Here is a 57,671-nt window from a genome sequence, read left to right on the forward strand (position 1 = left end):
TACGGGCCGCGCGCCTGCTGCCAGAGGGTGAGGACGGGGTGGTCGCCGCCGTCGCCGAGGAACGCGTACCGGTGGTCGTCGTCCTCCTTGCCCTCGGCGAGTACCGCGAAGCCGAGGACGTCCCGGTAGAAGGCGAGCGAGCGGTCGAGGTCGGTGACGTTCAGGCCGACGTGGCCGGGGTGCAGGGTCATGAAAGGCTCTCCTCTGATCTAACCGTTATAGATGACGTTAGTGGTTAGAATCGAGAGGGTCAACCGGTCACGTACTCTTGACCGGTTAGATCAGAAGGGACACCTCCGTGACCACGACCCCCGACCCCCGCCCGCTCATCGGCGAACCGCTCGCCCTCGATCTGCTCAACACGCGGTGGATGCGGGACGGGGCCGTGCGGGATCTGCTCTCCGGCCCCCGCGGGCTCGCCGTATGGCTCGACTCGGCCGGGTTCGGCGAGCGGTTCGAGGCGAATCCGATCACCCTGCTGTACACGAAGATCGCGCGCGACGCGCTCCACGCGGTGGTGGACGGCTCGCTCGCGCACGGCGCGGAGGACCTCGACCTCGTGCTCGACCAGGGACGGATCCGGGCCACGCTCACCGCCGAAGGCCCCGGCGAGATCCCCGAGTTCGACGACCCCCGGTGGGGTCCCGGCTGGCTCGCCGCCCGCAACTACCTGGAGTTGCTCGCCGCCGCCCCCGACCGCATCCGCCGCTGCGCCCACGAGGCGTGCGTCCTGCACTTCTACGACACGTCGAGGAACGGCACCCGGCGCTGGTGCTCGATGGCGGCCTGCGGCAACCGCGCGAAGGCGTCCCGCCACTACACGCGCGTCAAGGAGTCCTGAACCCCCTGCCGGACAGGGGGTTTTCCCCATACATCCATATCGATTCGGTCAACACTTCCCAAACAACTGTTCCTTGGGTAAAGCTGTGCGCTCGTCCGGCACTGGATTCTTCACCTACAAGGGATGCCGATGACCCTCAACCCCAAGAGACGTGTGGCCCGAATATCCGTGGCCGCCGGTCTCGTCGCCGCGCTCTCCGCGGCCGGGCCGATACCCATGGCCTTCTCCGCCGACGCCCCGTCCACCACCGCGCCCGCGGACGGGACCGTCAAGTCCGCCGCCGCCAAGCTCGGTTCGGACGACGCCGACCTGCTCGCCACGGCCAAGGCCGACGGCGACAAGAACGTCACGATGATGATCGCGACCGCTCCGGGCCAGACCGAGCAGGTCGCCGACCAGCTGGACGCGGTCAAGGGCGGCTCGGTGGGCCGTACTTACGACAAGCTCGGCTACGTCCGCGCCACCGTCCCGACGGGCAGGGCCGACTCGGCCATCGCCGCCGCCGCGAAGCTGTCCTCCGTGCAGGCGATCGACCTGCGCCAGGAGATCGCGCTCGACGACCCGACCCCGAGCGCGGACACCGCGAAGGGCGCCGCGAAGGCGACGAAGACCGTCACCTACTCCGGGCCGAGCAAGTCCACCCCCGCGGAGAACCCGTACAACCCGTCCTTCGAGACGGGCGCCGTCGACTTCGTGAAGAAGAACCCGAAGGCGGACGGCCGCGGCATCACCATCGGCATCCTCGACTCCGGCGTCGACCTCGGCCACCCGGCGCTCCAGAAGACCACCACCGGCGAGCGCAAGATCGTCGACTGGGTCACCTCGACCGACCCGATCGCCGACGGCGACCAGACCTGGCGCCCGATGGTGACGGCCGTGTCCGGCCCGACCTTCACCTACGGCGGCTCGACCTGGACGGCGCCTGCGGGGTCGTACGAGATCAGCACGTTCAAGGAGTCGTACACCGCCGGCGGTGACGCGAAGGGCGACGCGAACCGGGACGGTGACACCACCGACTCGTGGGGCGTGCTCTACGACCCGGCGGCCGGCACGGTGACGGTCGACCTGAACAACAACCAGAACTTCAGCGACGACACCCCGATGAAGCCGTACAAGGACGGGTACCAGATCGGCTACTTCGGTACCGACAACCCGGCGACGGACGTCGTCGAGCGGCAGCCGTTCGTCGTGCAGATCAGCAAGGACGTACCCATGGACCCGTACGGCGGGTCCTGGGTCGGCAAGACCGCCGACTTCGTCAACATCGGTGTCATCGAGTCCGAGCACGGCACGCACGTCGCCGGTATCACCGCGGCCAACGGCCTGTTCGGCGGCAAGATGAACGGTGCGGCGCCGGGCGCGAAGATCGTGTCGTCCCGTGCCTGCACCTGGACCGGCGGCTGCACCAACGTGGCGCTCACCGAGGGCATGATCGACCTCGTCGCCAACCGCGGTGTCGACATCGTCAACATGTCGATCGGCGGTCTGCCCGCGCTGAACGACGGCAACAACGCGCGCGCCGAGCTGTACACGCGGCTCATCGACACCTACGGCGTGCAGCTCGTGATCTCGGCCGGCAACTCCGGTCCGGGCGCCAACACGATCGGCGACCCCGGCCTGGCCGACAAGGTGATCTCGGTCGGCGCGGCCATCTCCAAGGAGACCTGGGCCGCCAACTACGGCTCCCAGGTGGAGAAGAAGTACCAGCTGCTGCCGTTCTCCTCGCGCGGCCCGCGTGAGGACGGCGGCTTCACGCCGACGCTCGTCGCGCCCGGTGCCGCGATCAACTCCACCCAGACCTGGCTGCCGGGCTCCCCGGTCGCCGAGGCGGGCTACACCCTGCCGGCCGGCTACTCGATGCTCCAGGGCACCTCGATGGCCTCCCCGCAGGCCGCGGGCGCCTCGGCGCTGCTGCTGAGCGCCGCCAAGCAGAAGCACATCGCGCTCACCCCGGCCACGCTGCGCACCGCGCTGACGTCAACGGCCCACCACATCACGGGTGTTCAGGCCTACGAGGAGGGCGCGGGCCGCATCGACATCGTGGACGCGTGGCAGTCCATCAGGGACAAGGCCACCGCCCACGAGTACACGGTGAAGGCCCCGGTCGACACCGCGATCGACTTCGCGCTGAAGACCCCGGGCTTCGGCACCGGTCTCTACGACCGCGAGGGCGGCCTCAAGGCCGGCGCGAAGAAGACGTACGACGTCGTCATCACCCGAACCACGGGCAGCGACAAGGCCGTTCGGCACGAGCTGCGCTTCGCGAACAACGCCGGTGGCACCTTCCGCATCGTCGGCGCGGACGCGGTCAGGCTCCCGCTGAACCAGCCGGTCACCGTCAAGGTGCAGGCGGCGCCGAAGAGTTCGGGCATCAAGAGCGCGATCCTGGAGGTCGACGACCCGAGGACCGAGGGCGTCGACAAGCAGATCCTGACGACGGTCGTGGTCTCCACCCCCGTCAACTACACCTTCTCCAAGTCGAGTTCGGTGCAGCGCAACAGCACGCAGTCGTACTTCGTGACCGTCCCCGAGGGCGCCAAGGCCCTTGAGGTCGCGATCGGCGGGCTGAAGGACAAGAGCCAGACGCGGTTCATCTCGATCCACCCGTACGGCGTTCCGGTCGAGGACACCGGCACCCCGTACTGCTACAACAACTACCTCGACGGCAACGGCTGCAAGCCCGACGTGCGGTCGTACGCCGACCCGCAGGCCGGTGTCTGGGAGATCGAGGTCGAGGCGCGCCGCACCTCGCCGCTGCTCGACAACCCGTACAAGCTGGACGCCACCGTCCTCGGCGCGGCCTTCGACCCGGAGACCGTGACCGTGCCCGAGGCCAAGGTCGGCGTTCCGGCCACCGCCTCGTGGAAGGTGACCAACAACTACGCGGCCCTGAACGGCACGTTGAAGGGCGGCCCGCTCGGTTCCTCGCTGACCGCGCGGCCCACCATCACCGAGGGCGTCACCCAGACCACCACGGTCGACGTGCCCGCCGGCGCCACCTCCCTGGACGTCGCCATCGGCAACGTCTCGGACACGGCGGCGGACCTGGACCTGACGGTCAAGAACGCCGCCGGGACGGTCGTCGGCCAGTCCGCGGACGGCGACTCGGAGGAGGCGGTCTCGATCGCCAACCCGGCCGCCGGGACGTACACCGTCGAGGTCGCGGGCTACTCGGTGCCGTCCGGCTCGACCGCGTACGACTACCGGGACGTGTTCTTCTCCCCGGCGCTCGGCACGGTCTCCGTCGACGGTTCGGCGCCGGTGAAGCTCGCCACGGGTGCCTCGGCGACGGTCTCCGGCAGTGTCACGGCCCTGGCCCCCGCCCCGGCGGGACGTGAGTTCTTCGGCCAGGTCCAGCTGGTCAACGCGCGCGGCACGGTCGCGGGCCTGGGCAGCGTGAAGATCGAGAAGGTCACGTCGTAGCACGACGTAGCACGACGTAGCACGACGTACTACAGACGGGGCGGGCGTCCGTGCGGGCGCCCGCCCTTCTCGTTGTCAGCCGGTCGGGCAGGTGGCCGTCCCGGTGTGGGTCAGGGCGTCGAGGATCGTGGCGCGGTCCGCGGCGACGGCGGCGCCGACCACCCAGAGGTTCGCCGTGGCCGCACCCTTCGGGACGCCGACCAGCACATGCTGGCCCTGGCGCGGTGCCGGGTTCGCCCCGGCGGGCAGGACGACCGTAACGTCGGACGGGCCGTGCGCGGGCCGGTAGGAGCGGGTGACGGCGACCGTGATCCGTTTGCGCGGGTCGGAACCCGGCTGCACGCCCGTCACGGTTCCCTCGACGAGGAGGCTGGAGCAGGCCACGTACAACTCCGGGTCGGACAGCGGGCCCTGGGCCTTGGAGCCCTCGCCTGCGCCGCCCACCGCCTTCGAGTCCGCTTTGCTGCTCGACGCGCCGTACACAGTGCCGTTGTGCGCGACCAGCCAGGAGAGCCCGGTGATCATCCCCGCCACCACCGCCAGCGCGAGCGTGCCGTAGGCGAGGACGCGCAGCACCGGACGGCGTCGGCGGGCGGGAAACCGCAGTGTGCTCACGGGCTCGGGTTCCGGTCGCGGCGGCGGGGCGGAGAGCGCCTCCCCGATGAGCCCCAACTGCTCCCGCAGCAGCGCCACATCGGCCGTCGCGGACCGGTGCTCGGCCATGAAACCGGCGTCCGCGCGGGCCGACTCCGGCACCGGCTCGCCCGTGATCGCGGCCATCAGCGCGTCCACGCCGTCGTATTCCTCTTCCTCGTTCTGCGTGGCCACGTCACACCACCTCGTCCTCGTGCAGCCGGTCGCGCAGCGCGCGGACCGCCGTGTGCAGCCTGCTCTTGACCGTGCCCTCCGGGATGCCCAGCTCGTGCGCTATGGAACGCACCGGCAGGTCGGCGAAGAAGCGGAGGACGAGGACCTGGCGCTGCTGGTCGGGCAGCTCGTCCAGGCCCTGCGCCACCGCCATGGACAGGACGCTCGTGTCCTCGCCGGAGGGGTGCTCCAGCTGGCGCAGGGAGGCCAGCCGCTCCCCCACCCGCTCCTGGCGGCGCTTGGATCGGTGCCAGTCCATGGCGAAGTTCGAGGCGACGACCGCCGCCCACGCCGAGACGTCGCGCGGTGCCTCGTCGCCCTTCGCCGCCCGCTCCAGCAACCGCAGCCGTACCTGCTGGACGCCGTCCGGCAGATCCGCCTGCGGCACCCCGCCGAGCGCGAGCACCGCCCGCACCCGCCGCTCCTGGGCCGCGTCCAGAGGATCGTCACCCTCCCGGACCCGGCGGGCCATTCTGCGCAGCACAAGCCACCCCCTTCCCGCGTTTCCTCTACGACGCCGCAGCGCACGGAAACGTTCGGAGACGTAGGTCACACCGGCAAGGGCCGTGTCCCATTCCTCGGGCATGCGGGGCAAAGAATTGGACAGGTGGACCTGGGTCGGCCGCATGATGGAAACGCCGCAGATGTACAGGAACAGGTGAAGGAGTCGCTGTGAGGGTCGGAATCGTCGGAGCCACCGGTCAGGTCGGCACGGTCATGCGCGGGATCCTCGTCGAGCGGAACTTTCCGACGACGGAGCTGCGTCTGTTCGCCTCGGCCCGTTCGGCGGGGACGGTCCTCGACGGTGTGACGGTGGAGGACGCGGCCACCGCGGACTACTCCGGGCTCGACATCGTGCTGTTCTCGGCGGGCGGCGCGACCTCCAAGGCCCTGGCCGAGAAGGTCGCCTCGCAGGGCGCGGTCGTCATCGACAACTCCTCCGCCTGGCGCAAGGACCCGCAGGTCCCGCTGGTCGTCTCCGAGGTCAACCCGCACGCGATCGTGGACCGCCCCAAGGGCATCATCGCCAACCCGAACTGCACGACGATGGCCGCGATGCCGGTCCTGAAGCCGCTGCACGCGGAGGCGGGGCTTGAGGCGCTGGTCGTCGCCACGTACCAGGCGGTGTCCGGTTCCGGTGTGGCCGGTGTGGCCGAGCTGCACGGCCAGGCGCTGAAGGTCGTCGCCGACGCGGACAAGCTCACGCACGACGGCTCGGCGGTCGACTTCCCCGAGCCGCAGGTCTACAAGCGGCCCATCGCGTTCAACGTGGTGCCCCTCGCGGGTTCGATCGTCGACGACGGGCTGCACGAGACCGACGAGGAGCAGAAGCTCCGCAACGAGTCCCGCAAGATCCTGGAGATCCCGGAACTGAAGGTCTCCGGCACGTGTGTCCGGGTCCCGGTCTTCTCGGGCCACTCGCTCCAGGTCAACGCCCGTTTCGCCCGCCCCCTCTCCGTGGAGCGCGCGACGGAACTCCTCGGCGGCGCCCCGGGCGTGGCCCTCTCCGACATCCCGACCCCCCTCCAGGCGGCCGGCCAGGACCCGTCCTACGTCGGCCGCATCCGCGCGGACGAGACGGTCGACCACGGCCTCGCCCTGTTCATCTCGAACGACAACCTCCGCAAGGGCGCCGCGCTGAACGCGGTGCAGATCGCGGAACTGGTGGCGGCGGAGCTGCGGGGCTGACGGGGCTTTTTCTCGCCCCCGCCGCCCCTACCCGTCCCGTCCTTCTGGGGCTCCGCCCCTTCGACCCCGCCTCGGGGGCCAGCCCCCGGACCCCCGCTCCTCAAACGCCGGAGGGGCTGAGTTGAGGCCGCTGCACCTCGTAGTAGTAACAGCCGTACTCGACGGCCCGGACGTGGACGACAACCACGGCCGGGTCGTCGAAGGCCCTGCGGAAGGCCTCGTCGTCCAGGGTGTCCACCAACTCGCCCCCGAGAATGTGGCCCTCGGCCGAGTAGCGGCGGATCACCCGGTGCGCCTCCGCGAGCGGGTACCCGGATCCCGCCGCAGGCCCCCCGCACTCCTCCGCGTGGATGAACACCGGTCCCTGCTCGTCGTACGCCCCCGCCTCCGCCGCCCAGCGCCGCAGCGGGGCGTAGGAGACCAGGGCGATCCGCTCACCGCGCTCGCTGCGGCGCAGGCAGCAGCGGAGCGGAGCGTCTCCCTCCTCATCGAGTGCGGGAACCATTCCGCGCCCCGCATCGTCAGCAGAGCGCAGCTCCTTCAGAACCGTGGGGTCGATGGGTCGTGCCGTGTACGTCGTCATGACTCCAGGCTCGCGCTCGTCCGCCCCGCTCACCGGCGGGATACGGACATCGCGTTCGGGTCAGGTCCCGTGGAAGGATGGCGCAACCCACACATAACGAGGAGATGACCGCGTGCCTGGCACAAACCTGACTCGCGAAGAGGCGCAGCAGCGGGCGACGCTGCTCACCGTTGACTCGTACGAGATCGATCTCGACCTCTCCGGCGCGCAGGAGGGCGGGACCTACAGGTCCGCGACGACGGTGCGCTTCGATGTGACGGAGGGTGGCGCCGAGTCCTTCATCGACCTGATCGCCCCGGCCGTCCACGAGGTGACGCTGAACGGCGACCCGCTCGACCCCGACGAGGTCTTCAAGGACTCGCGGATCGCGCTGGCCGGGCTGCTGGCGGGGCCGAACGTCCTGCGGGTCGTCGCGGACTGCGCGTACACCAACACCGGTGAGGGACTGCACCGGTTCGTCGACCCCGTCGACCAACAGGCCTACCTCTACACCCAGTTCGAGGTCCCGGACGCGCGCCGCGTGTTCGCCAGCTTCGAGCAGCCGGACCTGAAGGCCACCTTCCAGTTCACCGTGAAGGCGCCGACCGGCTGGACCGTCGTCTCCAACTCCCCGACGCCCGAACCCCGGGACGACACCTGGGTGTTCGAGCCGACGCCCCGTATCTCGACGTACATCACGGCGCTCGTCGTCGGGCCGTACCACTCCGTCCACAGCGTGTACGAGAAGGACGGGCAGTCCGTCCCGCTCGGCATCTACTGCCGGCCCTCGCTCGCCGAATACCTCGACTCCGACGCCATCTTCGAGGTGACACGGCAGGGCTTCGAGTGGTTCCAGGAGAAGTTCGACTACGCCTACCCGTTCAAGAAGTACGACCAGTTGTTCGTCCCGGAGTTCAACGCGGGCGCGATGGAGAACGCGGGCGCGGTGACCATCCGCGACCAGTACGTGTTCCGGTCGAAGGTCACGGACGCCGCGTACGAGGTGCGGGCCGCCACGATCCTGCACGAGCTGGCCCACATGTGGTTCGGCGACCTGGTCACCATGGAGTGGTGGAACGACCTGTGGCTGAACGAGTCGTTCGCCACCTACGCCGAGGCCGCCTGCCAGGCGTACGCCCCCCAGTCGCGCTGGCCGCACTCGTGGACGACCTTCGCCAACTCCATGAAGACGTGGGCCTACCGGCAGGACCAACTGCCCTCCACCCACCCGATCATGGCGGAGATCAACGACCTGGACGACGTCCTCGTCAACTTCGACGGCATCACGTACGCCAAGGGCGCGAGCGTCCTGAAGCAGCTCGTCGCGTACGTCGGCATGGACGAGTTCTTCGCGGGCGTGCAGGCGTACTTCAAGCGGCACGCGTTCGGCAACACCCGGCTCTCCGACCTCCTCGGCGCGCTGGAGGAGACCTCCGGGCGTGATCTGAAGACCTGGTCGAAGCTGTGGCTGGAGACGGCCGGCATCAACATCCTGCGCCCGGAGATCGAGACCGACGCCGACGGCGTCATCACCGCCTTCGCGATCCGCCAGCAGGCCCCGGCGCTCCCCGAGGGCGCGAAGGGCGAGCCCACGCTCCGCCCGCACCGCATCGCGGTCGGCCTGTACGAACTGGACGAGGGCACCGGCAAGTTGGTGCGCGACGAGCGCGTCGAGCTGGACGTGGACGGCGAGTTGACCGCCGTACCGCAGCTGGTCGGCAAGCGTCGTCCGGACGTGGTGCTGCTCAACGACGACGACCTGTCGTACGCGAAGGTCCGCCTGGACGAGCAGTCGCTGGCCTTCGTCACCGAGCACCTGGGCGACTTCGAGTCCTCCCTCCCCCGCGCCCTGTGCTGGGCCTCGGCCTGGGACATGACCCGCGACGCCGAACTCGCCACCCGCGACTACCTCTCCCTCGTCCTGTCGGGCGTCGGCAAGGAGTCGGACATCGGTGTCGTGCAGTCGCTCCAGCGGCAGGTGAAGCTCGCCGTCGAGCTGTACGCCGACCCGGCCGCCCGCGAGGCGCTGCTCACCCGCTGGACGGACGCCACGCTGGCGCATCTGCGTTCCGCGGAGGCCGCGAGCGACCACCAGCTGGCGTGGGCCCGCGCGTTCGCCGACACGGCCCGTACGCCGGAGCAACTGGACCTGCTGGACGCCCTGTTGGAGGGCACGCAGACCATCGAGGGTCTGGCCGTCGACACCGAGCTGCGCTGGGCGTTCGTCGAACGCCTCGCGGCCGTCGGCCGGTTCGACGAGGCGGAGATCGCCGGCGAGTACGAGCGGGACAAGACGGCCGCCGGTGAGCGCCACGCGGCGACCGCCCGTGCCGCCCGCCCGACCGCGGAGGCGAAGGCGGAGGCCTGGGCGCAGGTCGTCGAGTCCGACAAGCTCCCCAACGCCCTTCAGGAAGCGGTGATTTCGGGCTTCGTCCAGACCGACCAGCGCGAACTCCTGGCGCCGTACACGGAGAAGTACTTCGCGGCGGTCAAGGAGATCTGGGACGCCCGTTCGCACGAGATCGCCCAGCAGATCGCGATCGGCCTCTACCCGTCGATCCAGGTCTCCCAGGACACCCTGGACCGCACGGACACCTGGCTGACCACCGCCGAACCCAACGCGGCCCTGCGCCGCCTGGTCTCGGAGTCCCGTTCCGGCGTGGAGCGCGCCCTGAAGGCCCAGGCCGCGGACGCCGCCGCTTCGTAGGCGGTTCCGCTACGGCCATGAGGGCGCCCGGTGTGAAGCCGGGCGCCCTTTGCCGTCCCTTCGGCCCGGGACATCCCCTCAGCCCGGGAACATCCCGCCCGTGACATTCACGAACGTGCCGGTGATGCTCGCCGCGTGGTCCGAGGCGAGGAACACGGCGGTCGCGGTGATCTCCGCGAGGGTGGGGTTGCGGCGGGTCATGCGCAGGCTGGACAGGTGGTCCAGGATCCCCTGGATCGCCGCCTCGTTGAGGCCGGGGTTGACCTTGCCGAGCTTCTCGACCGTGAGCGTCTCGGGGATGCCCGCGGCCCAGATCCCGACCGCCCGCACCCCGCGCGGGCCCAGCTCCATCGCCAGGTTGCGCACCAGGCTGTCGGTCGCCGCGTCGGCGGGACCGGTGCCGCCCATCATCGGACTGCCGTGCGCTGAACCGCTGTTGAGGGTGAGGACGACACCGGAGCCGCGTTCGGCCATGCGGCGGGCGGCGGCGCGGGCGGTGATGAAGTTGGCGCGGATGCCGTTGATCACCGGCGCCAGGAAGTCGTCGACGGGCATGTCGGTGATCGGCAGGCCCTGGACGTCACCGCGCGAGACGAGGTTGAAGGACACGTCCAACTCCCCGACCCGGGCGAGATGTTCCTCCACGGCTGTCTCGTCCAGCGCGTCGACGACGGCCACCTCGGCGTCCTTGACACCGATGTCCTTGATGCGGGTGGCCACGGCCTCCAGCGTCTCCCGGGTGCGTCCCACGAGGTGGACGCGGGCGCCCTCGGCTGCGAAGGCGCGGGCGACGGCGCCGCCGATCGAGCCTCCGGCGCCGTAAATGACCGCGGTCCTGTCGGTGAGCAGCATGGTGAACTCCTTGTGGGTCAGGTGTCGTTCGAGTCGGCTGTACAGACGCACGCGGGGTCCACCACTCATCGGTCACAGCCGCAGGGGCAGTCCGAAGGCCGGGAAGAGGTGCGGTTCGAAGGACGTGATCTCGGCGATCCGGTCGTCGGCGTCGAAGCGCAGGACATCGAGAACTTGCGCGCGGTAGACGGTCGTTCCGGGCCGTCGGACGTAACCCCCGGCCGCGAGTTGCCCGTTGGCGCGGGCGGGGAGGTGGCGCCAATGGCCCAGGAACATGGGCGAGTTGGCGTCCAGACTCACGCTCAGGAACTCGACGAGCGCGTCACGGCCGGTGAACCAGAACGGGTTCGGCGGCATGGTGAGGGTGACGTCCTCGCTGAGCAGGGCGGCCACCTCGGACAGGTCGAGGCGTTCGGCGGCGGCCATGTACCGCTTGACCAGGGCGCGTTGACGCTCGGTGGGCCCCTCGGCCGTCCAGTCCGCACGCCGGGCGGGGAGCCGGTCGCGCAGGGTGGGGCGGGCGCGTTGCAGCGCGCTGTTGACCGAGGCCACGGTCATGTCGAGGGCCTCGCCGGTCTCGACGGCGGTCAGCCCGAGCACGTCCCGCAGCACCAACACCGCGCGCTGGCGCGGCGGGAGGTGCTGGACGGCGGCCAGGAAGACCAGTTCGAGGGTCTCGCGGGAGACGGCGGCGGCCTCCGGCTGCTCCTCGGCGGAGGCGGAGGAGGAGGGCAACTCGTCGTCGGGGTACGGCTGGAGCCAGGTGATCCGGGCGGGCGGCTCCCCGCCGCCGTGGTTCATGCCGGGCAAGGGCTCGTAGCGCTTGGGGCGGCGGGCCGTACGGCGCTGGAAGTCCAGGCAGGCGTTGGTGGCGATGCGATACAGCCAGGTGCGGGCACCGGCCTGCCCCTGAAAGGTGTCCCGGGCCCGCCAGGCCCGCAGGAACGTCTCCTGCACCAGGTCCTCGGCGTCGTCGTACGACCCGGTCATGCGGTAGCAGTGGACCTGGATCTCACGGCGGTGGGACTCGACGAGCGCGGCGAAGTCGCCTTCGTCCAGCGGGACTTCCGTAACGGCCGCACGGGTGACGGATTCCTGAGCGGTGTCGCGTGCCGTGCGGGCCACCCGTCGTAGCCGCGCGACGGACGACGACAGTTCCGTCACTCCGGAGTAGAAGACGGAGGGCGGCTGCGGCACCAGTTCCTCCACCTGCCGGCCGATCTCCTTGATCAGCCCCTCGACACCGACCTCGGCGCTCCCCCGTCGCTCCCGGTAGGCCTTCTGTCGGCAGGCGGCGGAGCAGTAGACGGAGCGGCGGCCGGTACGGCCCGTCCGTGCGGTGAGCGGCTTGCCACAACTGGGGCAGGATGCATCGGCCACGGGCGCCTCCGGCGTTGCGTCACGGCGTTCCCGCGTGACGCTACCCCCCGGACGGAAACGGCAGGGGTACGCGCCCCGAGCTGCCCGGCGATCGTCGCCCCGAACGCAAGCGCCATCCCGGCCACCTGCACGGGCGTGAGCGCCTGCCCGAGCGCCGCCCAGCCGACGACGGCCGCGGTCAGCGGGGACAGCGGGCCCAGGAGGGTGACCTGGGTGGCGGAGAGTCGGCCGATGCCGCGGAACCAGAGCCAGTACGCGACCGCCGTGTTCGCCAGCGCGAGGTAGAGGTAGCCGCCGATCGCCCGGCCGTCGAGCGCGGGCGGCGCCCCTTCGACCAGGAAGGCGACGGGGGCTATGAGCAGTCCGCCGGCGGTGAGTTGCCAGCCGGTGAGGGCGAGTGGGCCGACGCCGTCCGGGCGGCCCCACCGCTTGGTCAGCACGGTGCCGGTGGACATCGAGGCCGTGGACGCGAGGGCCGCGAGCACACCGACCGGGTCGAGCGCACCGGCCGCCTTCAGTACGACGAGACTGACGCCGAAGGCCGCGACCGCGCCGGTGAGGACGCTGCGGGCGGTGGGCCGCTGCCCCAGCAGGACCGCCGAGAGACCGACCACGAACAGCGGCCCGATCGAGCCGACCACCGACGCCATCCCGCCCGGCAGCCGGTACGCGGACAGGAACAGCAGCGGGAAGAACGCGCCGATGTTCAGCGCGCCGAGCACCGTCGCCTTCCACCACCAGGCCCCGCGCGGCAGCACCCGGGCCAGCGCGAGGAGCACGAGACCGGCGGGGAGGGCGCGCATCAGGCCGGTGAACAGGGGGCGGTCGGGCGGGAGGAACTGGGTGGTGACGGCGTAGGTGGTGCCCCAGGAGATGGGGGCGAGGGCGGTGAGGACGATGGTGGTGGAGCGGTTCATGCCATCCCCTTCGTAAGTAACTTGCCGCTAATTAGCTTAGCCGCAAGCAACTTTCCGTCAAGTCACTTCCTTGCGGACAACCCGCCGCCCCGCCGATACTCGACGCATGAGTGCACGCCCGGAGCAGCGCAAGGACCCCGTCGACGCGATCGTCGAGCAGTGGGCGGTGGTGCGGCCCGACCTCGACACCGCCGCGATGGAGGTCTTCGGGCGGATCTTCCGGCTCTCCCGGGCCATGGGCGACAGCATGGAGAAGGCGTACACGTCGTACGGCATCTCACGCGGCGAGTTCGACGTCCTCGCGACCCTGCGCCGCGCCGACGAGCCGTACACCCTCTCGCCGCGCGAGCTCTCCGCGACGCTGATGCTCACCACGGGCGGCATGACCGGCCGCCTCGACAAACTGGAACGGGCCGGTCTGCTCCGCCGCTCCCCCGACCCGCACGACCGGCGGGGGCTCCAAGTGACCCTGACGGAGAAGGGGTTGACGCTGATCGACGAAGCGGTCGGCGCCGGTCTCGCCGCCCAGACGACGGCCCTGTCCGGCCTCGACACGGAACAGGCCGACCAACTGGCCGACCTGCTCCGGCAGTTGCTGTCCTCGACCGAGCGATAGCCGCTCCTGGAAGGCCCGTTCAGCCGACATGCCGGTTCAGCCGACGTGTTCGGCGAGCGCCGCCTCGACCGCGGCCGGGTCGGCGGTGTCGGCCGCCCAGGCCACGTAACCGTCCGGGCGGACCAGCAGCGCCGTACGGCGGTCGCTCGCCCAGCGTTCCGGCGCCAGTCGGCCGTCGTGGGCGCTCTTCGGGGCGTAGGCCTCCGGTGTGATCAGTACGAACCGGCCGCCGCGCAGTGCCTCGTAGAGGCGGGTGCCGTTCGCGAGGGCGACGTCCGGGGCGCGGGTGCCGGTCAGGCGGTGGGTGCCTCGGGGGGCCGGGTAGGCGTAGCCGATGCCGGTGAGCTGGCCAAGGGCCTTGCCGCGGGCCGGAGTTACGTGGTCGAGGACCGTGGTGAGGGCCGCGCGCAGGGCGAGGGTCCAGGGGCGCTTGGCCATCGCGAGGCGGACGATGCCGCCGCTGCTGCGCAGGACCGCTTTGCCGACGGGGTGGCGCTCGGACTGGTAGGTGTCGAGGAGGGTCAGGGGCGCGTGGCCGCCGAACACCGCGGCCAGTTTCCAGCCGAGGTTGGCCGCGTCCTGGAGGCCGGTGTTCATGCCCTGGCCACCGGCCGGGGTGTGCACGTGCGCGGCGTCACCGGCCAGGAAGACGCGGCCCACCCGGTAGGCGGGCGCCTGGCGTTCGTCGCTGTGGAAGCGGGACATCCAGCGTGCGTCGCGCATCCCGAAGTCCGTACCGAGCGCGAGCCGGGTGATCTCCCTGACCTCGTCGAGGTCGAGGGGCTCGTCGTCGGCCGCGTCGCGGGCGCGGTTCCAGCCGATGACGCGGTAGTAGCCGTCGCCGAAGGGCGCGATGAAGGCGAAGGCGTCGCCGACCGTGGCCACGGTGAGCAGGGTGTCGGGCTTCTCGTCGAGCAGTACGTCGGCGAGGACGACGGAACGGATGACGGACCGGCCGGGGAAGGGCAGCCCGATGGCGTCCCGTACGGCGCTGCGCATTCCGTCGGTGCCGACGACGTACGCGGCGCGCAGTGACTCCGACGACCCGGTGGGCCCGCGGACCTCGACGGTCACGCCGTCCGCGTCCTGCGTCAGCCCGGTCAGCTCGGTCTCGTACCGGAAGTCCACCCCGGCCTCGACCGCGCGCCGCAGCAGGGCCTTCTCGACCTCGTACTGCGGGAGGACGAGGAGGTGGTTGAAGCGGGAGGGGAGGGGGGTGAGGTCGATGGTGAGGCGGCCGAACAGGCGGAGCCGGTCGAGGGGTTGGCCGATGGCTTCGAGTTCGTCGGCGAGGCCGCGGGCGTCGAGCTGCTCCAGGGTGCGGGCGTGCAGGACGAAGGCGCGGGAAAGGTTGCTGATCTTCTCGGGGCGCTTCTCCAGCAGGGTGACCGGGACACCGGCAACGGCGAGGTCACCGGCCAGGAGCAGGCCGGTCGGACCGGAGCCGACGACGATGACGGTGTGGCCGTCGGGGTTGCTGGTGCCGGTGCGGTTCATGGTGACCTCCTGATGCCATAGCGCCAACACTTGTTTGCCAACGCCTGTTTGCCAACGCTCGTTGACGAGACTAGAACCACCTTCCTGGACTGTCAACACGTGTTGGCCTACGCTTGTTGGCATGAACGACAGCGCCAGCACAAGCGGCACGGGCCCAGGCCCGAGCCCCACCCCCCGCCGCTCCGACGCCACCCGCGCCGCCATCCTCGAAGCCGCCCGCGAGCGCTTCGCCGCCGACGGCTACGAGCGCGCCACCATCCGCGCCATCGCCAAGGACGCCCGGATCGATCCGTCGATGGTGATGCGCTACTACGGCAACAAGGAGGGACTGTTCGCGGCGGCCGTCTCCTACGACCTGCGGCTGCCGGACCTCAGCTCGGCCGCGCGGGACGAGGTGGGCCACGCCCTGGTGACGCACTTCCTCGCCATGTGGGAGGAGAACGAGGAGCTGACGGCGATGCTCCGGGTCGGCGCCACGAACCAGGGCGGGGCCGAGCGGATGCAGGCGATCTTCCGGGAGCAGTTGCTGCCGGTCGCGCGGCAGGCGTGCCCCGACCCGGAGCAGGCGCCGACGCGGGCCGGGCTGGTCGCCTCGCAGCTCCTGGGGCTCGCGCTCACCCGTTATGTGCTGCGCATCCCGCCGACCGTGGCGCTGACCCGCGAGGAGATCACGGTCTGGCTCGGGCCCACGGTGCAGCGGTACCTGACCGCGCCGAGCCCGTGAGCGGACATGCCAAGGGCGCCCGCCTCACCGCTGTGGGTGATGCGGGCGCCCTTCGGAAAGGTGGGGTCAGGCCTTCGTGCCGGTGGCGGACTTGGCCTTCGGCGCGCGGTCCTTGGACTTGTCCAGCGCCATGACGAGGCCCGCGATGATCGCGAACAGCGCCAGCGGGATCAGGACATAGAGCCCCAGCGTCTCGGCGACGCTCAGGCCGTTGCCCGGGTCGTCGCCGTCGTCGCGGGTGAGCGCGAGCGCGGGGGACGTCATGAGCAGCATCATCAGCGTCGTACCGGCAACCAGAGCACCGGCGCGCAGGGCGTTCTTCTTGTCCACACCGCAAAAGTAGCGAACGCCCGAACGAGCCGCGCGCCCGGGGGTGCCGTATGGGGCGTACCGGCGTCAGAGCCCCCCTTCCGCGCCTCCTTCCGGGCCTCCGTCCGGGCCTCCGTCCGGGCCTGCCCCCGCGCCCTCACCCGAGCCTCCTTCCGCACCGGCCTCCAACCCCACCCGCAGCACATCCACCAGCGCGTGCAGGCGCGGCGACGCGGCGAGTTCCTCCAGGGTCACGGGGCGGCCCTCCGCGTCGGCGATCGGGAGGCGCCAGTTCGGGTACTGGTCCCACGTGCCGGGGAGGTTCTGCGGGCGGCGGTCGCCGATCGCGTCGGGGAGCCAGACGCCGATCATGCGGGCGGGCGTGCGGAGCAGGAAGCGGTGGACGGCGTGGATCTCCGCCTCCTCCTCGGACGCGGGCCGCCCGCCGCCGCCCGTCGCGGGTTCGTAGAGACCGAGCCGGGCCAGCAGGGCCAGCCACTCCCCCACGTCGGTGGCGGACTCGATCCGCTCCTCCTCCACCGGGCGGGTCAACAGGCCCAGCCGGTCCCGGAGTTCGACGTGTTCGCCGGTGAGGCGGGCCGCAGTGGGCGGCAGGTCGTGGGTGGTGGCGGTGGCCAGGCAGTCGGCGCGCCACCCCTCGGGCGCGAGGGGGCGGCCGTCGCCGTCCCAGTCCCGTTCGAACCACAGCACCGACGTGCCGAGCACCCCGCGCTCCTGCAACTCCTCGCGCACACCCGGCTCTACGGTCCCCAGGTCCTCGCCGATCACCACCGACCCGGCGCGCGAGGCCTCCAGCGCGAGGATCGCGAGCATGGCCTCGGCGTCGTAGCGGACGTAGGTGCCCTCGGTGGGCGGGCCGCCCTGGGGGACCCACCACAGGCGGAACAGGCCCATGACGTGGTCGATGCGCAGGGCACCCGCGTAGCGGAAGAGCGCGCGGAGCAGACGGCGGTACGGGGCGTAGCCGGAGTCGGCGAGGCGGTCGGGGCGCCACGGGGGCAGACCCCAGTCCTGACCGAGGGAGTTGAAGGCGTCGGGGGGTGCGCCGACCGACATGCCGGCCGCGAAGTGGTCCTGCTGCGCCCAGGCGTCGGCGCCGTCGGGATGCACGCCCACGGCGAGGTCGTGCACGACTCCGAGCGGCATGCCCGCTTCCCGTGCGGCCCGCTGGGCGGCGGTGAGTTGGGTGTCGGTGAGCCAGGCGAGGCGGGAGTGGAAGTCGACGCGGTCCATCAACTCGGCGCGGGCGCGGGCGGTTTCGGGTGAGCGGGGGTCGCGCAGCCCGGCGGGCCAGCGGTGCCAGTCCGAGCCGTGCACCTCGGCGAGGGCGGACCAGGTGGCGTGGTCCTCCAGCGCCTCGCCCTCGCGGGCGAGGAAGTCGACGTAGGCGGCCCGTCGTCCGGGGCCGAGGGGGACCCGGCGGACGAGTTCCAGCGCCTCCCGCTTCAGCTCCCACACGGCGTCGCGGTCGATCAACGCGCCCTTCTCCAGGACGGATTCACGCAGCCGCGCGGCTCGTTCGAGGAGTCCGCGCACCTGCTCGCGCTCCTCGACGTACGCGAACTCGGGGACGTCCTCGACCCGCAGGTACACCGGGTCGGGGAAGCGGCGCGAGGACGGGCGGTAGGGCGAGGGGTCGGTGGGGGCGCCGGGCACGGCCGCGTGCAAGGGGTTGACCTGCACGAATCCGGCGCCGAGCGCCCGCCCGGCCCAGGCGGTCAGCTCGCCCAGGTCACCGAGGTCGCCCATGCCCCAGGAGTGCCGGGAGAGCAGCGAGTAGACCTGCACCATCAGTCCGTACGACCGTCCGGCGGGCGTCGGCAACCGGTCCGGGGCGACGACGAGATGGGCCTCGGCGCTGCGGCCGTCCGGGGCGGTGGCGGTCAAGTGGTGGACGCCTGGCGGGAGTTGGTCAACACCCGTCCGGGTCTCGCCCTGTTCGGTCTCGATGTGCAGCCGGGTGCCCTCGGGCAGTGCGTCGAGCGCGGCGGGGGTGCCGCCGTGCCGGCCCACGACGGTGGGCGGCAACAGCCGTTCGGCCAGCTCCTGTTGGCGGGCGGCGAGCGCGGCGCGTACCGCCTGCGAGGTGCTCGCGTCGACGCCGAGGGCGGCCAGTACGGCGGCGACGGCGCCGGGCGAGGCCGGGACCGCGCGGTCCGGGGAGGGGCGGTAGGCGGTGGCGACGCCGTGCAGTTCGGCGAGGAGCGACAACTCCTCGCCGAGGGCTTCGTCCGGCCGGGGTGCTGTCATCTAGGGCCTCGTCGAGTCCGGGTCGGCGAATACGGCGGACTCGCTGGTGAGCGGGGCCGTGTCGGCGAGCGGGGGCTCGCTGGTGAGGGGTTCGACGTCGGTCAGCGGCGGTTCGCTGGTGAGCGGGGTCTCGGCCCAGGCGCCCTCGGAGTCGACGTGGAACAGGTCGGGTTCGAGGGCGAGTTCGAGGTCGGGTTCGAGGTCGGCGGAGCGCTCCGCGGTGCGTTTGGAGCGGGCTGGGAGCGGAAGTGATGCCGATGCGGCCACGGTGGCCTCCTTGCCGGGACGGTCGGGACGGTCGGGACGGTCGGGACGGTCGGGATGGTCAGGACGGTCGGGATGGTCGGGATGGTCGGGTCGGGCGACTGGCTGGTCACCGCAGCCCTACCCAGTGGGCGCGACGGCAGACCTCCAGGTTGGGGTACGGGCGGCACGGCGGCCACCCCCGTACCGCGCACCCCGTACTTTTCCCGCTGATCACTATTCACTCAGTACATGTACCCAGTGCATACTGATCCGCATGAGCACCCGCCACATCCTGCTGGGCCTGCTCGCCCAAGGACCGAGCCACGGCTACGACCTGAAGCGACGCCACGACGAACGCTTCCCGCAGGCCCGTCCGCTGGCGTACGGGCAGGTCTACACGACCCTGCAACGCCTGGTCAGGGACGGTCTCGCGGAGGTCGACGGCACCGGCTCGGACGGCGGCCCGGAGCGGACCGCGTACCGCTCGACGGCGGAGGGTGCGCGTGAACTCGCCCACTGGGCAGGGGAGATCGCGCCGCCCGCGCCCTTCGTGACGAACGAGATCTTCGCCAAGGTCGTCGTCTCGATCCTGTCCGGCGGCGACCCGGAGGCGTATCTGCGGGCCCAACGCGCCGCCCACATGGAGCGGATGCGCGAACTCACGGCGCTCAAGACCGCCAAGGGCGCCGACCTGGCGACCGTGCTCTCGGCGGACTACGCCCTCAACCACCTTGACGCGGACCTCCGTTGGATGGCGACGACGGCGGCCCGGCTGACCACTCTGACCGCGGAGGTCGACACAGCATGAGCGACATCGGGGGTACGGCGGCGCCGCTGCTCGCGGCCCGGGACCTCGCCAAGGCGCACGGCAGGACCCGGGCGCTGGACGGCGCCTCGGTCGACCTGGCGGCCGGCGAGATCCTCGCCGTCACGGGCACCAGCGGCAGCGGCAAGAGCACGCTGCTGCACTGCCTGGCCGGGATCGTCCGCCCGGACGCGGGGACAGTGACGTACGCCGGGGAGCGGCTGGACGAGCTGCCCGAGAAGCGGCTGAGCGAGCTGCGGCGCACGGAGTTCGGGGTGGTGTTCCAGTTCGGGCAGCTGATACCCGAGCTGACGGCCGTCGACAATGTGGCGCTGCCCCTGCTGCTGGCGGGGGTCACCCGTACGCAAGCGCAGGAACAGGCCGGTGAGTGGCTGGAGCGGTTCGGGGTGCGCGGGCAGGCGGAGTCGCGGCCGGGCGAGCTGAGCGGCGGCCAGGCCCAGCGGGTGGCGCTCGCCCGGGCCCTGGTGACCGGCCCGCGGATCGTCTTCGCGGACGAACCGACCGGCGCGCTGGACTCCCTGGCGAGCGAGCGGGTGATGACGGCCCTGGTCGGCGCGGCCCGCGACGCGGGTACGGCGGTGCTGCTGATCACCCATGACGCGCAGGTCGCGGCCTACGCGGACCGTGAGGTCCGGCTGGCGGACGGGACCGTGGCGCGGGCGGGGGTGACGGCGTGAGGGCGCTGCTCGCCGATCTGCGGCTGGCCTGGCTGCTCACCCGGGGGTCCGACCGCCGGGAGTGGTGGCGCGTCCTGCTGACCGCCGTAGGGGCGGCGCTGGCGACCGGTCTCGGGCTGGTCCTCGCCGCGTTGCTGCCGCTGGAGGGGCAGCACACCGTGCCCGTGGGCGGCGGTGTGCTCGACCAGCCCGGTACCCGGATCGGGGTGGTCGCCGCGCTGCTGCTGCTCTTCATCCCGGTGCTCGGCTTTCTGGGCCAGTGCGCCCGCGTGGGCGCGGTGCACCGCGACCGGCGGCTGGCCGCGTTGCGGCTCGCCGGGGCCACCCCCGGCCAGACGCGGCGGATCGCGGCGCTGGAGTCCGGGCTGGCCTGTCTGGCGGGGTCGGCGGTGGCCACGGCGTTCTCGGTGGCGGCCCTGTTGCGGCTGTGGCACAGCCCGGTCCCGGCGGCTTGGGCGGGCATCGCGGTGGTGACCGTCGGAGTGCCGGTGCTGGGCGCGACGGTGAGCGCGCTGGCGTTGCGCCGGGTGGTGGCGTCTCCCCTGGGGCGGATACGGCGGCTGCGGCCGGCCGAAGGTCCGGGGCGGCTGTTCCGGGTGGCGACGGCGGTGCTGGCGCTGATGGTGGTGTACATCGTGACCACCCCCTTCCACGACGTGCCCTTCGAGTTCGCCCTGACTCCCCTCACGATCGTCGGCGTGTGCCTGCTGATCGGTGCCGTGGCGGTGTGGCTGACCGGCGCCTCGGCCCGGCAGCTCGGTGAGGGCCTGGCCGCCCGCGCCCAACGCCCGGCGGTGCTGATCGCGGCGGAGCGGCTGCGCGACGATCCGTGGGCGGCGGCCCGTACACATGCGGCGGTCCTGCTGGTGACGGTCGTCGGCTCGGGTTTCATGGGGATGCGGCAGGTGCTGCTCTCGGTCCTGCGTGCCCGGCCGGACCGGTACGCGGGGGACATCGGGTTCTACGAGAACGGCCTGAACCTGGTGGGCCTCGCGCTCCTCTTCGCACTCGCCCTGGTCCTGACCGCGCTCGCCGTCGGCACCGCCGAGTCCGTCGCCACCCGGCGCCGGGGACTCGCCGCCCAGGTGGCGAGCGGAGTGCCGTACTCGGTGCTCGCGCGGGCGACCTTGCTGGAGACCGCGGTGCCGCTGGCACCCGCGCTGACGGTGGCGGGCCTCGGCGGCCTGACGGTCGGCGTCTGGTACGGCTCCGCCGCCTCGGACCACCTGTCCGTCCCCGTGCCGTACGACGCGCTGCTGGTGCCGGTCGCGGTGTACGCGGCCTGTCTGCTGGCGGCGGCCACGTCGCTGCCGCTGCTGCGCCGCTCGGTGCGTCCTGGCGAGCTGCGGTACGCATGACGGTCCGCCCCGGGGGCACAGGGGACTCCCGGGGCGGACCGTTCCGTACCGTCTCGTCGTCGTACGGAACCGGGTGTTGCGAGGTGCAGCCGGGTACAGCGAGGTACAGCGGGGTACACAAAAGCCCGGATCGTCAGGCGGAGATGCCGTCGATCCGGGCCATCGCGTCCTCCGCGCCGTATGGCTGGAGGTACGGCAGCCAGCGCGGGTCCCTGTGCCCGGTCCCGATGATGCGCCAGGCCAGGCCGGTGGGTGGGGCAGGTTTGTGGCGCAGCCGCCAGCCGATCTCGAAAAGATGTCGGTCGGCCTTCACGTGGTTGCAGCGGCGGCAGGACGCCACCACGTTGTCCCAGACGTGTTTGCCCCCGCGGCTGCGCGGAATGACATGGTCGACGCTGGTTGCGACGCCACCGCAGTACATGCACCGGCCCCCGTCGCGCGCGAAGAGCGCCCGCCGGGTAAGAGGAACGGGCCCCCGATAGGGAACCCGCACGAATCGCTTGAGCCGGACCACGCTGGGTGCGGGGACTGTGACGGTTGCGCTGTGCATATAGGCGCCGGATTCCTCCAGGGAGACGGCCTTGTTCTCCAGGACGAGGACGAGCGCGCGGCGGAGCGGTACGACGCCGAGTGGCTCGTACGACGCGTTGAGGACCAGGACATGCGGCACGGATGCCTCCTTGTGCGTCGGCGGCGCGTGGCTCGCGCCGGGACGATCTGTAGTCAGTCTCCCCTCATGCCTGGTGGAAGCGCCACCATGTCCCGGTAACGGGCTGGGAGTGTTTTCGACCACATGTGATCCGTCCCCGGGACGGCCGTTGGTTCGTCCCACCTGTTCTTTCCCGGCCAGGCACGTTCTCTCCCCCCGAGACGGCAACGATCCTCACGCGTTGCCCCGATAGTGTGGTGGGCCTGCCTTCTCGGTGACCTATTCGTGACCTTGACCGTGCCGGACCATGCCGGGGGCAGACGCAGCACCTGGAGGTACCTGCCGTGTCCTTGTCCGCCGTCCTACTGGCCGCCGCCTCGCCGTCGCCGTCCCCGAGCCCCTCGGAGACCACGGTGACCGTGCCCACGCTCCAGGACGCCCAGGAGAGCGCGACCAACGCAGCGAGTTGGGTCGAGCAGAACTGGTCCACCTGGCTGGCGATCGGGCTGCGGGTGCTGCTGATCCTGGTGATCGCGGCGGTGCTGAGAATGACGGTGCGGCGGGCGATCACCAAGCTGATAGACCGGATGAACCGCACGGTCGAGTCGGTGGACGGCACGGCGCTGGGCGGCCTCCTCGTCAACGCGGAGCGCCGCCGCCAGCGCTCCCAGGCGATCGGCTCGGTCCTCCGCTCGGTGGCGTCGTTCGTGATCCTGGGCACGGCCGCGCTGATGATCCTGGGCACGTTCGAGATCAACCTGGCGCCGTTGCTCGCCTCCGCCGGTGTCGCGGGCGTGGCGATCGGTTTCGGCGCCCGCAACCTGGTCACGGACTTCCTCTCCGGCGTCTTCATGATCCTGGAGGACCAGTACGGCGTGGGCGACCAGATCGACGCGGGGGTGGCCTCCGGCGAGGTCATAGAGGTGGGCCTGCGCGTGACGAAACTCCGCGGCGACAACGGCGAGATCTGGTACGTCCGCAACGGCGAGGTCAAGCGCATCGGCAACCTCTCCCAGGGCTGGGCCACGGCGGGCGTGGACGTCACGGTCCGCGCGTCGGAGAACCTGGACCGAGTGAAGGCGACCCTGGACGCGGTCTCGGAACGCATGAGCAAGGAAGAGCCCTGGAACGAACTGCTCTGGGGCCCGATCCAGGTCCTCGGCCTCGACAGCGTCCTCATCGACTCGATGGTCGTCCGCCTCTCCGCCAAGACCATGCCGGGCAAGTCGGTGAGCGTGGAGCGCGAGCTGCGGTGGCGGGTGAAGCGGGCCTTCGACGAGGCGAACATCCGGATCGTGGGCGGGGCGACGGCCGACCCGATGGACGATGTGGCGGATCCTACGGAGTCGGTGGCGGCGCCTTCGGTGTACTCGAACTCGGACTCGCCTCAGGTGGCGGCTACTTCGCCTATTTCCTCGCCGCGGGGGTCGGGGACGCGGTAGCGGGTCGGGCGGGACCGCAGGTCATGTCGTAGGCCTCCTGTACCCAGGCCAGTTTCCCGCCCTCCTTCCCGGGATCCACACCGCACTGCAATGAGGCGCCGCTACTGCTGTAGTAACCCGTCACGCTGCCGCGAGCGGGAGGAGCGGCGGGGCAGTCGACGGTGAAGCTGGCCCGGACGACCTGGGCGCCGGCGGCCTCGACGAAGCGTCCCGCCCCTCCGAGGAAGTCGACTTCGACGCCTTTCCTCACGGCCTCGGAGGTCGTACTCCGAAGGACCGAGGCGTCGACGTCCAGACGCCGTGCGAGAGCCGCGAAGACACGACGGGCGCTCACGGTCGCGTCACTCACCTCGACCCGGGATGCCACGGAGCGGACGGGATCGAGGGGGAACCGGACCTTCCCGTCGGTCTTGGCGACCTCGATCACCGGGGAGACCCCGAGCAGCTCCGTCTCCTTCGTCACCCGGCCCCAGTGGATGGCCCCTCGGGCACAGGAGGGAGACGCGGACGCGGTGACGGACGCCCCCGCGGAACCCCCGGCCCGACCGGCGCCGTCCGCGGTACAACCCGCGGCGACGGGCACAAGGCCACACACCAGCACCGCGAGCCAGGCACGCGAACCCTTCATTGGACCTCCCCCTGTCCGGCGGCCGGCCGCGCCCGCCCTCTCCGCTCGGCTCCCGTATCGAAGAACCGCTCCACATACTCGCCGACCGGCAACTCGCTCTCCCTCATGAGGGAGAAGACCTCGGCGCCTTCCCCCGGCTCGTCGTACATCTGGTACGCCTCGGCGAATTCGGTGTACTCGACGCTGTCGAGGTCGGCGCAGTACTCACGCGCCTCCGACTCCCCCCGCTCGATCGCCTCGTCGAACGACGCGGCCCACCACAGGGTCACCCGCTCTTCGTAGACGCCGAATTCGTGATCGCGGAACACACACCGGACGCCGTACCAGGACTGCTCGCTCACCATGCCCCCGCTCATCGCCGCCGCGTGGCCGGTGAAGCACTATCCGAACCAGCTCACCTGGACCAACACGATCCGCTCCCCACGCACATCTGTGAGATAGGTGAGCATAAGCAACCCACGACTCTCGGTGCGCACCCCGGGGCCGGGCCCGGTATAGGCGGCGCCCTCCAGAAAGACCATGGACTCACGTACGGCGATCTCGTTGGCCAGCCGCTCCGTCTCGGCGCGGGCCGCGTCCGGGAGTCCGTCCAGCATGTCGTCCTGGAACAGCTCCCAGCGCAAGTCAGCCACCCGCGACCTCGCGGTGCGCGGCGCGGACGATCTCCCCGGCCTCGCGTACGGCACGGTCGCGTACGGCGGGGTCGGCGCTGTTGATCGCCTGCTCGGCGGCGTGCAGTCGGCGCGCGGTCTCCGGGTGGCGTTCGATCTCGACGATCACACCCCACTCCCGGTAGAACATGCGGATCGGTACGACGCTGTCCTCGTCGCCGGCCCGTACGAACGCCTTCTGCACGTCCTCGAAGAACTCCGGGAGGCGAGAGGGGACGACGGTGGCCACGGCCTGCCGAAGTGCAGCGAGCGTGAGGTCGGGACGGGGGATCAACGGAGCGTCCCCCTCCGCGTACGGCATGGTCATCGGCCGCCCCTTCCGCTCACCGAGCGCCCTTGTGGCACGTGCCCACGCTAACGCCATTCCCGTCACTCCCTCACGCCCACGAGCGGATTGCCCACTGCGGGGTCAGGGCCGAGCACCCACTCCGCGTACACGGTCTTGCCGACGGACCGTGGCTCCCACCCCCAGTGGTGGGACAGGGCGCCGACCAGCAGTAATCCCCGCCCGAACTGATCCGTGTCCCCTGCCGGGCGCGGAGTCGGCAAGCGTTCGCCGCGCGGGTCACTGACCTCGACGCGAAGAACGACACCGGTGTCCGTGATCCGTACCCGGATGAGACGGTCCCGCAGGCTGCCGTGCAGCAGCGCGTTGCTCATCAACTCCGATACGACGAGGGCGACATCACCGGCGAGGGCGGGGTGTCCCCACTCGGTGACGAGCCGTGCGGCGCGACGACGGGCGAGGGGGACGCTGCGGGTGACGGGGGTGTAGTCGAGACGGTCGTCATGCGGGACGGGGGCTGTGTCGGTGTCGCGGGCTGTGGGGGGTTCGGTCATGGCGCACCTCCGTGTGCGGTCCGCTCACCGTGAGCGCCGCAGAGTTAGCTGACGAACACCGACCGTAGCGATCCACTTGCCCCGGGCACAAGTCGTTCGGAGACAATTGTCTCCACGAGGCGAAAGTCGTCGACTCACGCCAGCGACAGAGCGACACTTGGGCCGTGAACCGATCAGCTGAACTGGGAAACAGGGCGTCAACTGTGCTGGGACGCAAGCTCGGTAGCGAGCTGCTGCGCCTGCGCGACGCCGCTGGAAAAACCCAGCAACAGGCCGCCGAGACCATCAGCGCGACCAACTCCAAGATCGTGAAGATGGAGCGCGGCTGGGTACCGATGCGGGACCCCGACATCCGGGTGCTGTGCGAGTTCTACGGGCTGGCGGAGTCCAAATCCGTAGCCCGGCTACTGGAGTTGGCGAAGCTCGACCGTGAACGCCGGAAGGCCAAGGGGTGGTGGCAGCACTCGCCGCAGGCGGAGGCCATGGCGGAGTACATCGCGATGGAGGATGCGGCGACCCGCGTGCGGACCTGGCAACAGGCCTTCGTACCCGGCCTGTTGCAGACACCCGAGTACGCGCGAGGCGTGGTGGTCAGCGAGGGGCTGTGGCAGGACCCCGACGAGATCGAGGGTTTCGTCGACGTCCGCATGAGGCGACAGGCCCGCCTGTCGGGGCCCGAGCCGCTTCAGGTCTACGCGGTGATCGGAGAAGGTGCGCTACGACAGCAGGTCGGCGGCCCCGAGGTGATGCGCGCACAGTTGCAGCACCTGTTGAAGACGGCCCAACTCCCCAATGTCCGCCTCCAGGTGCTGCCCTTCCGAGCCGGCGGCCACGCCTGCATGGCAGGCTCGTTCAACATCATCTCCTTCGCCGAGACCGAGGCGGTGGACGTGGTCCACGTCGACAGCATCGCGGCTACCGTGTGGGTCGAGAACGACGCCGAAAGCTCGACGTACAGTTCGTTCTTCGAACGCACGGCACGGCTGAGCCTGGCCCCCAAGGACTCGCTCGGCCTGATCGAGAGCATCAGCGAGGACATGCAGTGACGAACGGCTTCGACTTCGTGAAGTCCAGCTACAGCAGTGGCAGCGGCGAATGCCTCGAAGTCGCCCGAAACATCCCCGGCACGATAGCCGTCCGCGACTCCAAAACCCCTGGTGGCCCGCTCCTCCGTCTGACCCCCACCACCTGGGCGAAGTTCACCGCAACACTCCACTGACAGCCAGAAGTGCAACACTCCAGCACCGAGCATCCCCGTGCACCGCCCGTCTTCGAAGACCCGCCATTGCTCGGCATACCGCTCTCCGAGACTCCACAGCTCCGCCAGCGTCGGATTCATGTCCTTGCGCGCCGCGAGATACGTACGCAGATCCTGGCCGGCCTGTCGGCGCGCCTCGATGACGTACTCCACACCGTCCTCCTCGGCCTCGTCCCACCTCTGCCGATACGCGTCGATGTCGTCAAGCGTTGCCCGACCCCGCAGGACGTCCTCGACGAAGGTCACGAAGGCCACGACTGTTCCCCGGCCGCGACCCGTCGGTCCTCGGGCTCCATCAGCCCCAACTCCCGTGCCATCTGGCACAACGCCACAAAGGAAGCCCCCCGCCGCACCCCCGAAACCCCCGTGTACTCCGCCCCCTCGCGGAGGTCGAGCAGCACCGTCCCCGACGCCTCGTCGAAAGTGATGGAGCCCCAGACCGTGTGTCTGCGGAGGCTCGGGCGCCAGTGAAACCACAGTTCCTCGCGGCCCTTCTCCGCCGTGACGACGGACCGGTCGGACGCCTTCAGTTCCGTGCGCATTCGGTCGGACCAGCCCACGGAGGGCCGTAGCGCGCGGAGTTGGTGGGTCTGGCGGCGGGCGAGGGCGTCGGGGGTGAGGGGGATACCGGCCATGCGGGCTCGTCGCCGTAGGGACGGGCGTACCGCTACAGCCCACGCGGCCCGTACCGCCCGTACGGCGTTGACGGCGGGCGTGCGCCCCGCCTCCTGCCGGTACTCGGCCAACACGGTCATGCCCGCACCACCCCTCTCGCCGTTCCCCTTGTCCCGCAAACGCCGTTGATCAAAAGTCAGGATTCTGTGAGGTGGCTGGCAGGGTGGATCGGTTCCATCACGAATCGGCCTCGGGAGTGGAGCCGTCGCGGCCGAAAAGCGTCCAACAAGCCGCGCAATTGCGGCAGATCAGCCAAATCCCCAGCTCCCGCTCCCACCTGCGCCTTTGTCCATCGTGACGAAGCCGTGATGCGATCACCTTCACAGGTTGATCTCATTTCCCTCGCAGGCCCCTCATGCCTAAGGTCGCCCCACGACGGGCCCTTGTTCTGGAGCGCAACGCCCAGGGGTCGGTTTCGAATGTGGGGACAAGAATGAGAAAGCTCGCCATCGGTGTCGCCCTGAGCGGTGCCCTGGCCCTGACCGGTCTGGCCGCGCCGCTCGCGCAGGCCGCGACGCCGGATCTGGTCTTCTCGGGTGTGACGGTCAACAAGGGGAAGGCGATCGTCGTCGGCACCACCGCCGCGGTGAAGGTGCCCGTGACGTACACGCTGACGCGGCCGACGGACCTGGTCGTCGACGGCAAGACGACGTTCGCGGGGATCATGCTCTACCGCGGCCGGCTCGCCGACATGGACAACGACATCGAGAGCACCCTCGCGCCGACCTGCAAGACGACGGCCACGACGGACACCACCGTCACCGAGTCCTGCTCCGACACGATCACGATCGATCCGGAGGAGAGTCTGTACGAGGCCGCAGACGCGACCACCTGGAACGTCGGCGGTTTCTACGGCCACATAGACATCGACGCGGACGACTCCGACGACAAGATCAGCACGTCGAGCGACTTCGCGGCCTGGGGCGGCAAGGGGAAGGTCAAGGTGCAGCGGGCGGCGAAGCTCAGCGCCAACGCCTCGCCCGAGCCCGTGAAGAAGGGGAAGACCATCACGGTCACCGGCAAGCTGACGCGCGCCGACTGGGAGAACGAGGTCTACACCGGTTACGTGTCCCAACCCGCCAAGTTGCAGTTCCGGGCGAAGGGTTCGAGCACCTACACCACCGTGAAGACGGTCACCACCACCAAGGGTGGCGCGCTGAAGACGACCGTGAAGGCGACCAAGGACGGTTACTTCCGCTACGTCTTCGCCGGCACCGCCACCACCGGCGCGGCCACCGCCGCCGGTGACTACATCGACGTTCAGTAGGACAAGAAGAAGCACCAGTACCTTCACCCACCGCCCCCGCAGGTAACGAGTCTGTTGCCTCGGGGGCGGTGTCTATTGACGCCCCCTTCGTCCCGGGCTTACGTTCCTCCCACCCAATAGGAAACTTTCCTAACAGTGATCACGTGACACGCTGGGTGGTTCGAGAGTTCGAGAGGCAGGTGGCGTCGACATGGCAGGAACCTCCGGTACCCCGGGCACGGGTACCCCGGGCACCCCCCGCGTCCTGCGCGCCATGAACGACCGCGCCGCCCTGGACCTCCTCCTGGAGCACGGCCCGCTCTCCCGCACCCGGATCGGCAAGCTCACCGGACTCTCCAAGCCGACCGCCTCCCAGCTGCTCGCCCGGCTGGAAGCAGCCGGGCTCGTCCTCGCCACAGGGACCAGTGAGGGACGGCCGGGCCCCAACGCCCAGCTCTACGTGGTCAATCCGGGCGCCGCGTACGCCGCCGGGCTCGACGTCACGCCGGAGCGCATCCGCGCCGCCGTCGCCGATGTCACCGGCCGCACGGTGGGCGAGTTCGAGCTCGCCACCCCCGGCCGACGGCCCGCCCAGCCCGTCGTGCGGCAGGTGACGGACGCCCTCGACGGCGCGGTGAAAGCCGCCGGGCTCGCGCGGGGCGACATCCACCGCCTCGTCATCGGGACCCCCGGCGCCTTCGACCCCAACACCGGGCGGCTGCGGTACGCCTCGCACCTGCCGGGCTGGCACTCCCCCGCCCTGCTCGACGAACTCGCCGCCGCGCTGCCGATGCCGGTGGAGTACGAGAACGACGTCAACCTCGTCGCCATAGCCGAGCAGCGGCTCGGCGCGGCCCGCGGGCACGGCGACTTCGTGCTGCTGTGGAACGAGGGCGGTCTCGGCGCCGCCCTGGTCCTCGGCGGCCGACTGCACCGCGGCTGGACCGGCGGCGCGGGCGAGGTCGGCTTCCTGCCCGTGCCGGGCGCACCCCTGGTCCGCCAGGTGACCAAGGCCAACAGCGGTGGTTACCAGGCACTGGCGGGCTCCCAGGCCCTGCCCCAACTCGCCCGCGAACTCGGCATCACCGAGATTCCGACGGGTCCCTACGCCGAGGTCGCCGCCGCCCTCGTCGCCACCGCCGCCGACCACACCACCGGACCCCGGCGGCGGCTCCTGGAGATCTACGCGACCCACCTCGCGACCGGTCTCGCCTCGCTCGTCTCCGTGCTCGACCCCGAACTCGTCGTCCTCAGCGGTGCCTCGCTGACCGCGGGCGGCGAGCCCCTACGTGCCCTCGTCCAGGCCGAGTTGGAGGAGCTGGCGGCGTCCCGGCCCCGGCTCGTCGTCGGCGACGTCCATGAACAGCCCGTGCTGCGCGGCGCGTTGGAAAGCGCGCTGGCAACGACCCGCGACGAGGTCTTCGACACCTCGCGCTGACCCCACCGGCCGGCTCCGGTTCCCCCAGACCCCCGTCGGCCCACCTCTACCCACCCCCCTCGGCTTCCCCAACCACCTCGCCCCGCCCCGCCCTTGGGAGACCTCGCCATGCCCGGAACACCCCGGAAGATGTCCGTAACATCCCGGAAAGCGGCTGTCGCGCTCGCCGCCACCGCCTCCTTCGCCCTGCTCGCCACCGCCTGTACGGGGCAGTCCTCGTCCGGTGCCTCCGACGACGCCTCGAAGGACGTCACGATCAACTTCTGGCACGCCTGGAGCGCGGCCTCCGAGCTGAGCGCCGTGAAGTCGCTGGTCGCCGGGTTCGAGAAGGCGCACCCCAACATCCATGTGAACGTCGTCGGCAACATGACGGACGACAAGATCAACCAGGCGCTGCGCACCGGCGGCGGCAAGTCCCCCGACGTGATCTCGTCGTTCACCACCAACAACGTGGGCAAGTTCTGTTCCTCGGGCGCCCTGGTCGATCTCAACCCCTTCTTCAAGAAGGACGGCATCGACCCGGAGACCACGTTCCCCAAGGCGATGAACGAGTACACCCAGTTCGACGGCAACCGCTGCACCGCTCCCCTGCTGGGCGACGCGTACGGCCTCTACTACAACAAGACGGAGTTCAAGAAGGCCGGCATCACCAGCCCGCCCAAGACCTGGTCCGAATTCGAGGCCGACGCGAAGAAGTTGACCATCAGCAAGGGCGACACGTACTCGCAGCTCGGGTTCATGCCGGACTACCACGGCTGGGAGACCACGACCGAGCACATCTTCGCTCAGTTCTCGCCGACGTACTTCGACAAGAGCGGAAACTCGGCGCTCGCCACCGACCCCGCGTTCAAGGCCGGGTTCACGCTCCAGAAGAAGCTCGTCGACGAACTCGGCGGATTCAAGAAGCTGGAGAGCTACCGCTCCACGCTCGGCGACGAGTGGGGCGACAAGCACCCCTTCCACACCGGCCAGGTCGCGATGCAGCTCGACGGTGAATGGCGGCTCGGGATGGCGCTGGCGGCAAATCCCAAGCTGGACATCGGAGTTGCCCCGCTGCCCGTCCCGGACGACCAGGCCGCCCAGTACGGCAAGGGCTACATCACCGGCACGATCACCGGCATAGCCGCCAACAGCAAGAAGCAGAACGCCGCTTGGGAGTTCGTCAAGTACATCACCACGGACACGGACGCGGTGGTGAACTTCTCCAACGGCATCCACAACGTGCCCTCCACGCTGGCCGCCCTCAAGTCCCCGAAGCTGAAGTACGACCCGCGCTTCAAGACCTTCCTGGACATCGCGTCGAACCAGTACTCGACGACAAGTCCCGCCTCGATCAACGGCGGTGTGTATCTGACGACGATCCAGAACCTCGGATACGACTACGAGAGCGGCAAGGTGAAGGACCTGGACTCCGCCTTGAAGAGCACCGCCAAGCAGATCGACACCGACATCGCGCAGGCGAAGTAGCCCCGGAATGAGCACCATTACGTTGGCGTCGAAGCGCCGCCGGTCGGCGCTTCGCACTCTCGCCTTCATGTCGCCCTGGCTGATCGGCTTCGCGGTCTTCTTCGCGTATCCGCTGATCTCGACGGTCTATTTCTCGTTCATGCACTACGACGGCTTCAAGCCGCCGACGTGGGTGGGGACGAAGAACTGGACGTACGTCTTCAAGAACTATCCGTACTTCTGGCCCGCGATGCGCAACACCCTGTGGCTGGTCGTGGTGATGGTCAGCCTCCGGGTTGTATTCGGCCTGGGCGTCGGCCTGTTGATCACCAAGATCAAGACGGCGACCGGCGTCTTCCGGACCCTCTTCTACCTGCCGTACCTCGCCCCGCCGGTCGCGGCGACGATGGCGTTCGCGTTCCTCCTCAACCCCGGTACCGGGCCCGTCAATTCGATCCTGGAGAAGGTCGGCATCCCGGCCCCGGGCTGGTTCAACGACCCCGCCTGGTCCAAGCCCGCGCTCACCCTGCTCGCCCTCTGGGGCATCGGCGACCTCATGGTCATCTTCATGGCCGCGCTGCTCGACGTACCCCGAGAGCAGTACGAGGCGGCCGAGTTGGACGGCGCGTCGGCCTGGCAGCGGTTCCGGTTCGTCACGCTGCCGAACATCTCACCCATCGTGATGTTCGCGGTGGTCACCGGCGTGATCCAGACCATGCAGTACTACACACAGCCACTCATCGCCGGGAAGGTCGCGTCCGGCGTGATCCAGGGCGCGGGCACTCAGTTCGAGCCCGGCTACCCGGAGAAATCCACGCTCACCCTTCCCCAGCTCGTCTACAACCTCGGCTTCCAGCGCTTCGACTACGGCTCGGCCTGCGTGGTGGCACTCGTCCTGTTCGCCCTGTCGATGGTGTTCACCGCGTTCCTGATGCGGCGCCGTGGCGGACTCAACCTGGCAGGTGACTGACCATGGCCCAAGTACTGGACAAGCCCGTGGAGTTGAGGGCGCCGGTGACCCCCGCGGAGCGCACCGCCCGCCGCAAGGCGTTCATCGAGTGGATCGCGATCCACTCGCTGGGCGTCGCCGCCGCGCTCTTCTTCACGCTGCCCTTCGTCTTCGTGTTCCTGACCTCGCTGATGAGCGACAGCCAGGCCCTCAGCCGGGACCTGATCCCGCACACCTGGGAGTGGGGCAACTACAAGAAGGTCTTCGACACCCCGGGCTTCCTCACCTGGTGGAAGAACACGCTGATCTACGCCGGTCTCGGCACCGTCCTGACCGTCGTGTCCTCGATCCCGGTGGCGTACGCGCTCGCCAAGTTCCGCTTCCGGGGCCGGAATCTGTCGCTGATGCTGGTCATCTCGATGATGATGCTGCCGCCGCAGGTCGTGATCATCCCCATGTACCTGTTCTGGGCCAAGCAGTTGGACCTCTCGGGCACCCTGTGGCCGCTGATCATCCCGATGGCGTTCGGGGACGCGTTCTCGATCTTCCTCCTTCGCCAGTTCCTGATGACGATCCCGAACGAGTACCTGGACGCGGCGAAGGTCGACGGCTGCGGCGAGTTCAAGACGCTGCTGCGGGTCGTGCTGCCGATGGCCAAGCCGGGGATCGCGGCCGTCGCGCTCTTCCAGTTCTTCTACGCCTGGAACGACTACTTCGGGCCGCAGATCTACGCGTCCGAGAACCCCGGTGCCTGGACGCTGAGTTACGGCCTGGAGTCGTTCAAGGGCGCGCACCACACCGACTGGAATCTCACCATGGCCGCGACCGTGCTGGTCATGGCCCCCGTGATCCTCGTGTTCTTCTTCGCGCAGAAGGCGTTCGTCGAGGGTGTCACGCTCACCGGAGTGAAGGGTTAACCACCAATGAAACTGGCCGTGGTCGGCGGAGGCTCGACCTACACACCCGAACTCATCGACGGTTTCGCCCGGTTGAGGGACACCCTGCCCGTCGAGGAACTGGTCCTCGTCGACCCGGCGCCCGAACGCCTGGAGCTGGTGGGCGGGTTGGCCCGCCGGATCTTCGCCAAGCAGGGGCACCCCGGGAAGATCGTCACGACGTCCGACCTGGACGCCGGCGTCGAGGGCGCCGACGCGGTGCTGCTCCAGCTCCGCGTCGGCGGGCAGGCGGCCCGCGAGCAGGACGAGACCTGGCCGCTGGAGTGCGGCTGCGTCGGTCAGGAGACGACCGGCGCGGGCGGCCTCGCCAAGGCGCTGCGGACCGTACCGGTGGTCCTCGACATCGCGGAGCGGGTCCGCCGCGCCAACCCGAACGCCTGGATCATCGACTTCACCAACCCGGTGGGGATCGTGACCCGCGCCCTGCTCCAGGCCGGCCACAAGGCGGTCGGGCTGTGCAATGTGGCGATCGGTTTCCAGCGGAAGTTCGCCGGACTCCTCGGGGTCAGCGCGAACGATGTGCACCTCGACCATGTGGGCCTCAACCACCTCACCTGGGAGACCGGTGTGCGGCTCGGGGGTCCGGAGGGCGAGAACGTCCTGCCCAAGCTGCTCGGCGAGTTCGGCGACGACATCGCCGCCGACCTGAGCCTGCCCCGGGTGCTGCTCGACCGGCTCGGCGTCGTGCCGTCGTACTACCTGCGGTACTTCTACGCGCACGACGAGGTCGTACGGGAGCTGCGGACCAAGCCGTCCCGGGCCTCCCAAGTGGCGGAGATGGAACGCGAGTTGCTGAAGATGTACGCCGATCCGGCGCTCGACGAGAAGCCCGCGCTGCTCGCCAAGCGCGGCGGTGCCTACTACTCCGAGGCCGCCGTGGATCTGGCCGCCTCGCTGCTCGGCGGGGGCGGGAGTCCCTACCAGGTGGTGAACACGTACAACAAGGGCACGTTGCCGTTCCTGCCGGACGACGCCGTCATCGAGGTGCAGGCGGCCGTCGGCGCGAAGGGCGCGACGCCGCTCGGTGTGGCCGAAGTCGACCCGCTGTACGCGGGGTTGATGGCGAATGTGACCGCGTACGAGGACCTCGCCCTGGAGGCCGCGCTGCGCGGTGGCCGGGACCGGGTGTTCCGGGCGCTGCTCTCGCATCCCCTGATCGGCCAGTACGAGTACGCCGAAGCCCTGACCGACCAGTTGATCGCGCACAACCGGGAGCACCTCGCGTGGGCCTGACCGCAAGTGTCCTCGCCGTCGACGCGGGCAACAGCAAGACCGACGTCGCGGTCGTGGCGGCCGACGGGGAGATCCTCGCCACGGCCCGCGGCGGCGGGTTCCGGCCCCCCGTCGTGGGCATCGAGACGGCGGTGGACAACGTGGCGGAAGCCGTCGCCCGGGCCTTCGCGGACGCGGGGGTGAGCGGCGTCCAGCATGTGTCGGCCTGTCTCGCCAACGCCGACTTCCCCGTGGAGGAGGAGCAGTTGGCCGCCGCGCTGGGGGCGCGCAGGTGGGGCACGAGCGTGGAGGTGCGCAACGACACGTTCGCGGTGCTGCGGGCCGGGATACCCGAGCCGCGCGGGGTGGCCGTGGTGTGCGGGGCGGGCATCAACTGCGTCGGCATGCGGCCCGACGGCCGTACCGCGCGTTTCCCGGCGCTCGGCCGTATCTCCGGTGACTGGGGCGGCGGTTGGGGCCTGGCGGAGGAGGCCCTGTGGCACGCGGCCCGCGCCGAGGACGGCCGGGGCGGCCCCACGGCCCTGGCGCGTACGCTCCCGGCGTACTTCGGCCTGGACTCGATGTACGGCCTCATCGAGGCGCTGCATCTCGAACAGATCACGAATGAGCGGCGGCACGAGTTGACACCGGTGCTGTTCGCGACGGCGGCGGACGGCGACCCGGTGGCCCGTTCGATCGTGGACCGGATGGCGGAGGAGGTGGTGGCGATGGCGACGGTCGCGCTGACCCGCCTCGATCTGCTCGACGAGGAGGCGCCGGTGCTGCTCGGCGGCAGCGTCCTCGCCGCCCGGCATCCCCAACTGGACGACCGTATAAGGGAGTTGCTGGCCGCGCGGGCGCCCAAGGCGGTGGCGACGGTGGTCACCGCGCGGCCGGTCCTCGGCTCGGTGCTGCTGGGGCTCGACCACGTGGGTGTTCCGGCCGAGGCGCATGTGCGGGCGCGGGGGTACTACGAGCACTGACACCCGGGAACCGAACAGATTCCCACGGCGTATTCATGGACAAGGGGGCGGTGGGGGGCGTTGTGTGGTGCCGGAAATCCGGTCATCACGCTGCGATCCGATCAAGATCCAGTGAAGGCCCGTGCGGAATGTCAGTCCTGGCGGCGATACTTGCGGCGACGGGATGACCCTGGGGGAGGTCAGCGGTGACACAACCGCCGAAGAGCAGTACGGCGCCACCGGGCGCGGGCGTGCCCACGATGCCGGTGTTGCCGGCACAGTCGGGCCGACTGGCGCCCACGCCCCGGCGTGCGCCGGACGCGGCACCCGCGCGCCGTACGGCGCTGGCCGAGGGCGTCGACCAGTTGCGCGCGGCCGCCACCACCGAACCGGGGCGGCTGCGGGCCATCGGCGCGCTGCTGGCCCTGCTGGTGGTCGCGTTCGGCGCCGTCACCGCCTGGCAGACCGACAGCCGGGCCACGGCGGCCGGCGACGTGCTCCACCACAGCCAGCCGCTCAGCTCGGACGCGGCGGACATCTACCGCTCGCTCGCGGACGCCAACACGATGGCGGCCACCGGGTATCTGGCGGGGTTGCAGGAGACGCAGGGCACCCGCAAGCAGTACGAGGACGACATCAGGACGGCCGCCTCGAAGCTCGTCACGGCCGCCGCGAACACCGACCCGGGTTCGTCGTCCGCGGCCATCATCACGGATCTCAACGAACTCCTGCCGGAGTACAAGGGGTTGGTCGAGTCGGCCCGCGCCAACAACCGGCAGGGCTTCCCCGTCGGCGGCGCCTATCTGCGCGCCGCGAACGACACCATGCAGAACAAGATGCTTCCGCAGGCCCAGAAGCTCTACCAGAACGAGAACGCGCGGCTGAGCACCGACTACGGGAACGCGACGCCGTACCCGTGGTTCGCGATCGCCCTCGGGCTCGTCGCCCTCGGCGGACTGGCCTGGGCCCAGCGGCGCAACTACCAGCGCACCAACCGGGTGTTGAACCACGGCCTGGTCGCCGCCTCCGCCACCACCGCGGTCGTCCTGCTCTGGGTGGTCGTCGGCCACACCGTCGCCCGCGCGGGCCTCAACGACTCCTACGACCACGGGGTCAAGTCGCTGAACGTGCTGCACGACGCCCGCATCGCCTCCCTGAAGGCCCGCAGCGACGAGAACCTGACGCTGGTCAGCCGCGGCGCCGAGACCCACGAACTCGCGAACGGCACGGTCATGGACGCCTACGACTGGGGCTACGACCAGGAGATCGCCGCGCTGGGCAAGGGCCTGAAACTGGCCGACTCGCTCGCCGACGACTCCGCGGGCCGCAAGCCCGTCGCGGTCGCCAACAGCTCCATGACGGTGTGGATCTCCCGCCACAAGCAGGTCAGTTCGGACAACGACGCGGGCAACTACCAGGCGGCCCGCGACGGTGTCATCGGCAAGGACGGTGCGACGGCCGAGTGCTTCCAGGCCGTGGACGCCTCGCTGGAGACGGCGCTGGACCACGAGACCAAGGAGTTCCAGCGGTCCGCGGGTGACGGCCTGGACGCCATGACCGGCCTCACCGTGGGCGCCGCGGTGCTCGCCGTGCTCGGTGCGGCCGGCGCCGTGCTGGGCATCGGGCGCAGGCTGTCGGAGTACCGGTGAAAGGGGGCGTGACCATGCGAGCACGCAGTGACGTTCTTCGCCGCCTGAGGGCCGTACGGCGCCTGCGGATCAGCCTGCGGGGCTGGGGCGGGGTGGGTGCGATGGCGGCCGTCTGCGTCCTCGCGGTCGCGTTCGTCCTGCTGCTGCCGCTCACCCAGTCGCGCGGCGAGACCGGCGCCGACGTCGGCGGACAGCGCACGGCCCAGGGCATCCAGGCCAAGGCCGCCAAGTGCGACGACAGCACCGTCCAGGACCAGAGCCCGTCCCCCTCGGACGCCGGGGGCACCACGATCGACGCCATCAAGGAGCGCGGTGTCCTGCGGGTGGGCGTCGACCAGAACAGCTACCGCTGGGGCTACCGCGACCCGAACAGCGCCAAGGGCGACCTGGCGGGTTTCGACATCGACGTCGTCACGGCCATCGCCAAGAACATCTTCGGCAGCTCCTACAACGACAACAGCATCCAGTTCCTGGCCATCCCGACCAACGAGCGCATCCCGGCGATCCAGAACAACCGCGTCGACATGGTCGTCCGCACCATGACGATCACCTGCAAACGCGCCGAGCAAGTCGCCTTCTCCGCCCCGTACTTCGTCACCGGTCAGCAGGTCCTCGCCCCGAAGGTGTCGTCGATCACTGGCTACAACGACACCCTCGCGAACAAGCGGGTCTGCTCGGCGGACTCCTCCACGGCGAACGACCGTCTGAACGCCGACAAGGGCCACAAGATCCCCGCCAGCGTCAAGATCATGGACCCCGTCCCCAACCAGCTGGACTGTCTGGTGAAGCTCCAACTCGGCGAGGCCGACGCGGTGGTGACCGACGGCGCGCTCGCCGCCAGCCAGGCCGCGCAGGACCCGACGGTGGAGCTGAAGGGCGGCTCCTTCACCACCGAGTACTACGGCGTGGCGATGAATCTGAAGGCCACCGATCTGGTACGCCGGGTCAACCGAATACTGGAGACCTACCGCACCAGCCCCGACGGCTGGCAGGCGTCGTACACGAAATGGCTGCTGCCCACCCTGCACGCCGACTCGAAGTCCGCCAACCCACCTGTACCGAAGTACAAGTGACGGACCGTCAACAACCGAACGGCACGGACACGGACACGGACCACCGACGGAACACAACGCAGCGAGAGGTGATCGATGGGCGTCACGGGACCCCCCGGGCCGGTAATGGACCGGGACGAGGTGGACCGTGCGCTGGCGCGGCTCGGCGCGGAGCACGAGGCCATCGAGACCTCGCTCCTCGCCCTCCAGGACCACGCGGGCCGCAGACTCCTCGAAGGCGCCGAGCTGACCGGCACGACCAAGGAGCGCTGGGCGACCACCGACGCGTCGATCACGCTGCTGTGGGCGTACTTCGACGCGTACACGGACGCGTTCCACGCCGCCCAGAGCATCCGTTCCCGGCGCCGCTGGTCCAACCGTGAGGACCTGGTCGAGCTGACCGAGCTGCTGCGCGGCGAGTCCGTGACGGTCGCCGGATCGACCACGGCGACCGCCAACGCCCCGACGCTGACGGGCGGTTCGAGCAAGCTCAGCCACCAGTTCTCGCTGAGCGCGCTGGTCGACGAGATGAACGACCTGTACGCGACCTCTCTCGACATGGTCGTCACCTCGGACGCGGTGTGGTCCGCGCTGCCCGCCCGGATCGATTTACTGGCCGCGGAGTTGCAGCGCACCCGGCAGCTCGCCCACTCCGTCGGCGTCCGCCCGGGCGAGCACCCGGCGGGCGACGACCTGGAGCGCATCACCACCACCCTGACCGAGCTGCGCGAGCGGGTCATCTCCGACCCGCTGGCCTTCTGGGTGCGGGCGCAGGGCAGTTCGGCACCCGGCGGCGGTCGACCGGACACCACGGTCTACGACCGGGAGGCGCGCGCACTGGAGGAGGTACGGCGGGAGATCGACGCCGTACTGACCGTCCGGCAGGACGCGGAGGCGCGGCTGGTGAAGCTGCGGGACGTGCTCTCGCGCGCGGACCGCACGCTCGCCGAGGCGCGCACCGCGCGCGGTGAGGTCCTCGCGAAGATCGCGGCCACGGAGGTGCCGGTCGTCAGCGGACCGCCGACCGTGCTCCAGGAGCAGCTGTCGACGGCCGCCGAGTACCGCAGACACGCCCAGTGGCACCGCCTTTCGCCGCTCCTGGAGTCCCTGGAGCAGAAGGCGGAGGACGAACTGCTGCGCGCCCGCGAGTCGTTGACGGCGGTCACCCAGCCGCTGGCGGTCCGCGCGGAGCTGCGCGGGCGGCTCGACGCGTACAAGGCGAAGGTCGCCCGGCACGGCCTCGCGGAGGACCCGTTCCTCATCGAGCGGTACGACGCGGCGCGCCGCATGCTGTGGAGCGCGCCCTGCGACCTGCGCGTCGCGGAACAGGCGGTGCTGCGCTACCAGCACGCCGCCGCCGAGCAGTTGAGCACTCCCCGGACCCTGCCGCAGGGCGGTCCCGAGGACCAGAGGGGGCCGGGCGCGTGAGTGACGAGGGAGAAGCGGGGTCGGTCATGAGTGAGGCACAGCGGAAGTGTCAGCGGCCCGGCTGCGAGGGGTCGTACGAGGACGTGGGCGACGGCGAGCTGTACTGCGACACGTGCGGTCTTGCGCCGGTGGTGGCGGCCAACGGGAAGCTCGGGTCGCCGCCCACCGGGATGACCGGCGGCAAGGGGGGCTCGCGGGGTTCGGGCAGCAGCAGTTCCCGTACCAGCAGCCGCAGTTCGCGTACGTCGTCGCAGTCGTCGAAGTCGCGGCGCTCGGTGTCGGGGCGGCTCTCGCGCTCGGTGTCGGGGCAGTCCACCGGCCGCTCGGTGTCGGTGCGCAGTTCCGGTTCGTCGTCGGCGTCCTCGACGCGCGGCCGGCTCGGGGTCGGTCTGGTGCAGGTGCCGGACGTGCCGCGGCCCGACCCGCGCGCGATGGTGCTGGAGAACCCGGAGGTGCCCGAGCGCAAGCGGTTCTGCTCGCGCTCGGACTGCGGTGCGCCGGTGGGGCGTTCGCGCGGCGACAGCCCGGGGCGCACGGAGGGGTTCTGCACCAAGTGCGGCAACCCGTACTCGTTCTCGCCCAAGCTGGCCGGCGGTGACGTCGTGCACGGCCAGTACGAGGTCGTGGGCTGTCTGGCGCACGGCGGACTGGGCTGGGTCTATCTCGCCGTGGACCGCGCGGTTTCCGACCGCTGGGTGGTGCTCAAGGGTCTCCTCGACACCGGCGACGAGGACGCGATGGCCGCCGCGATCTCCGAGCGGCGCTTCCTCGCCGAGATCGAGCACTCCAACATCGTGCGGATCTACAACTTCGTGGAACACCTGGACCAGCGGACGGGTTCGCTGGACGGGTACATCGTCATGGAGTACGTCGGCGGCAAGTCCCTCAAGGAGATCGCCAACGACCGCCGTACGGAGACCGGGAAGCGCGATCCGCTGCCGGTGGAGCAGGCCTGCGCGTACGGCATCGAGGCCCTTGAGGCGCTCGGCCATCTGCACAGCCGCAACCTGCTGTACTGCGACTTCAAGGTCGACAACGCGATCCAGACCGAGGACCAGCTCAAGCTGATCGACATGGGCGCGGTGCGCAGAATGGACGACGAGGAGTCGGCCATCTACGGCACGGTCGGCTACCAGGCGCCCGAGGTCGCGGAGGTCGGCCCGTCGGTGGCGTCCGACGTCTACACCGTCGGCCGCACGCTCGCCGTCCTCACCTTCGACTTCCAGGGCTACACGAACGTCTTCGTGGACTCGCTGCCCGACCCGGACAACATCGAGGTGTTCCGCCGCTACGAGTCGTTCTACCGGCTCCTGGTGCGTGCCACCGACCCGGACCCGGCCCGCCGGTTCGCCTCCGCGCAGGAGATGGCCGAGCAGCTGACGGGGGTGCTGCGGGAGGTCGTCTCGCTCCAGACCGGCCGCGCCCGCCCGTCCCTGTCCACCCTGTTCGGGCCCGAACTCAAGGTCACGGACACGGAGTTGTTCCCGAAGCTGGACGAGGACGTGTCGCTGCTGGGGGCGCGGGTGGTGCGGCCCCGGAAGAAGGCAGGCACCCGCGTCGATGCCGCGCTGCCCGCCGCCGCGCCGCGTCCCGCCGTCACCGCCGCCGCCAACGGGTCGGCCAATGGGTCGGCGGGTGCCACCCCGGACCTCGTCAAGCAGGTCGACTCGCCCGCCGTGGCGCTCGCCCTGCCCGTGCCGCACGTCGACCCGACCGACCCCAACGCGGGCTTCCTGGCCGGGCTGATGACGACCGCGGCGGCCGAACTGCTCGGCGCCCTCGCGTCCGCGCCCTCGCCGTCCGTGGAGACCCGGCTGCGGCAGATCAGGGCCTGGCTGGAGAACGGCGACTCGTACACCGCGCTGGAGGCCCTCGCGAAGCTGGAGGACGAGCGGCCCGACGACTGGCGGGTGGTCTGGTACCGGGGCGTGGCAGCCCTCGCGACCCGCGACTACGAGGCCGCCGCGCTGTCCTTCGACGCGATCTACGACGCCTTCCCGGGCGAGCCCGCGCCGAAGCTGGCGCTCGGCCTGTGCGCCGAGGTGCTGGGCCAGCTGGACAACGCGGCCGAGTACTACCGGCTGGTGTGGTCGACCGACCCGAGCTATGTGAGCGCGGCCTTCGGCCTGGCCCGCGTCCAGCTCGCGACCGGCGACCGCGCGGGCTCCGTACGGACGCTGGAGTCGGTGTCGGAGGCCTCGATCCACTACACGGCCGCGCGGGTGGCCGCCGTACGGGCGCGGCTTCGGCGGCGGACCGCGACGGCGGGCGACACGCCGTTCCTGGACGATCTGACCGCGTCCGCCGGACAGGTGGAAGCGCTGGAGGGATACGGTCTGGACGCGGTCCGGCGCGAGCAGTTGTCGGCCGAGGTCCTCGGCTGCGCCCTCGACTGGATACTCTCCGGAGGCCAGGGTTCCGTGCCGCCGACACGGCCGGAACTGCTCGGCAACGAGCTGGACGAGCGGGGACTCCGCTTCGGCCTGGAGCGTTCGTACCGCACGCTGGCCCGGCTGGCGCGGGGCGGCGAGGAGAGGATCGACCTGGTGGAACGTGCCAACCGTTACCGCCCCCGGACGTGGGTGTAGTTGATGTCCCAGATGCCCCAGCCGAAGGCTTTGTCGACGTGTCCGAGCTGTGAGGAACCGCTCGAATCGGGTGACCGCTTCTGCGGTGCGTGCGGGTACGACCTGTCGGCCGCGCCCGCGCCGCCGGACGACCACCCGACGCTGACCATGAACGGCGCGGGATCACTCCTTCCCGAGGAGGCCACGGACGTGAACTGGCCCGTGGTCCCCCAGCCGGAGGGCCCCGAGACCGCGCCGACGGTCCATCTGCCCACCGACCTGGCGGGCACCGACTCGGGCGGCACCCCGCTGCCGTCCAACTCCCCGCCGCCGCCCACCGGTTCACCGGTCTCCCCGGCCACGGGCGTACGGTTCGACCGGCCGCCGGAGCCCGACGAGTACCCGTTGCAGGCGCCGGACCCGCGGGTCGCCGCCGATCTGGCGACCCCGGCCGAGGGCACCAAGGTGTGCGTGGCCTGCCGGTCGGGCCGGGTCGACCCGGACGGCTACTGCGAGAACTGCGGGCACGCCCAGCCCCGCGAACGCGACCACATGGAACAGGAGTCGGGCCCGCTCGCCGCGGTCAGCGACCGCGGGCTGCGCCACCATCGCAACGAGGACGCCTTCGCCGTAGGACAGTGCGTGCTGCCCGACGGGGCGCCCGCGCTCGTCGCGGTCGTGTGTGACGGGGTGTCCTCGGCGACCCGGCCGGACGCGGCCTCGCTGGCCGCGTCGCGGAAGGCCGGCGAGTCGCTGCTGGCCGCGCTGCCGCAGGGCACGCATCCGCAGCAGGCGATGCACGAGGCGATCATCGCGGCCTCGCACGCGGTCAACTCCCTTGCCGAGGAGCCCGCGACGGCCCGCGAGCACGCCCCGCACCAGAACGCGCCGGCCTGCACCCTGGTCGCCTCCGTCGTCACCCCGGCGCTGCTCGTGGTGGGCTGGGTCGGCGACAGCCGCGCCTACTGGATCCCGGTGGACCGCAGTTCACCGCCGGCCCGGCTCACCGAGGACGACTCGTGGGCGGCCCAGATGGTCGCCGCGGGCCTGATGAGCGAGGCGGAGGCCTACGCCGACGAGCGCGCCCACGCGATCACCGGCTGGCTCGGCGCGGACGCGTACGAACTGGAGCCGCACACCGCTTCTTTCAAACCGGACCGGCCGGGTGTAGTGGTGGTGTGCACGGACGGCCTGTGGAACTACGCGGAGTCGGCCGAGGAGATGGCCGAGGTCGTACCCCCCGATGCCATGGTCCGCCCACTGCACAGCGCCCAGGTCCTGGTCGGTCACGCGCTGGACGGCGGGGGCCACGACAACGTAACAGTGGCCGTCGTGCCGTTCCCGGCCCCGCCGCAAGGGGCAGTAATCGGCTGAGGCCGCATAAACGGGGACGGTCTCGGACCGGAGGGGACCGGTCCGCTCATAGTCATCGCCCCATCCAGGTGGGGCACTTGAGGGGGATCAGAGTAGGCATGGCCAATTTCTCGAAGTCGAACGTGCCGCAGTTCTCGGTGGACGTGTACCAGAACGAGTACCTGCCCGAGGGCGGCCGGGAGGTCAACGCGATCGTCACCGTGACCTCGACCGGCGGCGGCACCGTGGGGAGCGCGGTCGCCGCGCCCCATCTGTACTCGCCGGGTCAGGGCCCGGACGCGGCCGTGGCGATCATGGTCGACTGCTCGGGGTCGATGGACTACCCGCCGACCAAGATGCGCAACGCCCGGGACGCCACCGCCGCCGCGATCGACACCCTGCGCGACGGGGTGCACTTCGCGGTGATCGGCGGCACGCACATCGCCAAGGAGGTCTATCCGGGCAACGGGCGGCTCGCGGTCGCCGACGCCACCACCCGCGACCAGGCCAAGCAGGCGCTGCGCAAGCTGAGCGCGGGCGGCGGCACCGCGATCGGCACCTGGCTGCGGCTCGCCGACCGGCTGCTGTCCTCGGCGGACGTCGCCATACGCCACGGCATCGTCCTCACCGACGGCCGCAACGAGCACGAGGCGCCCGAGGACCTGAAGGCCGCCCTCGACGCCTGCGCCGGACGCTTCACCTGTGACGCCCGCGGAGTCGGTACCGACTGGGAAGTGAAAGAAGTCACAGGGATCGCCTCCGCGCTGCTCGGCACCGCCGACATCGTCGCCGACCCGGCCAACCTCGCCGCCGACTTCACGAAGATGATGGAGACGGCGATGGGCAAGGAGGTCGCGGACGTCGCGCTGCGGCTCTGGACGCCGGTGGGCACGGCCATCAAATTCGTCAAGCAAGTCGCGCCCCAGGTACAGGAGTTGACCGACCGCCGCACCGAGGCGGGCCCGCGCGCCGGGGACTACCCCACCGGGTCCTGGGGAGACGAGTCCCGTGACTACCACGTGTGCGTCGAGGTCCCCGAGGCCGGCGTCGGCCAGGAGATGCTCGCCGCCCGGGTCTCGCTGGTCGTCCCGCAGCCCGACGGAACAACCCAAAACCTGGGCGCCCAGGGGCTGGTGAAGGCCGTATGGACCGACGACATGGTGGCGTCGACCTCCATCAATCCGCAGGTCGCGCACTACACCGGCCAGGCCGAACTGGCGCAAGTCATCCAACAAGGGCTGGATCTCCGCAAATCGGGCGATGTCGATGGAGCAACGGCCAAACTGGGACGGGCCGTTCAGCTCGCCAGCGTCTCCGGAAACGCGGATACTGCGAAACTGCTTGCGAAGGTGGTGGACGTGGTCGATGCCGCGGCGGGTACTGTGCGACTGAAGGCGAAGGTCGCGGAGGCCGACGAGATGACCCTCGAAACACGGTCCACAAAGACTGTTCGTGTAAAGAAGTGACCTAGCCCAGACAACTTCGTGAGACCCAGAACGACCCTGTGAGAAAGGGGGACGAGCCGACATGCCGACCTGCCCGAACGGACACCAGTCGGGTTCCGACGACTGGTGCGAGGTCTGCGGTCACCGCATGGCCGGTGCCGTACCCCCGCCCCCTCCCCCGCCGCCCGGCGGCGGCTACGGCTTCCCGCCGCCCGCGCGCCCGAACTCCGAGGCGGAGCTCTGCCCGCAGTGCCGTACGCCCCGTGAGGGCGGTGCGCCGTTCTGCGAGGAGTGCCGGTGGAACTTCCTCACCAACACGGCCACGTCGTACACCCCGGCGGCCCCGCGCCCGTCGAACCCCGGCCCGAGCCCGGCGGCCCGCTTCCAGCAGCCGCCGCCCGGTCCGACGTACGGCGGTGACTCCTTCGACTACCAGGGCTCGCGCCCCTCACAGATGAACCGCCCGGCCGAGCCGATACCCCCGTTCGGCAACGAACCGACGAACCGGTCGGGGAGGCCGGGGGGTGCGGGTGGGCCCGGAGGGCCTGGTGGTCCTGGTGGTCCTGGTGGTCCTGGTGGTCCGAACGGCCCCGGTGGATTCGGTGGCGAGCGGCAGCAGGGTGGGCCGGGCAGTCCCGGTGGCCCGGGCGGCGCGCAGGGCTTCGGCGGCGAGCGGCAGGGCGGTCCCGGTGGCCCCGGTGGCCAGGGTTCGCAGGGCTTCGGCAATGAGCGGCAGGGCGGGCCCGGCGGCCCCGGCGGCTCGCAAGGTTTCGGCAACGAGCGGTCGGGGGGCCCCGGCGGTCCGTCGGGCTTCGGCGGGGAACGCCAGGGTGGCGGTCCCGGTGGCCCGTCGGGCTTCGGCGGCGAACGCCAAGGCGGGCCGGGCGGGCCGGGCGGCACTTCAGGTTTCGGCGGGGAGCGTCAGGGCGGTGGCCCCGGCGGTGCGTCGGGCTTCGGCGGGGAACGCCAGGGTGGCGGTCCCGGTGGCCCCTCGGGCTTCGGCGGCGAGCGGCAGGGTGGCGGTCCCGCGCCCTTCGGCGGCAACGACCCGGCCGGTCCGCCGCGACCGTTCGGCAACGACCCCTCCGGTCCGCCCCCTCCCCCGCCCTTCGGCAACGAGGCGTCCGGTCGGCGGCCGTTCGGAAACGAGCAACCCCCGGGCCCCGGCGGCCAGTTCGGCAACGAGCGCCCCGGTCAGGGCGACTTCGGCGGTGGCCGCCCCGGCGCCTTCGGCGGCGAGCGGCAGGGCGGTGGTCCCGGCGGCCCCGGCGGTGCGCAGGGCTTCGGCGGCAACGACCCGGCCGGTCCGCCGCGGCCGTTCGGCAACGAGCCCTCGAACCCGCAGGGTCCCCCCAACTTCGGTCCCGACCCCTCGCGGCCGGTCCCGCCGCCGCCCGGCCCGACCCCGGGGCAGACAAGTGGCGCCCCGCAGGCGTTCCAGCAGTCCGCCCCGTCGGCCCCGCCCGGGTTCCCGCAGGAGACGAGCCGTCCGCAGCAGGGCGGCCCGTCCTTCGGTGGCGGTGACGACGACTGGGTGATCTCCCCGCCGACCCCCGGCTCCCCGGGCGGTCCCGGTGGCCCCGGCGGTCCCGGACAGGGCGGTGGCGGCTACGGCTACCCGCAGCCCGGTTCCACCCAGGCCCCGCCCCCGCCCCGCCCGGCGTACCAGCAGCCGACGACCTGGCTGGCGACGATCGGTCCGGACCGCGAGTACTTCATGGCGATGATGCAGCGCTCGGGCCCGGAGGCCGCGGGTCTCAACCTGCCCGCGTACTCCCCCGAGCAGCAGCGCCAGATGACCGGCAACCAGATCACCATCGGCCGCCGCCGGCACTCCACCGGTGAGTCCCCCGACATCGACCTGTCGGTGCCGCCGGAGGATCCGGGCGTCTCGCACCAGCACGCGGTACTGGTCCAGCAGCCGGACGGCAGCTGGGCGGTCGTCGACCAGAACTCGACGAACGGTACGACGGTCAACGGCGGCGAGGAGCCCATCCAGCCCTTCGTCCCGGTGCCGTTGCAGGACGGGGACCGGGTGCACGTCGGCGCGTGGACGACGATCACGGTCCGCCGGGGCTGACAGACGTCATGGGAGGGGCCAGCTGTACGGCCCCTCCGGATCGTCCAGCCACGCCCGCACCCGGCCGTCGGCGACCGTGACGCCGTAGCGCTCGCGTCCCGGTCTCCCTTCGCGCTCCCACAGCTCGTGCGCGTCCTGCGGGTCGAGGGTGCCGTGGGTGAGGGTGAGCAGGAAGCGGAGGAGTTCGTGGTCGCCTGACCGGTGCGGGATCTCGTCCGCCGGAGCGGGCCCGGTGCCGCGCAGGGGCACGAAGTACGCGGCCGTGTCCAGGAAGCTGCCCTCGGCGTGCTCCGCGTCCCGCACGGTGAGCGCGATCAGTCCGGTGGCGAGCGGGGCCAGGACGCGGGCGCCGGGACCGCACTGGGCGAGCCAGGCGGGCGGCACCGACGGCAGGGCGCAGGTCGCGATGATCCGGTCGTAGGGGGCGTGTTCGGGGACTCCGCGGGCGCCGTCGCCTGTGACGACTCTCGGGCGGTACCCGGCGTCGGCGAGATGGGTGCGCGCGGACTCGGTGATCTCCGGTTCCAGGTCGACTGTGGTCACCAGGCCGTCGCCGAGCCGGTGGGCGAGCAGCGCCGCGTTGTAGCCGGTGCCCGCGCCGATCTCCAGCACCCGGCTGCCGTCCGTCACCCCCAGCTCGACGAGCATCCTGGCCATCAGCGAGGGCTGGCTGCTGGACGACACCAGTTCCCCGTCGCGCAGCCGGGTGGCCAGCGGGGCGTCGTCGTACACCCCGCGCAGCCAGCGCTCCCGGACGCTCGGGTCGGCGCTCCCGCCCCACAGCCGCTCGTAGCCGCCGGCGGCACCGACGTAGTAGTACGGCACGAAGAGATGCCGCGGCACCGCCTCGAACACCGCCCGCCACCCCGGGTCCGTGTCCCACGCCCCGCTCAGCCCGATCCGCCGCACCAGCTCCGCCCGCGCGGGACCGGCCACGGCGTCCAGTTCCCTCCCGAGAGCGTGCGCACCCATACGTCCACTGTCCTGCGGTCGGGCCGGGGAGGCGAGCGGTCCGCTCCTCGGCCAAGGTCCTAAGTCCGAAGTCCTCCGCCACGGCGTCTGAGACCATGGGGGCGTGAAAGAGATTCGGCGCGGCACGCTTCAGGAGCAGACCTTCTACGAGCAGGTCGGCGGGGAGGAGACCTTCCGTCGGCTCGTTCACCGTTTCTACGAGGGTGTCGCCGAGGACCCGCTGCTGAAGCCCATGTATCCGGAGGAGGACCTGGGCCCGGCCGAGGAGCGCCTGACCCTCTTCCTGATCCAGTACTGGGGCGGTCCCACGACGTACAGCGACAACCGCGGCCACCCTAGGCTGCGGATGCGCCACGCCCCGTTCCAGGTCGACCGGGCCGCGCACGACGCCTGGCTGAAGCACATGCGGGTCGCCGTCGACGAGCTCGGCCTGTCCGAGGAACACGAGCACACGCTGTGGAACTACCTGACGTACGCGGCGGCTTCGATGGTGAACGCAGAAGGCTGAGGCCTGGAGGGTTGAGCACGGTGGGCTGAACGCCCTTTGCCGCGCGGGGAGTTGAACGGCGCGCTCAGCGCACGCTGACGCCGAGTGCGCCGACTCCCGCCCTGCGGACGGCAATTGAGCCGTACGGCGTGCGCAGCCGGAGCCACGCGCCGGACGAGAAGAGGCCCGACTCCCCGCCGGGGCGCAGGAATCCGAGCGACTGGGCGGCGTGCACGGCGCGCACCGGCAGCGAGGTCTCCCCGACCGTCCGGGACCAGATCTCCCGCCCTATGCGGTCGAGTTCGGTGCGCGTACGGCCTTCGGGCGCCAACTCCTGTGTACGGGACCGGAATTCGGCGACCCCGGCGGCGATCATCCCGCGCAGTGCCTGCGGTTCCGGCAGCCCGGACTCGGGGGACCAGCCGCCGCGCGGCGGCAGTACTCCGGCCCACGGCGGGCCGGTCACCGCGGCCGGTACCCGGGCCGTGGCCGCCGACTCGTCGAGGGATTCGAGGAGTTCACCGGCGGAGACGGTCACGTCGAGCGTGTCGTCGAGGCCGTTCTCGTACGGCTTGGCGAGGCGCACCGCGCGGATGGCGAGCACCTCGAAGGACGGCGGGCGCCCGAAGACGGCGAGGGCCGTGCCGGCTGCCTGGAGGCGGACGGCGGCGGCGCGGTCGTAGTGCAGCAGCCGGGAGAGGAAGGCCGCGAGGTCCGCCGCCTCCCCTTCGTCGGCGAGATGGAGGACCGTCATGCGGCGACGGCCTCCTCCTCGGCGTCGTCCCGGTATCCCTCCAGGAACTCGCGTTCCTCGGCGGTGATCCGGCGCGGTCGTTGTGCCTCGAAGTCGAACGGCACTATGACCGTGGCGGCCCGGACGTAGACCTGGTCGCCGTCCTTCACCTCGTAGGCGATGGTGAAGGACGCCGCCCTGATCTCGGTGACCCACAGCTCGATGTCGACCGGGTGGTGCCGGTGGACGAGCTGGCGTTTGTAGTCGATCTCGTGGCGCGCCACGACCGAGCCCTGCTTGAAGTCCTTGTCCGGGCGGAACAGGAAGTCGATACGGGCTTCCTCCAGGTAGCGGAGGAAGACCACGTTGTTGACGTGGCCGTACGCGTCCATGTCCGCCCAGCGCAGTGGGCAGCGGTAGATGTGGCGCAAGAAGATCAGCCCCGGGTCAGCTTCTTGTAGGTGGCGCGGTGCGGACGCGCGGCGTCCGGGCCGAGCCGCTCGACCTTGTTCTTCTCGTAGGACTCGAAGTTGCCCTCGAACCAGAACCACTTGGAGTCACCCTCGTAGGCAAGGATGTGCGTGGCCACCCGGTCCAGGAACCAGCGGTCGTGGGAGACGACCACGGCCGCACCGGGGAACTCCAGGAGCGCGTTCTCCAGCGAGCCCAGGGTCTCGACGTCGAGGTCGTTCGTCGGTTCGTCGAGGAGCAGGAGGTTGCCGCCCTGCTTGAGGGTGAGCGCGAGGTTGAGGCGGTTGCGCTCACCGCCGGAGAGGACTCCGGCCGGCTTCTGCTGGTCGGGGCCCTTGAAGCCGAACGCGGAGACGTAGGCGCGGGACGGCATCTCGACCTGGCCGACGTTGATGTAGTCCAGCTCGTCCGAGACGACGGCCCACAGCGACTTCTTGGGGTCGATGTTCTCGCGGCTCTGGTCGACGTACGAGATCTTGACGGTCTCGCCGACCTTGATGGAACCGGAGTCCGGCGTCTCCAGGCCCTGGATCATCTTGAAGAGGGTCGTCTTGCCAGCGCCGTTCGGGCCGATGACGCCCACGATGCCGTTCCGCGGCAGCGTGAAGGAGAGGTCGTCGATGAGGACCTTGTCGCCGAAGGCCTTGGAGAGGTTGCTGACCTCGACGACGATCGAGCCCAGGCGCGGGCCCGGCGGGATCTGGATCTCCTCGAAGTCCAGCTTCCGCATCTTGTCCGCCTCGGCGGCCATCTCCTCGTAGCGGGAGAGTCGCGCCTTGGACTTGGCCTGACGCCCCTTGGCGTTCGACCGCACCCAGTCCAGCTCCTCCTTCAGACGCTTCGCGCGCTTGGCGTCCTTCTGTCCCTCGACCTTGAGGCGGGAGGCCTTCTTCTCCAGGTAGGTGGAGTAGTTGCCCTCGTAGGGGTGGGCGCGGCCGCGGTCGAGTTCGAGGATCCACTCGGCGACGTTGTCCAGGAAGTACCGGTCGTGGGTGACGGCGACGACGGTGCCGGGGTACTTCGCGAGGTGCTGCTCCAGCCACTGGACGGACTCGGCGTCCAGGTGGTTGGTGGGCTCGTCGAGGAGCAGCAGGTCGGGGGCTTCGAGCAGCAGCTTGCAGAGCGCGACGCGGCGGCGCTCACCGCCGGAGAGGTTGGTGACGGGCCAGTCGCCGGGCGGGCAGCCCAGGGCGTCCATGGCCTGCTCCAGCTGGGTGTCCAGGTCCCACGCGTTGGCGTGGTCCAGGTCCTCCTGGAGCTTGCCCATCTCGTCGAGGAGGGCGTCCGAGTAGTCGGTCGCCATCAGCTCGGCGACCTCGTTGAAGCGCTTGAGCTTGCCCATGATCTCGGCGGCGCCGTCCTGCACGTTCTCCAGGACGGTCTTCGACTCGTCGAGCGGGGGCTCCTGGAGCAGCATGCCGACGCTGTAGCCGGGCGACAGGAACGCGTCGCCGTTGGAGGGCTGCTCAAGGCCCGCCATGATCTTGAGAACGGTGGACTTACCGGCACCGTTAGGTCCGACCACACCGATCTTCGCGCCGGGCAGGAAGCTCAGCGTCACATCGTCAAGGATGACCTTGTCGCCGTGCGCCTTGCGCGTCTTGCGCATGGTGTAGATGTACTCAGCCAAGAGAAACCGTCCGGCAGCTTGAAATCTGGAGTGGGCAGATGTAGTCCATACTGCCTGACCCCTGGCCCTCGGGGGAAACGCGTATGGGCAGGGGGGCTGTGAGCTGGGGGTTGGCCATCGACGGCGGCGCCCGGTCCGGCGGGAACTACACCGGCTTGCCCTCAGTGCCGTGCCACGGCCCGTAGTCGAAGCCGTTGCCGACGTACCAGTCCAGCCTGGTGCCGCTGCAGACACCGCTGTGGACGTCGAGGAAGTCGTAGTCGACGGCCTTGATCGACTTCTTGGGGAAGGTCACCGATATCTCGGTGGTGACGGTGCCCCGTGCGGGGATCGTGCCCAGGGACAGGGTCGTGGAGTTCCACAGCGGCAGTGAGTCGTTGGTCTTCTTGTTCCAGTGCAGGCTCATCTTGTGCCAGTGGCCGTTGCCCACGCGCCACTGCACGAGCGGGGCGGGCCCGCGGTTCCGCATGAGGTTGCCCAGGGCGAAGACGTAGGTGGCCTTGGGCAGGGTCACGGACTCGGTGTTGTGCACCCGGAGGCGGGCGTGCAGCGCCACGCCTGCGCGGGTTGCCGTGGGCACCGCCGACCCGGCGGCGTCGGAGACGGAGACCGCTCCGTATCTGCACGTGTACGCCGCTGCCGAGGTCGTCGGCGTCGTCGCGGCCCGCGGCTGGGCGGCTTCGGCCGTGACGGTCCCGGGCACGGCGCCGAGCAGACCGGTCGCGATCATCACGACCGCTCCACGGCGAACGGTGAGCTTCATCAGTGGTTCCCCCCACATTCGGTGTCGATGGTGTTGCGTGCCGCTGCCGCTACCGCTCAGCCCTGCTGTCCGGGCTTGCGGTCGCGCAGCAGGATCAGGGCCGTGGCGCCGATGCCGACCAGGCCGAGGGCGACGACCGTGATCATCGGGGTGATGGCGGAGCCGCCCGTCTCGGCGAGGTTGGTGTCGACGGAGGTGCCGCCCACCGTGGCGGGGCTGGGCTCGCTGAGCGTCTGGGTCACGGTGCCGCCCGCGTCGCTCTGCGTCCGGCAGTCGAGGACTCCGGCGAACCGCTTCGCGTAGCCGTGCGGTGCCGTGATCGTGAAGTCGTACGCCTGGTCCTCCTGGAACGGGATCGTCACCGTCTGGGAGGTCCCGGCGTCGATGCCGTGCTCGACGCCCAGGAGATCGAAGGTGAACGTCTCGTCGCCCTCGTTGGCCGCCGTGATGTCCACGCCGCCCGCGGCACAGTTCTTCCGTGCCGACAGTGCCGGTATCGCCCCCGTCTTCGCCCAGTCCGCGTCGGCGGCGGCGGAGACCGTCGACTCGCTGGAACCGGCGAGGATCTGTGTCTGGCTCCTGTTCTCGGAGGTGAAGGCCCGGCCGACGGGCACGGTGGTGGAGGCCTGCACGGTCAGCTCGGCCGATCCGTCCGCCGTGTCCTCGGGCACGTCGAAGAACACCTGGCTGCCGTCCGCCGCGGACGTCACGACCTTGCCGTCCTTGTCGACGATCCGCACCCCGGTCGTGACGGCGTCCGCGGGCGGTGTCAGCGTCACCCCGTTCGCGTTGGTGTGTACCGTCACCGGGCCGAGCCGCTCGCCGGGGTGGCCGGAGACCGCGGGCGGGTCGAGGGTCAGCGAGGCCTGCGGCTCCGCGACGTCACGCGCGCTCTTCTGCAAGTAGTCCGCGAGCTTCTCCGCCTGCGGGTCGACCGCGTCGACGTCGGCGCCGTCCGAGTAGCGCCAGATGGCCACCTGGGTGCCGGCCGCCGCGTCGCTCTCGGTCAGGCCCTTGGTGCCGGCCTTCGCGGAGAGCGCGGCGAGGTCGTTCACCTGCGGGTAGGAGTGCTGGAGGATCCAACGGATCTTTCCCGCGCTCTTGTTGGTGCCCAGCGAGGTCCCGCTCCACGCGGTCTCGTGGTACTTGGCGTCGCGCTGGGTGGGGTTCCGGAGATCGACGCAGTACGTCTGTAGGGTGCCGCCGCCGTCCACGGACATCTCGAACAGGCCCGCGGAGACCTGCACATCGCCGCCGCCGGCGTCGTGGATCACGGCGTCGCCGTATGCCTTGAGTCCGCCTATCGTGGCCGTCGCCCCGCCCTGGGTCTGCGGGGTCTCGTCGGCGAAGGCCGGGCCCGCGCCGGCCAGCACACCGGCGGCGACGAGTCCGCACGCCCAGGTCGCGGCGACGAAACGCACGACGCCCCGGCCACCTGGTGACAGCGCGGAGAAGACAGACAACGCAGAAGACACGGAATTCCCCTTCGAGCAGGACCCATGGGCGTGGGGGGCGTGGCGTGGTCCCACCAGCAGAATCTGTAGCGCCGAGAGCTGTGCCCGAGCTATGTCCGGCATCCTAAGGAGGCGGGCACACCCCGTTCTCCAGTCGGGTGATCCGATAACCGTTCCGAATCGGAATCGTTATCGCCAAGATCACCCGCGAGCATGGCTTATCGACAAATCCACCGAGTCATTCGGAACGCATTCATCGATAAGCCACGGACAAGCCGTAGTTCGATCAGCTCGGGGCATTCACTGACATCACGCCACCGCGACGGGCTCGGCCTGTCGGTGCCGGTCCGGTTGCCCGGAGACGTCGGCGGAATCACCGGCCGGGGTCTCCCAGTCGGGCTCGGGCCGGGGCGGGGAGGCCGCCGTGTCGGGCCTGTTGGCCCGTCGGAAGGCCGAGGTGCCGCGCGCCAGGTCGTGGCCGATCGCCACGGCGTCGAGGTCCGTCCAGGAGCGGTTCGGCTGCCCCTCACGAGCCTCCTCGCGCACCTTCAACCGACCCTGGACGACGACCGGGTCACCGACCGTCAGCGACGCGGCCACGTTCGTGGCCAGCTGTCGATTGGCCCACACCGTGAAGAAGTTGGTGTGGCCGTCCGTCCACGCGCTCTTCTCGCGGTCCCAGTAACGCGAGGTCACCGCCAGCCGGAACCGTGCCGACGGTCCCGCCGCCAACTCCCGGTACACCGGCGGTGTCGCCACGTTGCCCACCGCGCAGACCATGGTCTCGTTCATCGCGCATCCCTCCCTGACCCGGCCGCGCAGGCCGGGCGGAAACGCGTACGGGCCCGTCCCGTACGGCTGCGATCAGACTGCCTCCGCCGGGCCGGACCCGCTGAGCGCTGTGCACCACCGCCCACCTGTGGAAAACCTCATCACCCGGACGAGGGAACGACGTTCGGACCGAGGTTCACCCGGCCCCGACCCCCGCACCAGTGACCCGCCCGTACTGCTCCCGCACCTCCCGGTACCGCAGCAGCTCGGCGGCCAGCGGATCGAGCACCCGCGCCCGGCCGCAGCCCGCCGCGGCCTCCCGCAATCGCCGCTCCGCGTCGAGGCCGTAGCGTCGGGCGGGGCCGCGGGCCGCCATCCGGCAGCTCCACTCGACGAGCGGGCCGCCGATGATGCCGGCCACCATCAGCAGCACCGGCACTCCCAGGTTCGGCGCCATGAACCCGATGATCTGGCCCAACAGCCAGAGCCCGCCGACGACTTGGAGGATCGTCATGGACGCCTGCGCCAGTACGGCCGCGGGCCACCACCCCGGCCGTGGCGGGCGCCCCACGGGCAGCCCGGCCCGCGCCGCCAGCTCGTCCAGCGCCTCGGGCAGCCCCTGCGCCCCGCGTACGGCCGCCTCCCGCACCGCCTGCGCCCACGGCGCGGGCAGCCCGCCGGAGGCCCGGTCGGCGACCGTGCGGACCGCCTGTTCGACGCGCTGGCGTGCCGTGGCCTCCTCGTCGGCCTGGGCGCGGACGGGCAGCCGTCCGGTGGTCGGTTCGCGCCGGTCGTTGTACCAGCGCCACAGCCGCAGCCAGGGCGTGCCGCAGGCCCGGTTGGCGTTGCGCAGCCAGGCGCGTTCGGCCGCCTCGCCCGCCGCGGTGGCGCCCACCGAGTCCGCGAGCCGCGCGGCGAACTCGTCCCGCGCCTCCTCGCTGAGCCCGGTGCGCCGCCCCGTCGCGTAGACGGGCCGCAGCCGCCAGGCCGCCGCGTCAACATCGGCTGAAATTCGCCGTGCGGCCGCTCCACGATCCGCCACGAACTGGCCCAAAACCTCGCGCAGTTCGGGGATGCCGTCGCCGGTGAGCGCGGACAGGGAGAGCACGGTCGCGCCCGGTTCGCCGTACTCACCGAGGGCGATCCCGTCCTCGTCGAGCAGGCGCCGAAGATCGTCGAGGACCTGATCGGCGGCCTCCCCGGGGAGCCGGTCGATCTGGTTGAGGACGACGAACATGACCTCCGCGTGGCCCGCCATCGGCCGCAGATAACGCTCATGGAGGATCGCGTCGGCGTACTTCTCCGGGTCGACGACCCAGATGACCGCGTCGACGAGCGCCAGCACCCGGTCGACCTGCTCGCGGTGCGCGACGGCCGCCGAGTCGTGGTCGGGCAGGTCCACCAGGACGAGCCCGCGCAACTGGGCCTCCATCTCGGCGCTCTGAAGGGGGCGCCTGCGCAGCCGTCCCGGGATGCCGATCCGGTCGATGAGGGTGGCCGCGCCGTCGCTCCAGCTGCACGCGATAGGCGCGGCGGTGGTGGGCCGTCGTACGCCCGTCTCCGAGATGGCCACTCCGGCGAGCGCGTTGAAGAGCTGCGACTTGCCGCTGCCGGTGGCGCCCGCGATGGCGACCACGGTGTGCTGCCCGGAGAGCCTGCGCCGCGCGGCGGCCTCGTCGAGCACCCGCCCCGCCTCCGCCAGGGTCCCGCTGTCGAGGCGGGTCCTGGAGAGCCCCACCAGTTCGCGCAACGCGTCGAGACGGGACCGTAGCGGCCCGTCGTACGCCAAGGGGGCCGGGACCTGGGCGGGGTGCGCGGCCTGCTGCCCCCGGGAGGCCCTGATCTCCACGGCGGCGGCCTGCTGCGCGGCGGTGGTCTCGTTGACCCGCCGCGCGATGAGTCCGTCGTCCCAGGAGCCGGTCGCCTCCTCGGAGTCAGTGGAATTCGTCGGGTTCGCCGGGTCCACGGCCGCCTTGGATTCCGTACGACCGGCGGTGTCGGCCCGCACGCGCGCGTGGCCGTCGGTGTCCTCCTGGTCGCCGATTTCCCGGGCGTCCTCTACGGGAGGAGGGTTTTCGGGGCGCGCGTCCCTGGCGTCCGCGTCGCGGCCGTTGTCGGCATGACCGGCATGATCCGCGTGGTCCATCTCGTCCGTGTGGTCCTGGTCAGTGACGGCAGTCACCGGTCACCTCTCCTTCTGAAGTACGGACAGCGCGGCGATGAGTTCGGCCTGGGGTTCGGGGTGCACGTCGAGGGCGTCGAGCGGGGCGAGCCGGCGTTCGCGTTCGGTGTGCACGACCCGGTCCAGGTGGTCGTTGAGCAGCCGTCCGGCCCGGTCGCGCAGCCGCAGCGCCCCGTGCGCGCCGATCCGCTCGGCGAGCCCCTCCCCCGCGGACCGGGCCCTACGGCCGCCAAGCAGCGCGGTGGCGACGAGGGCGGCGACCACCTCGGGGTCGGGCGCGATGCTCCGGTCGAGGTCGGCGACCTCCTCCTCGGCGTACTCCTCCAGCTCGCGCCGCCACCGCCGTACGGCCATCCCGATGCGGTGCTCGGCGCTCTCCAGCGAGGGATCGCGGTCGGCGAGCTCCGGGGCGCCCGCGGCCGGTTCGCGGCGCCAGGCGTCGTCGACGCGCTCGTCGGCGGCCGTGACGGCGCACAGCAGCAGCGCGGCGAGGCTTTCGG

At 70.8% G+C, this 57,671-nt stretch carries 54 protein-coding genes (2 of these 54 running past the window's edge); 27 read left to right on the forward strand and 27 right to left on the reverse strand.

Annotated elements, in window-relative coordinates; genetic code table 11:
- Positions 1-191, reverse strand: the 5' portion of a protein-coding gene (locus tag ACWIHT_RS34035; RefSeq protein ID WP_456172156.1) for a VOC family protein. It extends 259 nt beyond the left edge of the window; the window shows 191 of its 450 coding nt (coding positions 1-191); it begins with the start codon at positions 189-191; the stop codon falls past the left edge of the window.
- A 107-nt stretch (positions 192-298) separates the two neighbouring features.
- On the opposite strand from ACWIHT_RS34035, the gene ACWIHT_RS34040 reads away from it, so the two are divergent.
- Complete coding sequence (locus ACWIHT_RS34040; protein WP_456172157.1) at positions 299-841, forward strand: CGNR zinc finger domain-containing protein; 543 nt, start codon at positions 299-301, stop codon at positions 839-841.
- Between the two features lie 123 nt (positions 842-964).
- Positions 965-4,264, forward strand: a complete 3,300-nt coding sequence (locus ACWIHT_RS34045) for a S8 family serine peptidase (protein ID WP_456172158.1) — start codon at positions 965-967, stop codon at positions 4,262-4,264.
- A gap of 75 nt (positions 4,265-4,339) precedes the next feature.
- On the opposite strand, the gene ACWIHT_RS34050 is transcribed toward ACWIHT_RS34045, so the two are convergent.
- Positions 4,340-5,092, reverse strand: a complete 753-nt coding sequence (locus ACWIHT_RS34050; RefSeq protein WP_456172159.1) for a hypothetical protein — start codon at positions 5,090-5,092, stop codon at positions 4,340-4,342.
- Position 5,093: 1 nt separating this feature from the next.
- Entirely contained in the window at positions 5,094-5,615 is a 522-nt protein-coding gene (locus tag ACWIHT_RS34055) for a sigma-70 family RNA polymerase sigma factor (RefSeq protein ID WP_456172160.1), read from the reverse strand.
- A gap of 188 nt (positions 5,616-5,803) precedes the next feature.
- Here ACWIHT_RS34055 and ACWIHT_RS34060 point away from each other — a divergent pair, with 188 nt between their 5' ends.
- Positions 5,804-6,820: an aspartate-semialdehyde dehydrogenase gene (locus ACWIHT_RS34060; protein ID WP_456172161.1), complete on the forward strand. Its 1,017-nt coding sequence runs from the start codon at positions 5,804-5,806 to the stop codon at positions 6,818-6,820.
- Between the two features lie 100 nt (positions 6,821-6,920).
- Here ACWIHT_RS34060 and ACWIHT_RS34065 read toward each other — a convergent pair whose 3' ends face one another.
- Positions 6,921-7,403 (reverse strand): DUF1203 domain-containing protein, encoded by a 483-nt coding sequence (locus ACWIHT_RS34065; protein WP_456172162.1) that lies wholly within the window; start codon positions 7,401-7,403, stop codon positions 6,921-6,923.
- 112 nt (positions 7,404-7,515) lie between these two features.
- On the opposite strand from ACWIHT_RS34065, the gene pepN reads away from it, so the two are divergent.
- Positions 7,516-10,089 (forward strand): aminopeptidase N, encoded by a 2,574-nt coding sequence (pepN, locus tag ACWIHT_RS34070; RefSeq protein WP_456172163.1) that lies wholly within the window; start codon positions 7,516-7,518, stop codon positions 10,087-10,089.
- 78 nt (positions 10,090-10,167) lie between these two features.
- On the opposite strand, the gene ACWIHT_RS34075 is transcribed toward pepN, so the two are convergent.
- From ACWIHT_RS34075 to ACWIHT_RS34085, 3 genes are all read right to left on the reverse strand, one after another.
- Positions 10,168-10,941, reverse strand: coding sequence for an SDR family NAD(P)-dependent oxidoreductase (locus ACWIHT_RS34075; RefSeq protein WP_456172261.1), 774 nt, complete (start codon positions 10,939-10,941; stop codon positions 10,168-10,170).
- Positions 10,942-11,013: 72 nt separating this feature from the next.
- Positions 11,014-12,174, reverse strand: a complete 1,161-nt coding sequence (locus ACWIHT_RS34080) for a sigma-70 family RNA polymerase sigma factor (protein WP_456172262.1) — start codon at positions 12,172-12,174, stop codon at positions 11,014-11,016.
- Positions 12,171-13,238, reverse strand: coding sequence for an EamA family transporter (locus tag ACWIHT_RS34085; protein WP_456172164.1), 1,068 nt, complete (start codon positions 13,236-13,238; stop codon positions 12,171-12,173). The genes ACWIHT_RS34080 and ACWIHT_RS34085 overlap by 4 nt, the downstream gene beginning before the upstream one ends.
- A gap of 106 nt (positions 13,239-13,344) precedes the next feature.
- On the opposite strand from ACWIHT_RS34085, the gene ACWIHT_RS34090 reads away from it, so the two are divergent.
- On the forward strand, positions 13,345-13,854 hold the full coding sequence (locus ACWIHT_RS34090) for a MarR family winged helix-turn-helix transcriptional regulator (RefSeq protein ID WP_456172165.1): 510 nt from the start codon (positions 13,345-13,347) through the stop codon (positions 13,852-13,854).
- A gap of 36 nt (positions 13,855-13,890) precedes the next feature.
- Here the strand turns inward: ACWIHT_RS34090 and ACWIHT_RS34095 are convergent, their stop codons facing one another.
- Complete coding sequence (locus ACWIHT_RS34095; protein WP_456172166.1) at positions 13,891-15,351, reverse strand: FAD-dependent monooxygenase; 1,461 nt, start codon at positions 15,349-15,351, stop codon at positions 13,891-13,893.
- 121 nt (positions 15,352-15,472) lie between these two features.
- Between ACWIHT_RS34095 and ACWIHT_RS34100 the strand changes: the two genes are divergently transcribed.
- Positions 15,473-16,075 carry a TetR/AcrR family transcriptional regulator gene (locus tag ACWIHT_RS34100; protein ID WP_456172167.1) on the forward strand — a complete coding sequence of 201 codons (603 nt, stop codon included), beginning with the start codon at positions 15,473-15,475 and terminating at the stop codon, positions 16,073-16,075.
- Positions 16,076-16,141: 66 nt separating this feature from the next.
- On the opposite strand, the gene ACWIHT_RS34105 is transcribed toward ACWIHT_RS34100, so the two are convergent.
- From ACWIHT_RS34105 to ACWIHT_RS34115, 3 genes are all read right to left on the reverse strand, one after another.
- A complete protein-coding gene (locus ACWIHT_RS34105) occupies positions 16,142-16,405 on the reverse strand; it encodes a hypothetical protein (RefSeq protein WP_456172168.1) in 264 nt (87 codons plus the stop codon).
- 66 nt (positions 16,406-16,471) lie between these two features.
- Positions 16,472-18,655: a 4-alpha-glucanotransferase gene (gene malQ / locus ACWIHT_RS34110; protein WP_456172169.1), complete on the reverse strand. Its 2,184-nt coding sequence runs from the start codon at positions 18,653-18,655 to the stop codon at positions 16,472-16,474.
- Complete coding sequence (locus tag ACWIHT_RS34115; protein WP_456172170.1) at positions 18,656-18,922, reverse strand: hypothetical protein; 267 nt, start codon at positions 18,920-18,922, stop codon at positions 18,656-18,658.
- 253 nt (positions 18,923-19,175) lie between these two features.
- On the opposite strand from ACWIHT_RS34115, the gene ACWIHT_RS34120 reads away from it, so the two are divergent.
- From ACWIHT_RS34120 to ACWIHT_RS34130, 3 genes are read left to right on the forward strand one after another with little or no spacing between them, the layout of a single operon-like run.
- Positions 19,176-19,709 (forward strand): PadR family transcriptional regulator, encoded by a 534-nt coding sequence (locus ACWIHT_RS34120; protein WP_026178060.1) that lies wholly within the window; start codon positions 19,176-19,178, stop codon positions 19,707-19,709.
- Complete coding sequence (locus tag ACWIHT_RS34125) at positions 19,706-20,404, forward strand: ABC transporter ATP-binding protein (protein WP_456172171.1); 699 nt, start codon at positions 19,706-19,708, stop codon at positions 20,402-20,404. The genes ACWIHT_RS34120 and ACWIHT_RS34125 overlap by 4 nt, the downstream gene beginning before the upstream one ends.
- Complete coding sequence (locus ACWIHT_RS34130; protein ID WP_456172172.1) at positions 20,401-21,762, forward strand: FtsX-like permease family protein; 1,362 nt, start codon at positions 20,401-20,403, stop codon at positions 21,760-21,762. The genes ACWIHT_RS34125 and ACWIHT_RS34130 overlap by 4 nt, the downstream gene beginning before the upstream one ends.
- Positions 21,763-21,895: 133 nt before the next feature.
- On the opposite strand, the gene ACWIHT_RS34135 is transcribed toward ACWIHT_RS34130, so the two are convergent.
- Positions 21,896-22,432 (reverse strand): HNH endonuclease, encoded by a 537-nt coding sequence (locus ACWIHT_RS34135; protein WP_356017467.1) that lies wholly within the window; start codon positions 22,430-22,432, stop codon positions 21,896-21,898.
- Between the two features lie 323 nt (positions 22,433-22,755).
- Here ACWIHT_RS34135 and ACWIHT_RS34140 point away from each other — a divergent pair, with 323 nt between their 5' ends.
- Positions 22,756-23,853, forward strand: coding sequence for a mechanosensitive ion channel family protein (locus ACWIHT_RS34140; protein WP_456172173.1), 1,098 nt, complete (start codon positions 22,756-22,758; stop codon positions 23,851-23,853).
- Here ACWIHT_RS34140 and ACWIHT_RS34145 read toward each other — a convergent pair.
- The 5 genes from ACWIHT_RS34145 to ACWIHT_RS34165 all read right to left on the reverse strand — a co-directional run bounded on the left by ACWIHT_RS34145 (position 23,819) and on the right by ACWIHT_RS34165 (position 25,992).
- On the reverse strand, positions 23,819-24,316 hold the full coding sequence (locus ACWIHT_RS34145; RefSeq protein ID WP_456172174.1) for a hypothetical protein: 498 nt from the start codon (positions 24,314-24,316) through the stop codon (positions 23,819-23,821). The two genes, ACWIHT_RS34140 and ACWIHT_RS34145, sit on opposite strands and share 35 nt — an antisense overlap.
- Positions 24,317-24,477: 161 nt before the next feature.
- A complete protein-coding gene (locus ACWIHT_RS34150) occupies positions 24,478-24,825 on the reverse strand; it encodes a hypothetical protein (protein ID WP_456172175.1) in 348 nt (115 codons plus the stop codon).
- Positions 24,826-24,861: 36 nt separating this feature from the next.
- Positions 24,862-25,113 carry a hypothetical protein gene (locus ACWIHT_RS34155; protein ID WP_456172176.1) on the reverse strand — a complete coding sequence of 84 codons (252 nt, stop codon included), beginning with the start codon at positions 25,111-25,113 and terminating at the stop codon, positions 24,862-24,864.
- The gene (locus tag ACWIHT_RS34160; RefSeq protein ID WP_456172177.1) at positions 25,106-25,459 is read right to left on the reverse strand and encodes a hypothetical protein; all 354 of its coding nucleotides are present in this window, start codon (positions 25,457-25,459) and stop codon (positions 25,106-25,108) included. Before ACWIHT_RS34160 ends, ACWIHT_RS34155 begins: the two co-directional genes overlap by 8 nt.
- Positions 25,460-25,521: 62 nt before the next feature.
- Entirely contained in the window at positions 25,522-25,992 is a 471-nt protein-coding gene (locus tag ACWIHT_RS34165; RefSeq protein ID WP_456172178.1) for an ATP-binding protein, read from the reverse strand.
- 164 nt (positions 25,993-26,156) lie between these two features.
- Here ACWIHT_RS34165 and ACWIHT_RS34170 point away from each other — a divergent pair, with 164 nt between their 5' ends.
- The gene (locus tag ACWIHT_RS34170; protein ID WP_456172179.1) at positions 26,157-27,038 is read left to right on the forward strand and encodes a helix-turn-helix domain-containing protein; all 882 of its coding nucleotides are present in this window, start codon (positions 26,157-26,159) and stop codon (positions 27,036-27,038) included.
- The gene (locus ACWIHT_RS34175; RefSeq protein ID WP_456172180.1) at positions 27,035-27,211 is read left to right on the forward strand and encodes a DUF397 domain-containing protein; all 177 of its coding nucleotides are present in this window, start codon (positions 27,035-27,037) and stop codon (positions 27,209-27,211) included. Before ACWIHT_RS34170 ends, ACWIHT_RS34175 begins: the two co-directional genes overlap by 4 nt.
- A gap of 281 nt (positions 27,212-27,492) precedes the next feature.
- On the opposite strand, the gene ACWIHT_RS34180 is transcribed toward ACWIHT_RS34175, so the two are convergent.
- Positions 27,493-28,005 (reverse strand): hypothetical protein, encoded by a 513-nt coding sequence (locus ACWIHT_RS34180; protein ID WP_456172181.1) that lies wholly within the window; start codon positions 28,003-28,005, stop codon positions 27,493-27,495.
- A 353-nt stretch (positions 28,006-28,358) separates the two neighbouring features.
- Here ACWIHT_RS34180 and ACWIHT_RS34185 point away from each other — a divergent pair, with 353 nt between their 5' ends.
- The 14 genes from ACWIHT_RS34185 to ACWIHT_RS34250 all read left to right on the forward strand — a co-directional run bounded on the left by ACWIHT_RS34185 (position 28,359) and on the right by ACWIHT_RS34250 (position 47,708).
- A complete protein-coding gene (locus ACWIHT_RS34185; protein WP_456172182.1) occupies positions 28,359-29,192 on the forward strand; it encodes a hypothetical protein in 834 nt (277 codons plus the stop codon).
- Positions 29,193-29,382: 190 nt separating this feature from the next.
- Entirely contained in the window at positions 29,383-30,609 is a 1,227-nt protein-coding gene (locus tag ACWIHT_RS34190) for an ROK family transcriptional regulator (protein WP_456172183.1), read from the forward strand.
- A 129-nt stretch (positions 30,610-30,738) separates the two neighbouring features.
- A complete protein-coding gene (locus ACWIHT_RS34195) occupies positions 30,739-32,076 on the forward strand; it encodes an ABC transporter substrate-binding protein (RefSeq protein WP_456172184.1) in 1,338 nt (445 codons plus the stop codon).
- 7 nt (positions 32,077-32,083) lie between these two features.
- Positions 32,084-33,025, forward strand: coding sequence for a carbohydrate ABC transporter permease (locus ACWIHT_RS34200; RefSeq protein WP_456172185.1), 942 nt, complete (start codon positions 32,084-32,086; stop codon positions 33,023-33,025).
- Positions 33,026-33,027: 2 nt separating this feature from the next.
- A complete protein-coding gene (locus ACWIHT_RS34205) occupies positions 33,028-33,921 on the forward strand; it encodes a carbohydrate ABC transporter permease (protein ID WP_456172186.1) in 894 nt (297 codons plus the stop codon).
- Positions 33,922-33,927: 6 nt separating this feature from the next.
- Complete coding sequence (locus ACWIHT_RS34210; protein WP_456172187.1) at positions 33,928-35,193, forward strand: 6-phospho-beta-glucosidase; 1,266 nt, start codon at positions 33,928-33,930, stop codon at positions 35,191-35,193.
- Complete coding sequence (locus tag ACWIHT_RS34215; protein WP_456172188.1) at positions 35,184-36,155, forward strand: N-acetylglucosamine kinase; 972 nt, start codon at positions 35,184-35,186, stop codon at positions 36,153-36,155. The genes ACWIHT_RS34210 and ACWIHT_RS34215 overlap by 10 nt, the downstream gene beginning before the upstream one ends.
- 185 nt (positions 36,156-36,340) lie before the next feature.
- Positions 36,341-37,783 carry a hypothetical protein gene (locus ACWIHT_RS34220; protein WP_456172189.1) on the forward strand — a complete coding sequence of 481 codons (1,443 nt, stop codon included), beginning with the start codon at positions 36,341-36,343 and terminating at the stop codon, positions 37,781-37,783.
- A 14-nt stretch (positions 37,784-37,797) separates the two neighbouring features.
- Positions 37,798-38,856, forward strand: a complete 1,059-nt coding sequence (locus ACWIHT_RS34225; protein WP_456172190.1) for a glutamate ABC transporter substrate-binding protein — start codon at positions 37,798-37,800, stop codon at positions 38,854-38,856.
- 75 nt (positions 38,857-38,931) lie between these two features.
- Positions 38,932-40,263, forward strand: a complete 1,332-nt coding sequence (locus ACWIHT_RS34230) for a hypothetical protein (RefSeq protein ID WP_456172191.1) — start codon at positions 38,932-38,934, stop codon at positions 40,261-40,263.
- Between the two features lie 26 nt (positions 40,264-40,289).
- Positions 40,290-42,851 (forward strand): tetratricopeptide repeat protein, encoded by a 2,562-nt coding sequence (locus ACWIHT_RS34235; RefSeq protein ID WP_456172192.1) that lies wholly within the window; start codon positions 40,290-40,292, stop codon positions 42,849-42,851.
- Positions 42,852-44,204 carry a PP2C family serine/threonine-protein phosphatase gene (locus ACWIHT_RS34240; protein ID WP_456172193.1) on the forward strand — a complete coding sequence of 451 codons (1,353 nt, stop codon included), beginning with the start codon at positions 42,852-42,854 and terminating at the stop codon, positions 44,202-44,204.
- Between the two features lie 98 nt (positions 44,205-44,302).
- Positions 44,303-45,649 carry a vWA domain-containing protein gene (locus ACWIHT_RS34245; RefSeq protein WP_456172194.1) on the forward strand — a complete coding sequence of 449 codons (1,347 nt, stop codon included), beginning with the start codon at positions 44,303-44,305 and terminating at the stop codon, positions 45,647-45,649.
- Between the two features lie 61 nt (positions 45,650-45,710).
- Positions 45,711-47,708 (forward strand): FHA domain-containing protein, encoded by a 1,998-nt coding sequence (locus ACWIHT_RS34250; RefSeq protein ID WP_456172195.1) that lies wholly within the window; start codon positions 45,711-45,713, stop codon positions 47,706-47,708.
- Between the two features lie 6 nt (positions 47,709-47,714).
- Here ACWIHT_RS34250 and ACWIHT_RS34255 read toward each other — a convergent pair whose 3' ends face one another.
- Entirely contained in the window at positions 47,715-48,680 is a 966-nt protein-coding gene (locus ACWIHT_RS34255) for a methyltransferase domain-containing protein (protein WP_456172196.1), read from the reverse strand.
- A gap of 103 nt (positions 48,681-48,783) precedes the next feature.
- Between ACWIHT_RS34255 and ACWIHT_RS34260 the strand changes: the two genes are divergently transcribed.
- Complete coding sequence (locus ACWIHT_RS34260) at positions 48,784-49,188, forward strand: globin (protein WP_456172197.1); 405 nt, start codon at positions 48,784-48,786, stop codon at positions 49,186-49,188.
- A 64-nt stretch (positions 49,189-49,252) separates the two neighbouring features.
- On the opposite strand, the gene ACWIHT_RS34265 is transcribed toward ACWIHT_RS34260, so the two are convergent.
- The 8 genes from ACWIHT_RS34265 to ACWIHT_RS34300 form a co-directional block, all read right to left on the reverse strand.
- Complete coding sequence (locus ACWIHT_RS34265) at positions 49,253-49,921, reverse strand: hypothetical protein (RefSeq protein WP_456172198.1); 669 nt, start codon at positions 49,919-49,921, stop codon at positions 49,253-49,255.
- Positions 49,918-50,331 (reverse strand): acyl-CoA thioesterase, encoded by a 414-nt coding sequence (locus ACWIHT_RS34270; RefSeq protein WP_456172199.1) that lies wholly within the window; start codon positions 50,329-50,331, stop codon positions 49,918-49,920. The genes ACWIHT_RS34265 and ACWIHT_RS34270 overlap by 4 nt, the downstream gene beginning before the upstream one ends.
- Positions 50,332-50,336: 5 nt before the next feature.
- Positions 50,337-52,001, reverse strand: coding sequence for an energy-dependent translational throttle protein EttA (ettA, locus tag ACWIHT_RS34275; RefSeq protein WP_200715578.1), 1,665 nt, complete (start codon positions 51,999-52,001; stop codon positions 50,337-50,339).
- A 145-nt stretch (positions 52,002-52,146) separates the two neighbouring features.
- The gene (locus tag ACWIHT_RS34280; protein WP_456172200.1) at positions 52,147-52,764 is read right to left on the reverse strand and encodes a hypothetical protein; all 618 of its coding nucleotides are present in this window, start codon (positions 52,762-52,764) and stop codon (positions 52,147-52,149) included.
- 56 nt (positions 52,765-52,820) lie between these two features.
- A complete protein-coding gene (locus ACWIHT_RS34285; protein WP_456172201.1) occupies positions 52,821-54,239 on the reverse strand; it encodes a Cys-Gln thioester bond-forming surface protein in 1,419 nt (472 codons plus the stop codon).
- Positions 54,240-54,527: 288 nt separating this feature from the next.
- A complete protein-coding gene (locus tag ACWIHT_RS34290; RefSeq protein WP_456172202.1) occupies positions 54,528-55,010 on the reverse strand; it encodes a single-stranded DNA-binding protein in 483 nt (160 codons plus the stop codon).
- Positions 55,011-55,185: 175 nt separating this feature from the next.
- Positions 55,186-57,171 (reverse strand): GTPase, encoded by a 1,986-nt coding sequence (locus ACWIHT_RS34295; protein WP_456172203.1) that lies wholly within the window; start codon positions 57,169-57,171, stop codon positions 55,186-55,188.
- Between the two features lie 3 nt (positions 57,172-57,174).
- Positions 57,175-57,671, reverse strand: the 3' portion of a protein-coding gene (locus tag ACWIHT_RS34300) for a dynamin family protein (RefSeq protein WP_456172204.1). The gene runs 1,111 nt beyond the window's last position; only the last 497 of its 1,608 coding nucleotides appear in the window; its start codon lies off the right edge, out of view — the gene reads right to left on this strand; its stop codon occupies positions 57,175-57,177.

The sequence above is a fragment of the Streptomyces sp. NPDC002276 genome, assembly GCF_053891435.1.

Coding starts and splice junctions, on each gene's coding strand:
- ACWIHT_RS34225 (WP_456172190.1), top strand. CDS start 37,798: ATGCGAGCACGCAGTGACGTTCTTCGCCGCCTGAGGGCCGTACGGCGC.
- ACWIHT_RS34205 (WP_456172186.1), top strand. CDS start 33,028: ATGGCCCAAGTACTGGACAAGCCCGTGGAGTTGAGGGCGCCGGTGACC.
- ACWIHT_RS34250 (WP_456172195.1), top strand. CDS start 45,711: ATGCCGACCTGCCCGAACGGACACCAGTCGGGTTCCGACGACTGGTGC.
- ACWIHT_RS34085 (WP_456172164.1), bottom strand. CDS start 13,238: ATGAACCGCTCCACCACCATCGTCCTCACCGCCCTCGCCCCCATCTCC.
- ACWIHT_RS34265 (WP_456172198.1), bottom strand. CDS start 49,921: ATGACGGTCCTCCATCTCGCCGACGAAGGGGAGGCGGCGGACCTCGCG.
- ACWIHT_RS34200 (WP_456172185.1), top strand. CDS start 32,084: ATGAGCACCATTACGTTGGCGTCGAAGCGCCGCCGGTCGGCGCTTCGC.
- ACWIHT_RS34185 (WP_456172182.1), top strand. CDS start 28,359: ATGAGAAAGCTCGCCATCGGTGTCGCCCTGAGCGGTGCCCTGGCCCTG.
- ACWIHT_RS34290 (WP_456172202.1), bottom strand. CDS start 55,010: ATGAACGAGACCATGGTCTGCGCGGTGGGCAACGTGGCGACACCGCCG.
- ACWIHT_RS34180 (WP_456172181.1), bottom strand. CDS start 28,005: ATGACCGTGTTGGCCGAGTACCGGCAGGAGGCGGGGCGCACGCCCGCC.
- ACWIHT_RS34090 (WP_456172165.1), top strand. CDS start 13,345: ATGAGTGCACGCCCGGAGCAGCGCAAGGACCCCGTCGACGCGATCGTC.
- malQ (WP_456172169.1), bottom strand. CDS start 18,655: ATGACAGCACCCCGGCCGGACGAAGCCCTCGGCGAGGAGTTGTCGCTC.
- ACWIHT_RS34245 (WP_456172194.1), top strand. CDS start 44,303: ATGGCCAATTTCTCGAAGTCGAACGTGCCGCAGTTCTCGGTGGACGTG.
- ACWIHT_RS34255 (WP_456172196.1), bottom strand. CDS start 48,680: ATGGGTGCGCACGCTCTCGGGAGGGAACTGGACGCCGTGGCCGGTCCC.
- ACWIHT_RS34210 (WP_456172187.1), top strand. CDS start 33,928: ATGAAACTGGCCGTGGTCGGCGGAGGCTCGACCTACACACCCGAACTC.
- ACWIHT_RS34230 (WP_456172191.1), top strand. CDS start 38,932: ATGGGCGTCACGGGACCCCCCGGGCCGGTAATGGACCGGGACGAGGTG.
- ACWIHT_RS34100 (WP_456172167.1), top strand. CDS start 15,473: ATGAACGACAGCGCCAGCACAAGCGGCACGGGCCCAGGCCCGAGCCCC.
- ACWIHT_RS34235 (WP_456172192.1), top strand. CDS start 40,290: ATGAGTGAGGCACAGCGGAAGTGTCAGCGGCCCGGCTGCGAGGGGTCG.
- ACWIHT_RS34125 (WP_456172171.1), top strand. CDS start 19,706: ATGAGCGACATCGGGGGTACGGCGGCGCCGCTGCTCGCGGCCCGGGAC.
- ACWIHT_RS34280 (WP_456172200.1), bottom strand. CDS start 52,764: ATGAAGCTCACCGTTCGCCGTGGAGCGGTCGTGATGATCGCGACCGGT.
- ACWIHT_RS34165 (WP_456172178.1), bottom strand. CDS start 25,992: ATGACCGAACCCCCCACAGCCCGCGACACCGACACAGCCCCCGTCCCG.
- ACWIHT_RS34065 (WP_456172162.1), bottom strand. CDS start 7,403: ATGACGACGTACACGGCACGACCCATCGACCCCACGGTTCTGAAGGAG.
- ACWIHT_RS34195 (WP_456172184.1), top strand. CDS start 30,739: ATGTCCGTAACATCCCGGAAAGCGGCTGTCGCGCTCGCCGCCACCGCC.
- ACWIHT_RS34160 (WP_456172177.1), bottom strand. CDS start 25,459: ATGACCATGCCGTACGCGGAGGGGGACGCTCCGTTGATCCCCCGTCCC.
- ACWIHT_RS34120 (WP_026178060.1), top strand. CDS start 19,176: ATGAGCACCCGCCACATCCTGCTGGGCCTGCTCGCCCAAGGACCGAGC.
- ACWIHT_RS34150 (WP_456172175.1), bottom strand. CDS start 24,825: ATGGTGAGCGAGCAGTCCTGGTACGGCGTCCGGTGTGTGTTCCGCGAT.
- ACWIHT_RS34075 (WP_456172261.1), bottom strand. CDS start 10,941: ATGCTGCTCACCGACAGGACCGCGGTCATTTACGGCGCCGGAGGCTCG.
- ACWIHT_RS34045 (WP_456172158.1), top strand. CDS start 965: ATGCCGATGACCCTCAACCCCAAGAGACGTGTGGCCCGAATATCCGTG.
- ACWIHT_RS34095 (WP_456172166.1), bottom strand. CDS start 15,351: ATGAACCGCACCGGCACCAGCAACCCCGACGGCCACACCGTCATCGTC.
- ACWIHT_RS34190 (WP_456172183.1), top strand. CDS start 29,383: ATGGCAGGAACCTCCGGTACCCCGGGCACGGGTACCCCGGGCACCCCC.